Raw genomic sequence first — 57,671 nt, 5'->3', positions numbered from 1 at the left:
CACCTTTGGGATTGCAGCCATTGAGGCATCAAGTTTCGGACCGCATGCTGCAGTAATGGCTGGCGGAATGGTTCCTCCCCTGGGAATCGCATTTGCAACAACATTCTTTAAAAGTAAATTCAGTGAAATGGAAAGGAAGTCCGGATTCACTAATTACTTCATGGGTGCTTCATTCATCACAGAGGGTGCCATTCCTTTTGCGGCGGCGGATCCATTGCGCGTTATCGTCAGCAGTGTTGTTGGGGCAGCGACGGCAGGAGCCCTGTCAATGGCTTTTGGTGTAACTTTGCCAGCGCCTCATGGGGGAATATTTGTCATCCCTCTAGTCAACCATCCTTTCCGCTATTTGCTGGCTATTTTAATAGGAGCCCTTATTACCGCTTTAATATTGGGATTCTGGAAAAAGAAACGGATATAAAAAAACTGAAAGATAGCGGGTCCAAGTACATTGGATCCGCATTCAGTTTGTAGACAAAAAAGTTTCGGAATGGCATCATTCCGGAACCTTTTTTAATTTTATTGGATGGAAGTAATTGTAAATAGAGGGTCTAAGATGACTATCATGCGTATTTTCAACTGCCGCATGAAACGAATAGGCAAGCTGTTTTGTTCTCTTGCACATAGTAGCTATTCTCAGGATCAGTTGAACTTTCTTTAATCTCCCTGTCTTCTTTCTTGATAAACTTATCTGGTGAAAAGGACTTCTTTACACTGTTTTTTACGATCTTGATTTATTTCTTCTTGAATGTGTCCTTGATGGCATGTGCTTCCTTAGGATAGATGTTTCACTATACCTAAAAAAATAAAACCCACTCTAATAATTATCGATGAATTTTTCACATTCTGGATGTGGTAAAGTCCTTTAACACGTTCTGTTCCATCTGATTTAAAACGGCAAGGATCCAATCCTTTGCTTTTTACATACGAAGAAAAAGCCATTCAAGCATCTTTGCAAGCGTATTGTCCGATGTCAATTTAGTGCCGATCGTGCTTTGGCTAATTGGGGTTTCACAATATTGAAGTGATAATTTATCTATAAGAAAAATCATTGTAGATAGCTGTTTATTACCGATTAACGAAACTTTTCAGTCATTAAGAACGTACCATTAATATTGGCGACCTAAAAACTGGGAGGTAGTAAGTATGGACTTGACCCCAAAACAACGAAACTTGTTGCTATCATTAACCACTGATTGGCAGACACCGATTCAAATTTCTGGCCGTCTTCCGAAAGAATGGGGAACTCTATCCTGTATAAATCAGACTCTTAAAGAGTTAGTCCGTGAAGGGTGGGTGCAAGCTAATCCAGTAATGTTCGGTCTATTCCGATTAACCACGGAAGGCATGAGCATAAAGGAGTTAGAATTGGGTGAGAACTAATGCTATATCGGCAACTTACACAAGAGGATAAATTCATTTTATTCGATTAGCTGTTATTTCAATCGTAAATTAACAATGAAAATTAACATAGCCTAAAACAAAAAAAACTGAAGACAAACTTGATTTTCGTCGAGTTTGTCTTCAGTCTGAAAGCGCATCCAATTACACCGGGTCCGCTTTTCTTATATCCAATCCAAAACTTCAATCCGGTTGCCGAAAGGGTGATACAAAAATGCGGTTCGCTTCAGGAAACCTTGCGTCACTTTAAAAGATATTATTAAATGTGGCTAGAAGCCTATAACCTATCTTATTCTCAACTACAAGAGCTGGATGGGATTTTTCGCGCAGTCCTCAACTGGTCGATCCGTATTCAAACCATTCTCACCTCCCTCATTCCTTATAGATCCAATATTAAAACAAAATAATTATTATAAGGTTTGCTAATCTTAATATCGACTGGTTTTTTAAAGCATGAATGTTATGTTTATGGGTAAAGAGTATTAAATTGACAAAGGGAGTGAACGTACATGCTGAAGAAAAATACCTTAAAAACGACGAAAAGGGATGATATGATTGATGTAACGATAGAAGTACAGGCCTTCATTAATGAAAATGGGGTTCAAGAGGGGATAGCTCTTATATATTGTCCACATACGACAGCAGGAATCACGATTAATGAAAATGCTGATCCCGATGTCAAAAAGGATATGCTAAGAAGATTTGATGAGCAATACCCATGGAACCATACATTGGATTTACATATGGAAGGAAACACGGCTGCCCATTTGAAATCAAGTACGGTTGGTTCTTCACAGCAGGTGATTATCCATAAAGGGAGCTTAATCCTTGGTACATGGCAGGGTGTATATTTTTGTGAATTCGATGGTCCCAGAGAAAGGCAATATTTTATAAAATTATGTGTCGACCGGTAAAATGGAAGGTATGGCAAGGATGAAGTGGGAGGAAGCGGATTGGACGATGTTTGGATTGAAGGAAGCAAAGTAATATTGAGGAATGTTAAACAAGCCGATGTAAAACGTTTATGGAGCCTGAAATATGGAGAAGCCGATCCAGAATGGAAAAAGTGGGATGCACCTTATTATCCTCTAGAACTCATTGATTTCCAAACGTATATCGAAAAAGAACTGAAGCATAAAACCTATGATGAAAAAATGGGGGCTTATTCCGAGTTATTAATGGAAAAAAACGATCAAATAATAGGCTCTGTTGTATATTACTGGGAACATGAACCTTCACGCTGGCTTGAAATCGGAATTACGATTTTTGAGCCCGAGTATTGGAACGGCGGTTACGGAACAGAAGCGTTAATGTTATACATAGGCTATTTATTCGAAAAAATGGAGATTGAGCGGGTTGGTCTGACGACGTGGTCAGGTAATGAACGTATGATCGCAGTTGGAGAAAAGGTGGGCATGCAAGTAGAGGGAAGGATGAGAAAATGCCGTTATCATGATGGTTATTATTACGATTCAATCAGAATGGGAATGCTACGTGAAGAATGGAAATCATTAAAATTTCGAAGTTAATAGACCCGTGAAAATTTTTCCTTCATTTCCTTGGAAAAAATTTAGCACTGTTTTCTCCCATATGGTCTGTTATCCTAGGAAGATGCTTAACGAGGAGGTTACAGGATGAAATTATCAGTTATAATAACTGTGATAATGACTCTAAGTGTCATCATACTTGGGATAGCTTTTCCTAAGGGAACGACCAGTAAAGCTTCGGATGGAGCAACCAAACATGTCATTAAACAAGGTGAATCGATATGGGATATTGCGAAGCAGCACGGTGTTCCAATCGGTAAGTTGAAAGAAGTCAATAATAATGTAAATAATGTTGCCGAGCCCGGTAAAACATTGATTATTCCACATGTAATGAATGAAAAAGATAAAGAATTATTAGCAAGGCTTGTGCATGCAGAAGCTAAAGGGGAGCCATACAGAGGTAAGGTCGAGGTGGCAGGAGTTGTTTTGAATCGCCTTGATAGCGATGAATTTCCTGATACGGTACGGGAAGTCATCTATCAAAAAAACCAATTCTCGCCTGTTGGTGATGGCAGTATAAATAAACCAGCAGGAGATGACGCCAAGAAAGCTGTCAATGAAGCATTGGCGATTCATGGCTATACAAATGATGCATTGTATTTTTGGAATCCTAGCATTTCGGACAGCGAATGGATGAAACAATTAGATGTAATCAAAATAATCGGCGGTCACCATTTTGCCATATAAACTGCATCTCAAGAACCGGCTTTCCAAATGGGAGGCCGGTTTTTAATTTAGAATCCTTCCGTTAAACGATGTCAGCCCACATCTCGCGGGGATTCAGCTCATAAATGCTGTTTTCACGGTACATGATGCTTCCGATAATGAGTTCACGCCTTATCGTTGCATAATCATCATGGAATGACTGTATGAATTCATTCAGTTCTTTTTCTGGATACTTACGTCCCTTTTCCAGAAGGCTGCCAATATGATGAAGGATGATCATTTTCTTTTTCCTTTGTGCTGGTATTGTTTTTAGTCGGCCATCTGGCGTATAGAAGTTTTCAAGGATCTTTTTGTGTTCTAAATTCAGCTTTTGATTATCCATATTATTAGAGTCCCCCTTATTTGAAACCATTTTAGGTAATGCTGACGAATAATGCTTCAGTACATCTTCATTCAAAAAATAATATACCGTATTTTTTTCCCTGCGATCCTTCACTAAATTAATGTCCTTCAATTTCGTTAAATGGTGTGATATGGTCGGGGCCGTCAATTTCAATATTCCCGCAAGTGCCTGTCCGTGTTTCGGGCCATTTGCAAGGATGGATATAATCCTAATCCTGGTTACATCACCAATCGTTTTGTGGAAAGCGACCAATTTTTCTAATTGCACTTTTATCCCCCTTTTCTAATTAGATTATCATCTAATTAGATGATAATCTAATTAGTGGGTATTAATCAAGTTAATATTCACTTTTCTATATTGCTTGGAAGAACTGGTGTATACTTTAGGTGAATACAAAAAAATTAAGCCGGAATTAAGGAGCTGTAACATGGCTAATACACATGTTTATACAAAAAAAGAAGAAGTGGTCAATGCGATAACCCACGGTATCGGCGTTTTGTTAAGTATTGCCGCCCTTGTGTTTTTAATCATATTCTCAGCCCAAACAGGATCGCCTTGGCATGTAGTCATTTCAGTAATTTATGGTGTTTCCATGCTTCTTTTATATGTTTCTTCCACTTTAGTGCATAGTTTTCCAGAGGGCAAAACGAAGGATATATTTGAAATCTTTGATCATTCAGCCATATATATATTCATTGCCGGGACATACACGCCCATCATGCTTCTTGTGATCCAAGGGTCACTCGGCTGGACACTGCTAGGTATAATTTGGGGAGTTGCAATCATAGGCGTCGTCTTCAAAGCTTTCTATGTGAAAAGATTCCTCTTCCTTTCGACGATTCTCTATATTGCGATGGGGTGGATGATCGTTATCGTTTGGGGACCACTTACAGCAACGATGCCTTCAGCTGGTATCCAGTTATTGATTGCAGGGGGATTGCTTTATACGTTTGGAGCCATCTTTTATGTTTGGCGCGGTTTTCCGTTTCATCATGCGGTTTGGCATGTATTCGTGCTTGGAGGGTCTGTCACACACTTTTTTGCGGTATTGTTTTATATCCTTCCACTATAATAACTTCGTTGATATGATGTATCTGAGAGATTCTTGAGGTTTTAAATCCCCCTATTAGGAAATAAATAACGTATACAAACTAAAGGAGGAAAAAACTAATGAGAAGATCAATCAAAATATTATCGGTCCCGTTTGCGGCTATGCTTGTTTTGGCTGGATGCGGCGAAGAAAACGATGAAGTGAAAAACCCGCCAGTTCAGGAAAATGAAAATCAAGCGGAAAATAACCCTGAAACAGGAACGGATAATAATGAAAAACTGCCTTTCACTTATAAGGATTTTCAATTAGAAGTGGATTATACAGGCAATGATAACGAATACGAAGCTGAATATGATACCATGGGAGCCCAAACAGAAGCTTCGATCGAGGACAAACTTAACAAACATGAAGTTCACGGTGATGAAGCAATGAAAGAATTGACCCCGATTTTAGAAAAATTGACATTCACCAAAGATTCATCAGATGAGGAAGTCATTCAAGAAGTGACAAAAGCTTTTAATTTGAAAGATGACTATCAAGAATTCGATCTAGAGGTCGTTTTCGAAGATGGTACGAAAAAAGAATATAAAGTGAATAATAAGTAACCAAATCCGTTACTATATTCTTCCTTTTGTAATAAAATGGTAGCATGTTCATTGTGTCCTCAATAGTTGTCAAATTACTGTTACTATAGTAAAATGATTACGGTTAGCAAAGGGGATAATATACATTTGCTATTCATATTCGGACTTATGGGGATAGGACCGCAATAAATACTTGTAAAAAAGATTCTTTTTAAGAGTCTTTTTTTTATGCAGAGTTCCGGAATTTGAATATAAATGAAAGAGAGGGTACCACTAGCGGTACCCTCTCTTTCATTTACCCATCATTGGGAAAGTGGTGCATTTTTTTTGGGCAGCATATTAGCCGACGCTAACCTTGAACGGATTGTAATGCCAAGCCAAGATGCAAGGAATGCCTTTAAAACGCCTACGATAATAAATGGAGCAAAACCGCTGGCAAATGCCACTGGCCAAGATAATGAACTCATATATTTTAACCAAACCGTACCGATGACCAAAGTAACTATCATCCCGATTGTATTTGCAAGGAAAGCCATCGCAACTGAGAAACGCGTTTTTTCCAATATCAAACCCGTTATATACACTGTCGGGATATAGGATAATAAATAACCGCCAGTAGGACCGAATATTTTAGCAAGCCCTCCTGACATTTCAGCGAATACAGGAACACCCGCTGCTCCAATGAACAAATATAATAAAACGGAAGAGGTTCCATAACGTGAACCGAGTATCGTAGCTGCCAATCCAACAGCTAGAGTCTGTCCTGTAATCGGTACTATGGGCAGTGGAATTGTAATTTGGGCAAGTATTCCTATAAGTGCTGCAAATAAAGCTGTAACCATCATCATTCTTAACTTCTCATGACGTTCCTTCATCGTGCTTCCCCCTAATGTAAACCTAGTTATGTAACGAGTTAACATATAAAGAATTTTAATATGTTAAGTAAACACTGTCAATGGTATTATGAATTTTATTTCAATAATGGTCTTTTAAAATAAATGAAACTTTTTGAATGCGTCATTCGTATGAATGGTAAGCAAAGTAATTGGAGGGGATTATAACCAGATATTATCATTGTTGGTAAAACGCTTATCCCAGGTCCTTAAAGTAGTAAGCGGCATGGAGAAATCGAAACTAAAGGATGAAAAAGATGGAGTTATTTGGGGTTCCGTTAGAAACAGTCTATTTATATGGATTAATTATATTCGGGGGGCTAACATTCTTATTTATTTTGTTTAATGATATATTTTCCGGCCTTGAATTACCGGATATATTTAATCCAACTCTCATTTTTAGCTTTTTCACCGTGTTTTTTGCGAGTGGGTTTTTGTTTGAATCGCTTTCAGGACTTAATGCTGGATTGAGTGCCGGCATTTCCCTGATCATTTCATTAATTATCGTCACTTTACTGAATGTATTTGTTTTGATTCCCATCTCATCAGCGGAAGAAAGTTTGACATTTCATGATAATGACCTGAGAGGGAGGGTCGGCAGGGTTCTGACATCAATCCCGGTTGACGGGTTTGGGGAAGTCCTGATTGAAAGCATCAGCGGAAGCATCGCGAAAACTGCGGCAAGTTATAAGAATGAAGGTATTGTTTCGGATTCAAAGGTCTTGATCATCGAAGTTAAAAATGGGGTTGTCTATGTTATGCCCCACCAGGATTAAAAAAGGGTAGGAGGTAAGTTATGTTTGATTTGATTTGGATTGTTGTCGCCATTGTAGCATTTTTACTTATCGCACTTATTGCTGTCTTTATTACGAAATACCGTACTGCTGGTCCTGATGAAGCATTGATCGTGACCGGAAGCTATTTAGGAAGCAAAAATGTTCACATCGACGAATCAGGAAATAAAATTAAAATCGTCCGCGGCGGTGGTGCATTCGTTCTCCCGGTGTTCCAGCAAGCGGAACCACTAAGCTTGTTATCAAGCAAGCTTGAGGTTTCAACGCCTGAAGTATATACGGAACAGGGAGTTCCTGTCATGGCAGATGGTGTATCGATAATCAAGATTGGCAGTTCAATCACCGATATCGCCACAGCGGCAGAGCAATTTCTTGGTAAATCAAAAGATGACCGTGAACAGGAAGCGCGGGAAGTCTTGGAGGGACATCTTCGTTCCATCCTTGGTTCGATGACAGTCGAGGAAATTTATAAAAACCGTGAAAAGTTTTCCCAGGAAGTACAGAGGGTAGCCTCGCAGGATCTAGCTAAAATGGGACTCATCATCGTATCGTTCACGATTAAAGATGTTCGGGATAAAAATGGATATCTTGAATCGCTCGGAAAGCCAAGGATTGCCCAGGTGAAGAGGGATGCCGATATAGCTACAGCCGAGGCAGAGAAAGAAACGCGAATCAAGCGAGCCGAAGCTTCGAAGGAAGCCCAGCGTGCCGAACTTGAAAGGGCAACCGAAATAGCAGAAGCCGAAAAAATCAACAAGCTAAAGGTTGCGGAATTCCGGCGTGAGCAGGATATTGCCAAAGCACGGGCTGACCAAGCTTACGATCTTGAAACGGCCAGATCCAAACAGGATGTAACAGAACAGGAAATGCAAATCAGGATCATTGAACGTCAGAAGCAAATTGAGCTGGAGGAAAAAGAAATCCTTCGCCGTGAAAAGCAATATGATTCAGAAGTGAAGAAAAAGGCCGATGCCGACCGTTATGCGGTAGAGCAGGCAGCCTCAGCCAACAAGATGAAACAGATTACAGAAGCGGATGCCGATAAGTATAAAATTGAAGCCATGGCGAAAGCGGAAGCGGAACGTGTTCGTATGGACGGTCTTGCTAAAGCGGACGCACAAAGGGCACAAGGTACGTCTGAAGCGGAAATCATCAGGTTAAAAGGGGTAGCAGAGGCAGAAGCCAAGCAGAAAATCGCTGAAGCTTTTGAACAGTTCGGGCAAGCGGCCGTAATGGACATGATTTTGAAAATGCTGCCGGAGTATGCAAAACAAGTGGCAAGCCCGCTTAGTAATATCGACAAGATCACTGTAGTGGATACAGGTGGAAGCGGTAAAAATGGCGGGGCTAATAAAGTGACTGGATATGCAACGGATTTAATGGCATCCTTGCAGGAGTCATTAAAGGCATCTTCGGGAATTGATGTCAAAGACCTGCTTGAGAATTTCTCAGGAAAACGAAATTTACCATTTACCACCATCAGCCAGGAGAATGTCGAAGCGAACATGAATATGGCAGCAGGCAAGGAAGAATAACGATTAAGAAAATACATGGTAAATCATACTGTTCAACACGAAATTAAAGCTGTTGTATTACCAATACAGATAGGTTATTGGACTTACTTATAGAGAATAAACAACCAAGGATGATTGGTTGTTTATTTTTTGCTTTTTAATTAAGCCTAAATTGGTTTTTAGTTTCGCTATTACTAAATGTTTGAAACCTATATTGGATGCACTTAAAACTTTATCTATTTGACCATCTGAACTTAATTGCATTGAGTTATAAATTTTAATAGAAAAAAGCTTTTTACTTATTTTTGCGAATTTACTTAAAATAAGGAACCTTTTTCAAAGCCACACAAACTGGAACGGCAACGATAATTCCTAATATATTTTGAACGAGATCTCCAGGTATCGAAGCTAAAGGTGCAATCCAATTACCGTATAGAATCCCTTCACCAATATAATAAACAGCTATCATAAATGGAATGGAAACGATTGTTGCTATTACATTGAAAGCAATGCTAGTACCGTTGCGACCCTTTGACCAAGCGATTTTACCAACTATATATCCTTGCAAACCACGCGCCACAATGGTGATAGGTGCCCACAATGTCCACCCTCCAACTATATCAAATAACCCCATTCCTATCGCACCAGCAAGAGCTGCTTTTTTAGGACCAAATATAATAGATGCAATAAAAAGCATAGCTGTTCCTAGATGAACTAACCCTCCATTTGCGGCAATTGGCAGTTTAATATTCAAAAAGAAAGTAGATAGGAACACAAGTGCAATCAACATTGCGGTAATAATTAAATCCATAGTTTTTTGACTTGACCTTGAATAACTTTGTGTATTTTGCATATCTGTAAACCTTCCTAACTAGAATTTTCCTATGATTTTAGCAAAAGACTGGTGTCTATAAAAGTGTCAATATATTAAAAAACTATGAGGTCAGTTGATAAAAAATACAGATATTATACGTATTGAAAAGAGAGAGGAGATGACTGTTTTTAGCTGATTTATGATAAGATAAATAAAGTTTAAAGTGGATAGGCCATATGGAGGTTATTATGAAAAAAGTTGCTGTACTACAGGATTTATCATCTTTTGGAAAATGTTCATTAACAGCTGCAATTCCGGTTCTTTCGGTCATGGGCGTGCAGGCATGCCCTTTACCAACGGCCATATTGACTGCGCAAACCGGATATCCAAGTTTTTTTTGTGAAGATTTTACATCCAAAATGAAATACTTCATAGAAGAATGGAGCAAGCTTAATGTAACCTTTGATGGAATCTATACCGGCTTCGTTACTGGTGAAGAGCAAATTAATAACATTTTCCATTTTTTAGATAAATTTTATACGAAAGAAACCATTTTACTTGTTGATCCAGTAATGGGGGATATAGGAGAAGTCTATAAACTTTTTACCGATGAATTACTGGTACTTATGAGAGAACTGGTGAAGCGTGCAGATGTCATTACACCAAATGTTACAGAGTGCTGTTTATTAACCGGATTGTCTTATGAAAAGCTGCATAGCTATTCAAACGAAGAGGACTATATTAAAGCGATAGAAGAAGCCGGGAATATGTTGCAGCAAGAAACGGGAGCTCAGGTTATCATCACTGGAATGAATCCACCGTCAGCAGATTCAGAGAAGCAGTTTATCGGAAATATGTATTTGGACGGAAGTAGAACCTTTTATAGTGCGACGGAGTATAACGGTGAAAGCTATTCAGGTACTGGTGATTTATTTGCATCTGTGATTATGGGAAGCATGATGCGTGGAGAGAACCTAGAAAAATCCGTACAGCTCGCAGTGGCATTCCTGACAGAGGCTATCAATGATTCCTCCTTGGAGCAAATTCCTAAAGTAGAAGGAGTTAACTTCGAAAAATATTTACGAATGTTATTATGAATGCTTTAAAAAATGGAAAAAATAGAGTAACAAAAGCTCGGCTTTTTGACTAACCGAGCTTTTTGTATAAATCAAATAGTACTTATATTTTGCCGAATATTGTAAAAAATCTCACTTAAATAATAAGGAAACTTTCTATTTACAGTTTTCTTATTTAAGTGATTTTTTCCAATAAGTGTATGGTCCATTACTTTTCAGAATTGCATTATTCGGTACCTGTTTAATTATAAGTAGGAGATTAAGTATATCAACTGATGATGCCATTGAGTTTAGAATTATCAAAAATTTCAGTGGCGGTGTTAATAGTCCAAATACACCTAATATTAATGGGAAAATTATTGAAATAATCATGAAGGGAGCAATTGTAATGAAGATATACCTTGATTTTAAAATCTCTTCTTCCGTTATCACAAAACCCCCGAAAAGAGTAAGTCCTACATATGTTTTTTCTGATTTAATAAAATTAGGAATGAAAATCAAATGAAGTAATTCGTGAAGTATTAAAAGGAAGACTAGCAAAAAAATAATACCTAGGTTAATTGTTATTGATATTGAACTTGATGTCAGTCCAAAGTCGCTTAAATAAATATTGGAAAAGATATTTATTATCCCAATAGAGATAATGGCAGCGACAATCATTAAAGGGATAGATAACAAAATAGCACTTATTAAATTCTTAGGTTCTTTCATCGGAACCCATCCATTTTTAATTAGGTCCAAATGTAAACGTTGGTTACTTTTTGGTAATTTGTTTACTATTTTCATTAAAATCCACCACTCATACCTTAATTCAAGAAAATTGCGTACCTACCTTACCCTAATAGTTTAATTAACAGCCTCCACATTCACTTCTACATTTTTTTTAGTTCGCGTTATGTAAATTTTCATCTTATAAATTCAACATACTCACCTAACACTACACTTTGAACTTTCCATCCTGCCTCATTGAATATACCCTCCATTTGCCCACCAGGTGCTTTTTAAATAGTTATAGAAAGCATCATACTTGCTCATATTTCACCTCCGTAATATAGCTTCTTTATCAAGCTACCTCTGATTACTGTATAACTTGATTATACAAAAATAGAAATGGGTAAACACCTTTTTACATTTCTTTTAAATAAAAATGATATGATAACAATGTATTACCACTATAGGAGGATTCCATGAAAAAAGTTATCAACGTAGTGGCTGCCATTATTGAAAACGAGGAACATGAAATACTTTGTGCTTTACGCTCTCGTATAAAATCCAACATATAAAAAAACACCTACGTGTTTAATCATTTAGGTTAAATTAAACTTACCACCCACTAACCTTTACTTTCAAAAGGCGAAGTGAATTTACATCTTTGTATTAACCAGAATGCTATATCCTCTTTCTTTTGTGACTATGGGCGCGTTTGTTAAAGAAAACATTGAGTTGTTTGGATTCTCTTTTTTCTTTTGACTAAAGGGGTTGGGCGATCAATGGGTACACCATTTATAACGACTGAATACTAAGACCTAATATTCCCCCATGCTTATGATAAATTTTATGGCTTCATAAAATAAATACTCTAAGGTACTACACAATAATATCTACTACCTATTGTTTATTTTCACTCTAATTCTAGAAAAATCTTTTAGGGATTTATAATAAGAAAAATAACAAAAGAATAAATAGTGAGTATGTGGTTCGAAAATTGAAACTATAATAGGATGAAACCTTGTCTTAACGCCTTTCGGGAAAAGATACATTTTAGGTTTTATTTCTCCCAGAAACATTTGGGTTTAATGAATACTCCTTATACCATATATAGATTCTTTTATTTCTCCCGCGATATAACCCTGTTACAACGAGGGACATCTTCGTTCCATACTTGGTTCGATGACAGTCGAGGAAATTTATAAAAACCGTGAAAAGTTTTCCCAGGAAGTACAGAGGGTAGCCTCGCAGGATCTAGCTAAAATGGGACTCATTTTTTCAAGCGAAAGACACGCAATATTCAAAACTATTGGTGATGTAATTTATGATTAGGATTCATTAATTACTGATTTAACTATACTCAGAATTATTGTTTAGTGAATAAATTTCTCGATTTTTTCACTTAGTAACCAAATCAACGGGACATGAGCTAACTGCTATAATTAATAGTGAGGATTCTAATAAGACTTCCTTTCTAAGAGAGCGGGTGTCAGACACCGATTGATAGTTGGAATTTAAAGACTAATGACTCATTTACAAACTATTCAGTTAAATGCATAATTAGGAATATTATGGAGAAGGAGGGATTATATGTATAGAAAATCACTAACAGTACTATTAGCTGCGGGTATGGTTCTATCAACTGGTACAGTATATGCACAAACAAACGGGGCAACAAATGCCCAGTCTGACACAGCTTTTGATAACAAAGTTATCAAAAAAATTAGTGCGGAAAATATGTATAATACGATTGCCTATCTATCAGAACAACCGAGGGCTGCTGGTACAGAAGGGGAGCTCCGTGCAGTCAAATACATAGAAAGTCAGTTTAAGAGTCTTGGTTTTGAAACAAAGGTTCAGCCTTTTCCCATCTATGATACGGTGCAAAATGTAAAAGTGAAAATTGGTGAAAGTGATTTAGGAGGAACACCGCGTGCCATTAGCGGCAGTATCAGCGGGAAGGTAACGGCCGAACTTGTTAATGTTGGAAAAGCAAAACCAGAGGAAGTTGGAGAAAATGTATCTGGGAAAATTGCACTAGTTGAACGTGGGGACATTACCTTTGTTGAAAAGGTTCAGAATGTCCTAAATAAAGGAGCGGTTGGCGTTTTAATGTACAACAACTCACCATCAGGAAATAATTTCGGACAAGTATCAGCGGGGCAAAATATACCTGCTGTAGCCATTACCCAAGCCCTAGGGTTAGAGTTGGTCGAACAGCTTAAAACTAAACAAATCACGTCCACTCTGGAAGTGGGAAAAGCTGAAAGAATCGAAAAGACATCCTACAATGTCATCGCTTCCCTAAAACCAAAAGCCAATAAGGATAATGGTCAAATCGTGACTGTTGGAGCCCATCATGATTCTGTCCCGGGCGGCCCTGGTGCAAACGATGATGCTTCGGGTGTATCAGCTGTGCTGGAACTGGCAAGGATCCTGGCCAAAACGCCAATTGACACTGAAATTCGCTTCCTCACGTTCGGATCTGAGGAAAGAGGGCTCGTTGGATCATCCTTCTATGCAGATTCCCTTCCCAAAGAGGATGTAGACCGCATGGTGGCTCACTTCCAAATGGATATGATAGGCGGACGTGATGCTGGCGAGGATAATCCTGCAGGTGGTTTGATTATGTATACCATTGATGGAATGAAAAACCTTGTGACGGACCTTGGTTCCTCAGCAGGGGCCAGAACGATGGATGTTGCGATTCCTTATGGACAGCTGGGCAGGAGTGACCACCAACCATTCCATGAGCTTGGCATTCCATCCGCCTTGTTTATCCATTCCCCTGTAGAGCCTTGGTATCACCAGCCTACAGATACACTGGATAAGATATCGAAAGAAAAATTGCAGCAAGCAGCTGAAATTGTCGGTGCCAGTGTGTATCAAATTGCCCGTCCGGAAACTCCGGCATTAACAAATGCACGTGTAGCTCCTGGCACGGTAGACTATGATTTTGATGACCGTCCGGTAGATTAAATACTTCATTGTACAGAATTACGAGATTAATAATGGATCTTGGCGAAAATCAGGAGGGTAGCTGTGTAGTTTACAGATGCTCTCTTCTTTTTATCGGCCAGCGCCTCGTGCTTAATTTTTCACTATTTCTAAGCTCTAAGTCTAGTGAAAATCCTATATGAAATATGTAATAAAACATACATGCTTATCCAACTCCAATACCATAAAATCTAAGTTTAGTAGTACTATAGAAAAATTAGAAGTAGAACAAACGAGCAATCTTTTAGTTGCTAGATATTAAAGTATGCCAAAGGCACATTTAGTGCCATTAACAGTTGATAATGTTAGATACAGGAAAGATCGAAAGTAGCTTTTTATCTAACTTGAATAAATAAAAATTAAATAACCTTACAGAGCCTTGTTATATGATTTTGTGGCAAGTCTCTGGCTTTTTCTGTTCAATCAACTTTATTTTACAATAGTGTGGTAACACAAAAGCTTTCAAGAACCAAACTTCATTTTAGAGTTTAATTGCCAAGAAGCTTTGGACAATAAAATGGATAAAAGAGAGAGGAAATTATGAACACATTTTGGACAAACCGGTAAATATCTTATACATAAGGTATATAAAATTTCTTTTTGTGTACATAAATTATGGACATAAATTGGTTAACTAAAAGAGACAAAAATGGATATCTTGAATCGCTCGGAAAGCCAAGGATTGCCCAAGTGAAAAGGGATGCCGATATAGCTACCGCCGAGGCAGAGAAAGAGACGCGAATCAAGCGAGCCGAAGCTTCGAAGGAAGCCCAGCGTGCCGAACTTGAAAGGGCAACCGAAATAGCAGAAGCCGAAAAAATCAACAAGCTAAAGGTTGCGGAATTCCGGCGTGAGCAGGATATTGCCAAAGCACGGGCTGACCAAGCTTACGATCTTGAAACGGCCAGATCCAAACAGGAAGTAACAGAACAGGAAATGCAAATCAGGATCATTGAACGTCAGAAGCAAATTGAGCTGGAGGAAAAAGAAATCCTACGCCGTGAAAAGCAATATGATTCAGAAGTGAAGAAAAAGGCCGATGCCGACCGTTATGCGGTAGAGCAGGCAGCCTCTGCCAACAAGATGAAACAGATTACTGAAGCGGATGCCGATAAGTATTAAATTGAAGCCAAGCAGAAAATCGCTGAAGCTTTTGAACAGTTCGGGCAAGCGGCCGTAATGGACATGATTTTGAAAATGCTGCCGGAGTATGCAAAACAAGTGGCAAGCCCGCTTAGTAATATCGACAAGATCATCCATAAATTTCATCAGCCTATTATTATGTTTAGATTATTTCCTATATTTGTTTGTATTAAATTTTTTTAAAGGAATTTTTAAGATTTCGAAAGTGACCTCTGAATCTAATTGCAAGTTTATTGTTTTTTTAAAGGACTTTGAATGTTGTACACTTGAGGTAAATAAAAAGCAAATTTGATCTTCGTATAAAATTTATGACATTCATATTTCCATATTTAATTCAGCTTAAATAGAATGATCAAGAAACTGATTTAAGATTATACTGAAATAGTAGATAATGAGGGCATAAATCAATGAAGTTTAAAAAAGGTTTGAAAGAAAATGATGATACACTAATAAGCAAACTGTTTGAACAAAATGAGGGTTGGGTTAATGTATGGACCGGTTTAAATGAGTATCCTGAATTAGATATAAAATTGAGGGGAGCATTAAAATTTTAACTCCATTCGATGATTTAAGAGAGCCTTTTGGCTCTTTTTATTTTGAAAAAGTTTTAACTTTGTAAATTTGTGTTTTGCTGTCCTACCCTCGCCCTACAGGGATTATTTCTATTAGGATCATGGTCCTTTGCTTACTTTAAGCTATATTTATATTATGTAAACTGGAGAGGATAAAGTTTTCACTTATTATAAAACGGATTTACATAAAAATGGGGATGACTTTACATAATATAGAAGGATATGAATTCCTTTGTAATAGGGAGGTGATTAGATGTTCTTCAAAAAACGAAAGATTAGAAATAATAAAGACAAACAGGCCGTGACTGAGAATTCACAAGATATTGGCCAGCTGTTTGCTAAGGTTAAAAAATCCAGTGATTTTAAACAATTTCCACTTACGGATGAATCGGGACATTTAATCATTTCTTACTACAATACACTGGTCGATCAACAACAACTCCAACAGAAAATTTTAATGAATTTCCGAGAGACCCCTTTTGAACTAGACAGGCTAGAGAAAATTGATGACATAAAGAAAATCATCGCAATAGAAGATATTGTAATAACGGATAATCGGAACGAAGCTGAATCAAAGTTACTTAAAGGGTATGCGATACTTCAAATGAAGGAAAATGATCAAAGGGTTGCTTTAATTCTCTTATCTAATGATAAAGCTGGATTGCGTGAACAAAATAACGTTGAAAATGAGTTTAGTGTGGTGGGGCCACAAATTGGGTTTCTTGAGAATATTGATGTAAATATACATTTATTAAGACAACAAATAAATACAACTGATCTAATTACGAAGGAAGTAAACATTGGTTCTACTTCAAATACTCGAGTTATTATTGCTCATATTGATGGGATTACGAGTGAGCAGCATGTTAATACCATGACCCAACGGCTTCAAGATATTGATTTTGATGTCATTTTTGATACTTCTCAGCTGCATCAATTTATAGAAGATAATTCCCTTACACCGTTTCCTTTGCTTCTTCCAACTGAACGTGTGGATAGGACGGTTCAAGCTCTTATTAACGGACAAGTAGCTGTTTTAAGTAGTGGGTCGCCATATGTCATTACAGGTCCTTCTACGATCATTGATTATTTTAGTTCACCTGAAGATTACTTTCTCCCATGGATTCTTGGATCTTTTTTTCGTTTTATACGGGTATGCAGTGTCCTTTTCTCCATTTTTGGAACATCTATTTATATAGCCGTTATCACTTACCATTACGAGATGATTCCAAACGATTTATTTGGTTCACTTAGTATTTCTCGTTATAATGTTCCGTTTCCGCCGGTATTAGAGGTGATTTTTCTGGAATTCACGATTGAACTATTACGTGAAGCGGGAGTCCGGTTACCTACAAAGGTAGGACAAACATTGGGAATAGTGGGCGGTATTGTTATCGGCCAAGCGTCAGTTGAGGCGTCCCTTACAAGTAATGTCTTACTCATTATAGTCGCCTTATCTGCCTTAGCTTCCTTTACTACCCCAATTTATAAAATGTCGAACACTATACGTTTTTTGCGTTTTCCTTTAATTCTCTTCGCATCTATTTGGGGGGGATTAGGTATCGTTATCGGGATTGCCTTTTTACTCATTCACCTTACACGGTTAGAATCTTTAGGAACACCCTATACCGTTCCATTCTATCCTTTTAGGCCAGAGGATTTAACGGACAGCCTGATCCGTTCCTCTTATAGTAAAACATCCAAAAGGCCAAATTATTTACGTCCTAAATCAATTTTGAGATACCACCCACATAATCACAAAAAAAAGAAAAGTGATTTTGATGAATAATCAGGAAAGGATAATAAAGGTGAAGTAAATGAAATTATGTTTTCTGATAACTTTTAGCTTAACTTTCTTTTTATCAGGGTGTGGTATACATGAGAGGATCATTGATGAAGTTCAGATAATTGAAGCTCTAGGATATGATCGGGAAGAAGGCAAAGTTAAAGGAATTGCTCTTTATCCTACTTTCGCAGAAAAGGATAATATCAAATTGAAGATTTATAAAACGGTGTCTGATTCAAATGAAGACATACTCCCGAGAATGAATGCAAAATCAGCCTATCCTATTGAGACAGGAAAATTAGATTTTATATTGTTCGGCAAGGAATATGCCAGACAAGGGATCGAAGATGTTATCACTAATTTTGCCCGAAATCCAAGAACGGCGAGTCGAATGCAGTTGGGCATTGCTGAAAACACAGCCGAAGATATACTTCAATCCAGTAAACATGTGAATCTTTCATTCCATTTAAGTGAAAAAATCAATCAAAACATTAAAAGTGGTAATTTGCCAAAAATGAATCTGCACATGTTTTTGAAAAATTTTCATCAAGAAGGGAGGGATCAAATTTTACCTTACCTTATCCTAGAGGAAAATCAAATTAAAATTGACGGGTTAGCTTTATTAAAAAACGGGAAGTACATAAATCATATTAATTTAAGACAGTCCTTAATTCTAAAAACATTAATTGATGGGTCTCAAAATGGACAATATAAAACCAAAATCACGCAAAATAAAAAGGAAGGTTTTATTCTCTTGAAAAACCTGGATGCAAAAACTACATATACGGTTGAGAAAAGCGAAGGCATTCCGAGTATATTCATCGATTTAACCATCCATGCAGAGATTGAAAAAGCATCATCCTGGTTTGATTTGAAAAAAGAAAAAGATATTGTAAAATTGGAACGAAATTTAAATGAACACTTTAAGGAAGAGGTCCAACATTTAATTTCACTGGCACAAGGATACAATGTAGATCCCATTGGGTTGGGAGAAAAGGTTAGGGCCAACACAAGAAATTGGGACTATCAACGGTTTATGGACATATACCCAGAAGTAAAAACAACTGTACACACAAATATTGACATCCTAAATACAGGTATTGAAGAGTAAGTCTGCATGATAAGAGGAGGAGCCACGTGAAATCATTACTAGACGAACGACATTTAGTATCTTCCTTTTACGTTTTCTTTCTGATCTACACGAATATTATTGGCATAGGAATCATGAGTTTTCAACGAGATATAACGAAGGACGCAGGTTATGATGCATGGATATCCATCATTTTATCAAGTATAAGCATTCATGTACTAGTTTGGATGATCTATCGTATTCTTGGAATTGCTAAAAATGATGTCATACATGTTCACAAATTTTGCTTTGGAAAATGGATTGGCGGACTGTTCAACATTTTCTTGATTTTCTACTTTCTTATATTAGCGCTAATTGTTTTCCGTGTTTATATTGAAGTTGTTCAAGTTTGGCTGTTTCCCTTAATGAAGACCTGGCAAATAAGCCTCATTCTTCTAGTCCTCATTTATTACGTTGTATCCGGTGGATTCCGCGTGATTACTGGAATGTGTTTCTGGGGAACTATCATACCTTTTTTTATCCTGTTTCCCCTTAATTTTTTTTCGTTGGAATTTGCCAATTTTCACAATTTATTACCCGTCTTTAACCACTCTCTGAAGGAAATCGTATCATCCTCTAAAGCTATGTTGTTTCAGTATGTTGGCTTTGAGACCTTATTCATGTTCTACCCATTCATAAAAAATCCAAACAGATCACAAAAATGGGCCCATTTTGGACTTTTGTTCTCAAGCTTACTTTATCTAATAGTAGCACTCATCACATTTGTTTTCTTTAGTGAAGGACAATTAAACCATACAATATGGCCAACATTAGCTCAAATGAAAATTGCGAAATTCCCTCTAATAGAAAGAGTCGAATTTATCGTTGTTTCAATTTGGTTACTTCTCATATTGCCCAATATCAGTGTGAAAATATGGGCAGGTTGTCGTACTATTAAGAAAGTAATAAATGTGAAACAACGTATAAGTCTGTTCATTGTACTGATCCTATTCTTTATTATAGCTAATGTGCTCAAAGAGAGGAGTCAAATAGAGCGATTGAATGAAATGTATTCAAACATTGCTTTTTACTTTGTGTATCTATATATCCCTTTTCTCTTTTTGTACATTCATATTAAGCATAAAATAACTAAGTAGGATGGAAAGCTTCTAGAAACTTATAATACATTCTGGGCAGATAGTTTAGTTAGGATTCAACAGAAAAGGTCTGCAGTTTACATTTGGGAAGGTGAACCATTCCAAATCACAGAAGTTAGGTTTTAGTTTGCCTTATTCCGTCGGGATTTGTCGCACTGATGTTCTAACACAAATCAAGCTTACCAAACTTAAAATATCTGTTTTATCTTTTTTCTATATCTTTTAGGTATGATGGAGGTTTCATCTTGGATATTCGACAGTTAAAATACTTTGTCACAATAGCAGAAGAAGGTAAGATCACGACAGCTGCAAAGAAATTAAATATTGCTCAACCCCCTTTGAGCGGACAACTCAAACAAATGGAAGAAGAGCTAGGCGTCATTTTATTTGATTGAGATCCAAAAGTCTTAATTTAACCTTGGAGGGGGTAAGATTACTTCTTCGAGCAAAAGAACTTTTAAATAAACTTGTTGAATCAATGGTAGAAGTTCAAGAATTGAAGAAGGGGGAGGGAGATAAAATGTGGTGTGTTTTTATTGGTATAACACTTCTTCTTTTGGTAATTGCAGATGTCAATCAAATAATATTGAGGAAGTAGAACTTATTTATCGTTTAAAGTTATTCCCCCTTGGCAAAAATGTTTAAAAAAAGAGGTGATTTATTATAGCTACTATTAAAGTTAATGATAATGGTTCATTACGTATATCAGGGAATGTAGAGCTAGTCGATGGTGAAGGGAATAAAATTGAAACAAAAGAAGCCTTTTCCCTATGCAGATGTGGACTTTCCGATAATAAACCTTTTTGTGACGGATCCCACAAAAGTAATTTCGAAAGCGTAGTTAGGGCAGAATAAAGCTAGTGGGACAGAAGCTTTAGGGCACCCTTATGGGAAATCGAACCCCCAAAAAAGCCGCCCGATTCATTTTTCTTTTACGAAAGAGTATGTTGTTGAACTATCGGGTGCGTTAGTTGAGAACCGGGGTTGCCATTTGGTGGCCTTTTTGCTTAATGAACTAAAGGGGCAGTTTAGTTTAATAAAATATTACTGGAGAACTTTAAATACTCTTTATATAGGATATGTAGTTATAAAAAAGACAGACAAACGTCTGTCTTTTACTGTAATTCCTATATTAAAATTTGACTGTTTCAGGAGTAACACCCTTTGGATACTCTTCTTCCCATACTTTTTTCTCTGTATAAGCTTGGTACCACATTTCTGCAATCACGTCTGGATCGTCAAATGTGCCCACGCCAGGCTCCTTAATAAACAGACCTAATGATCGATGACCAACGAAAATGCCTTTAGGTGAAAGCTCAGTATGAAGGTTGGAAATGTAATTCCGTAAGCCCGCCATTGCAATACCGACATTTCCCATCATTGGAGCAGGATACATCGCAGACAATCCAGTTGTAAACAGCAGAACACCTTCCTTCTTAGTCAGCATATCCGGCAAAACTACATTTACGACATTAATAGCACTGGCAACATAGCCTTCAAATTGGTCTCTGGCATTCTCAACCGTCAATTCCAATACAGTGGTTAGAGGAAAGTTTCCTGCCACAGGGCTGAATTCCAGCACATCAATTTGCCCATATTTTTCTTTAATCGCATGAATCGCTTGTTCAATTTGTTCTTTATTATAAATATCTGCAACATAATAAGAAGCTTCAATATTTTCTTGTTTTAATATATCAACTAAATCTTGAAGGTTCTCAGCATTACGAGATACCAATGCAACTTGATACCCTTCTTTGCCAAAACATTTAGCTAGTGAGAGCCCTAAGCCTTTTCCAGCGCCAATAATAACAAATGTTTTCATCTTACGTCACTCCTCATTTAAAGAATAGTATTTATGTTTTTATAGTAAAACTAGTATATAATTTATACAATGGTTATTATATAACATAATGATAATTAAGCGACAATATGACTATTACTGACTATTATTTAGGAGGAAGAAATGGATTTACGAATACAAAAAACTAGAAAAGCAATAAGGGATGCATTTCTTGCCCTTATTAAAGAGAAAGGCTATGAAAAAATCACCATACAAAATATTGCAGACCAAGCTATGATAAATAGAAACACATTCTATTTACATTACATTGATAAGCCAGATTTAATGGAAAAGCTGTATGAAGAAACTTTTAAGAGGTTAGAAAAAAGCATATCGAGTGATCACCAAGACATCTATTCTATACAGAAGAATGATTTTATACTAATGATACAGACATTATTTCAGAGTATGGAGAAAGAGTTGGAATTTTTCCAAGTGATGCTAAAGGAACATGGACAAGCGAATTTGTCAGTAAAATTAAAGGAATTGATTAAAAGCCATATTGTTATTGGGACAAAGGATTTTAATTTTAATGATTCTGTTAAATTTGAAGTTGGGTTGGAATATATCATCTCAGGTATAGTAGGGGTTGTCTGTCTTTGGGTTCAAACACCTGAAAAGTTCACCATTACTGAAATATCAAGTGTATTAAGTGATGTGCACTATAATAATATAAAAGACTTGTTTCTGTCGGATGATTAAATGATAATATTTATATAATTTTCTAAAGTTGTTTATCGCCTTAATAACCATTTGATGAGTTATTCTTATTGTGCTAAAGGGGGCGTTTCGTCAAACGAAGGAACGCTATATTCTTATGCAGCTAACGGGTGTGTTAGCTGAAGATCGGAGCTGTCTTTAAGGCAGCTTTTTCTTTATGCAACTAACGGGGCAGTTTAGTTGAAGAAGGTGTGTTTGGGTAATATAGGAATAGAGGTGAATTTGATGGAGGATTTTTTATTTTATTTACTTGCATTCTTAGGTATTTTACTTATGTTTATTAGCGTCATTAATATGTGGATTATAGACACGAAAAATAAGAAGAGTGAACAAAAGAAAAGTAAATCAATCCATGTAAAGTTACTGATAGTTGGGTTAATTATTTTTATCTTATCCTGTATCTTATATGGACAACTTCTTTGATGGTTACATATGACATTTCTTATTCAGCTAACGGGGCAGGTTACGAATAAAGAAGGGAATATAAAACTTAAAGCGAATGAATTTATTTAACAAATTCGGTTTAGGAGTGAGAAATATGAACCCCATATTAAATCAAATCGGAACAATTTTTATTCCCGTAAGTAATATTGAAAAAGCTCGAAAATGGTATTGTGACTTATTGGGGTTAGCAGCAGATGGTGAGATATTATACGGTCACTTATATATTGTACCTATGAACGGAATAGGGATTGTTTTAGATAGCAAGATTTATTCAGAGGAAAATATTTTTAAAACTCCAGTTTTTCATTTTAACAGTAATAAAATAGAAGAAGCATATGAATATATTAAGGGAAGAAAAGTGGAATTAACAACAGAAATTATGCATAATCATTGGTTTAATTTCAAAGACCCTGATGGGAATCATTTAATGGTATGTAAGTGTTAAACTTTTGAACGGGACTAAAGATAATGATTGCTGCTGCGGTCATTTTTCTTGTTGAACTAACGAGGCTTTAATTCAATAAGAAAGGTTGCTGAGGTAGTCTTTTTATTATGGCACTAAAGGAGCAGGTTTGTTACAAGTGTAGTGTATTCGTACTGTATAGCTACATCGAATAACAATACTTTTAATCATTAGTATGTTATAGTTAATTAGAGTTAAAATTAGAATTATATGGGGCACCTCCAGACTTCTCTTAGTCATCTTCCCTCTGTAATAAAAGGGAGACTAAAACGATATGTCCTTAGAACACATTAAAACAATGTTAGAAACCTTAAAACAGTATACTAACTGTGAAATAACATTAACTTTCAAAAACAATAATGGTAGATCGTTATTGTCTGTATGCTATGACAATAATTGTTATGAACTAACACATTTGGATACACAAATTATCGAAACCTGTGACGATATAGAATCTACTATCTCAGCTATTGATAAAGTTATGCAAGATAGTTCTAAAAAAACCTCTAATTAATAGAGGTTTTTTTGTTTCACAGTTTGTTTTGTCAGCTCTTTCTTTATGCTACTAAACCGGGCATTTTTTAGTTGAAGATGAAAATGAATACTAAATACCCTCACTATAGTTTTTATACCGAGATGTAACTGCGGGGCAGGAACAAATATTTAGACAGTTGGTCAGAATATAGCCAATTAAAAAAAGAGTCGGCAAAGCAACCAACCTCTAAGATTCTCCGTGTTTAACTTAATAAGTATTTATTCAATGCTTGTTGTAAAGTTCCCAATGTTTGTGCTTTTTCATGTAATCTTATTCCTACGTTTATCATTTTTCTAACCACTTCAGCTCTTAACCCGGTAATCACAGTGGTACATCCCATTAATGAAGTGCCGTCAATAATCTTCATTAAATGATCAATTACTTCAGGCTCCATTTCCATAATTCCAGATAAGTCCATAATCAATGTTTGAATACGTAATTTTCCAATCTCTATTAAAACTTTTTCCTCGAGAATATTCGTTCGGTAAAGATCAACCGCACCAATTAAAGGTAAAATACATATAGTGGGTGTTATTGGTATTATTGGTACCGAAAGATTTTCAACCAATTCTTTTTGAGCCATTATCAATGAATCTTTGTATTGAGAATAGGTGATAAAAAAAACATTTAAAAACCTGTCTACTTGATTATTTACCTGTTTTTCTACCGAAAAAAATTCTTCAGTTAAAGCCTTATTCGTTACCTCATTATATTCTTGTAGGAACTTCCACAAGGTTCTTCGAATGGCTTGCACCCACTCTAATTTGAAAGATAATGGTATTGCGTGTGTCGCCCAAGCTATACCTTCTTGCTTAGCAAATGATTGAAGTTCTTGTTCTTTACCCTCAATAATGTATTGAATCAGACTATGGGCATTATTTATCAGGTTAATATTACCGATCGTTAAAATTTCTTCGATTTTTTCTTTCACATTAGATGCTTCGTTTAATAATGAATCTTCAAAATCCGCTTTATTTTCTTGGATGAATTCCAGAAATTTATATGTATCGAGTGACCCCTTCATAATCTAATCCTCCTATTTTTTATATGCCAAAACTACTATTACCCGGTTCTTTTAATTACTAAACACGTTTACACCATAAGCTTCTAATTTAAAGGGAAAATGGATGTATTTTTGTTAATTAATATTGTGAAGATTTCCAATTAAATTATTGGGTCGTGCGTTAGCTGAAGATTGGAGTTTTCTTTAAGGCAACTATTTCTTATGCAACTATCGGTGCAGGTTAGTTCAAAAAAGGGGACTTTTACCTTTTTAGTTCGTATAAAAAAGTATCCGGAAATAAAGTGTCCTTTGGGGGTGAAAAGGTGGATTAAAGATTATTGGTAATTGGTATAGCTCTTTTACTTGTGTCGTACTTAGTAGCTGTGAAAAAGCAAACCTGGTTGTTAGCAGGATTTAATGAAAAGATGATAAAAAATAAGTCCTTATTAGGCACAGTAACAGGTGGAACTTTTTTCTACTGTTAGGATTGTTAGTAGTCGTCAATAGTTTTATTGACTATCCTTATGAATTAACGGTTTTTATCATTGCTATGTTGATTTTATTAACAATTGTGTACGTATTTATCAATAGAAGGTTACTTGATTAATCCACCCAAAGGTACTATAGCTTTAATGAGCTGTGACGATCACGATCAGCTCTTTTCTTATGGAACTAGCAGGTGCGTTAGTTCATTAAAAGATAAAAGGAGAGTACATATTATACATCGTTAATATGTGCTCTCCTTTATTTATTAGGGTTTTTATAATTAAGGTCTTGATAAGCTCCGCATTCCGTCTTTCGTAGAATATATATAATCAAATAAAATAGTGAAGGAAAAATTCCAGAAGAAAAAAAGGAATATGACAGCATAATTATTTATGACTACGAAGCGTATCCTGACATCGTTAGTGGTCGCTGTGACAATTGCGGTAAAGCTCGGTTTGAAAGTGCGGTTAAGAACTATGTATGTGTGGCATGAAGAAATCGATTTAAACATATTAAGAAAGAAGTAAAATTAGTAAAACACAACAGCTTATTATAGATTGGATCATCTACATTACTATTATAAGAACTTGCTATAATATACCACTAAAAAAAGCAATGTATCTCTAATTTGAGAAATTCATTGCTTTTTTTCTATTTGCCCGTACCTCTGTGTAATCTGTCTGTTTTCACATCCATGAGTTGACTTTATTGTTGCGGAAGGTTTAGGGCTGTATTTGCTGTATTTAAATCAACTTGTAATTGTTCACTTAAATCATGTGGATGATAGTAACCTTTTGAAATCATATAGTTACTTATCTCTCCGTGTCTTTCTACAGCTACACGAAGCTGTTCTCTTAAGGCTGCTTTCAATTCAGGTGTTTTTGTTTCCGTAATGGCAAATGCAATATTTCTAATTCCTGATTTTGCGGATATTAAGAAGTCCGTTGCAATAACCTGATCAGTCATTCCACCCATACCCGCCATATTTTGCAAAAAATTTGTCATTACTGTTCCCCTCGATTCGTCAGAATTTCCTGCAGTTTTTGAATATCTTGTGTACCAGTGCTCATGTCTTTTAATAGAATATTTTGTAGTTCTGTATCCTGCACTAAACTGCTCATTGTAGAGGACTTTGTTAGACAAAGACTCTTGAAAGTTAAAATTTCGTGCGCCTCTAAAGTCTCATGCAGACCTAAATTCTTCGTCATGATTTTTCACTCCTTTTCTTTGAGAATTCACCTACATATCTTTTGTAATACAAAAGTTTTTATACATCATCATTTGCAAAGGTAACGTGTATTTTGGGAAGTAAACTACCTATCTGTCAATAATCCGTATAGCTAACAGATGAACTGGGAAAGGTATTTTTGTTATATAGATTAGGGAGGTGAACGTATGGAAAATGAAAGCTTGGCATTTCATGAAACCATGGAAACGCATGAAATTTTAAATTTTAAAACAATAGGTTTAATGAGATCAAAATTAATGCAAGGAATCTGCTTTGACAATGACTTAAAAGCATTAATGGAAAAAGACGTACAACAATCTATAGCTGCTATAAACGAGCTAAAGGGATTTTATACACAAGCCCGAACAAACTATGAAAAATGAGGTGAAATTTAAATGGAAATGGATTTTTTAGATCCTCAAGGCGCTGAACATATGCCGGAAATGGCTGATTCCTCTTTCGCGCTAGATTTTCTACTCTCTATCAAAAGTGGGATTCATACTTATGGTATTGCATTATCTGAAACAGCGAATCCCGCATTGAGAAAAGCATTGTACCAGCAAATGGAGCAATCTATTGACTTACATGGTGAGTTATCCGATTTAATGATCAGGAAGGGCTGGCTTTATCCGAACGATGTAGGTAAACAGGTGGAGTTAGATTTGAAATCAGCCGATATGGCGGTTAGTATCGCTGAGATGAATCTTTTCCCGAATGATACTGACAGACTCGGCATGTTCGCAACGCCGAATAAATAAAGGAGGAAAAGCATCATGAAAGCCGTAACTTACCAGGGCAATAAAAATGTACAGGTTAAAGAAGTTAATGACCCTAACATCAAAAATTCGGATGATATTATTGTAAAAATCACTACTTCAGCGATTTGCGGCTCCGATTTGCACTTAATTCATCAATTAATTCCCAATATGCCTACAGATTATGTGATTGGTCATGAGCCGATGGGGGTTGTTGAGGAAGTTGGACCAGGGGTAACTAAGTTAAAGAAGGGAGACCGGGTCATTATCCCCTTTAACGTTAGCTGCGGGAGCTGCTGGTATTGCGACCACGACCTTACAAGTCAGTGCGATAATTCAAATCCTCATGGGGAAATGGGTGGTTTTTTTGGATACTCAGAAACAACTGGTGGGTATGCGGGCGGGCAAGCTGAATATATGCGTGTTCCTTATGGAAACTTTACCCCTTTCAAAATCCCAGAAGACTGCGAGGTAGAAGATGAAAAATTGGTGTTGCTCGCTGATGCAGCATCCACAGCATTCTGGAGTGTAGATCACGCAGGTGTTAAATCTGGCGATACGGTTATCGTTTTAGGCTGTGGCCCTGTAGGTCTACTTACTCAAAAATTCGCTTGGTTTAAAGGGGCGAAAAGAGTGATTGCAGTCGACCATCTCGATTATCGTTTAGAGCATGCAAAAAGGACGAATAAAGTCGAAACCGTAAATTTTGCCCAATATGAAAATGCTGGCGAATACCTTAAAGAAATCACTAAAGGTGGCGCAGATATCGTTATTGACTGTTCCGGGATGAGTGGCAAAATGACTCCGATGGAATATCTTGCATCGGGTCTTAAATTACATGGGGGAGCCATGGGAGGGATTGTAATTGCGTCCCAAGCCGTGCGTAAGGCGGGAACCATACAAATAACAGGCGTTTATGGCGGCCGTTATAATGGATTCCCCCTAGGAGATATTTTCCAAAGAAACGTGGATATTAAAACCGGACAGGCTCCTGTTATTCCTTATATGCCCTACCTTTATAAACTAATATCAGAAGGAAAAGTAGATCCTGGCGATGTTGTAACCCATGTACTTCCAATTGACCAAGCAAAGCATGGGTATGAAGTATTTGATACAAGGACAGATGGATGTATTAAAGTTGTCCTTAAGCCATAAAGATGGTTGTTTTCATTTGGGGTAAAATAGATTTTACAACTATGGATATGGACTATGAGTAAGAAGGGAAGATATCAAACCCTTTTTTTAACTTTTTGGATTAATTTTTACTTCTGGATGAAATACGAATAGAAGAAGATTTTAGAAAAGTGAACTTCCTGACTTAAAGAGCTACATTTACCTTATTCAAATTAAGCACCAGAAAAGACGATTTTGCCCAGGTTAAGGGAAAATCGTTTTTTTTTGTGCTCTAAGCTATCTTTTTTTCATTAAGTAAAACCCACGACCTACAAAAACTATAAAGAGCAAATTAGTTATAGCGTTTTTGTTATTTTTTACTTTTTTCGTTTGGATTTATCACATATACTTTTTCTTTTCTTTGGAGAACAATATCAGAAAAGATTATAGCAGTAAGTGAATTCATTCAGCGAATCATTCGGCATATACTCTTTCATAGTAAAATCCCTATCAATTGGATAGGGATTTTAGTTTGTTATTTTGATTTGGCAAATGTTTTTTTGCAAATTCAAATCCAATCGATCCATCATCTTTCAAAACAAGAGAAGCATCAAAAGGCTTCTTTTCTTTTGCCTTTGGTTTCATCCCTTTGATCACACTTGTTTTCTTCTTGGTGCATAAATCACTTTCTTTAATGCATTTGAGATGGGAATGTCTGTTTACATCCACTTGCATATTCCGGAAATTTGATCAAAGCGATTACGATGACTGATATCCGAAGAAGGTTATCCTCAATAGCTTCCAAGTATTAACTTTTTGTCCTCTCCAATAAACGATCTATGGAATCCTGTATGTGGCTGGAGATCGCAATCTCGGCTCTGTATACATCCCTTGTCCGGATGGCCTCAATGATTTCCATATGTTCCGATGGTGCGTCTTTTTGGTCGATCTCACCTTTGACATGATAAAACCGGCCTATATGAAGATGACAGTGCATGCCTTTATATGCTTCAAATAAAAACGGGTTTCCTCCAGCGTTCATGATGGCATGATGAAATTGTTGATCTAAATGAGTAAAATCTAGTATTTTTTTGTTGGAAGCACCTGTGTTTGTGGAAAACATTTCATCTGTAAGCGCGGCCATTTCTTCCGTCACTCTTACATTATTTAAGCGGATAATATTCCGGACCGCATGCGTCTCCAGTAATATCCGGGCCTCCAACATTTTCGCCATATTTTCAGTATCTAATATGTCACTGACCCGATACCCCTTATTTGGTTCTAAGATGACTAAGTTCTCAGAGTTCAGACGAGATAATGCTTCTCTGAGAGGTATGGCGCTAATGTTGATTTCCCGGGTTAAATGGCTGATATTGATTTTTTGTCCCGGCGATAAATCCCATTCAAAAATCTTTTCCTTTAATAAATTATAGACATATTCCGTTGTCTCCCCGCGTTCTTTTTCCTTTATCATCGAGATGCCCCTAACTTAAAAAAATTTCTATGAGAACGAGTGTTATTTCATATAGATGTAACAACTTAAATTATTACTGAAGTAGCTTTCTTCTTGTTGCCCCTATCAATAAGATAAGGCGAAACCATATTGATATCAAGAATAGAGAGTTATAAGGGGACCTATAGTTTGCTGGATAGCTACAAAAATATCCTCATTACTGATAATTATATATTATATTCGTAAGTTTTGTAAAAAATTATATATAAAATAATTCAAATTAACATGAATTAATTAATCTATCGATATTATTTAAATTCATAAATCCTTTATTAGTAAGGTTTTATTCAAAAAACAGAATATTTTTAATTTTAAATATTTACATAATCATATATTATGTGATATATTTTCGGAAATGATTACATACTATTTTTGAGCAGGATTCTATAAACAACAATTAAAGAGTATTGATGGGCAGGCAAAATCTTAAGTTTAAAATGGAAGCGCTTTATGCTTGCCGTTTTCTTGATTGGAATTTATTGAATTAGCAGAAATAACTGTGAAGTGAAAAAATGTGATCGTTATTTTTCAAAGGAGGAATCTTCAATGAGCACATCGCTAAGTAGAAAAAATGCATTTTATGGCCATTTCATAAATGGGCAATGGATATCCGATCAACATACAATCGCTGTTATGAACAAATATAACAAAGAAGAAATTGCTCAGATTGGCAGGGCATCCCGCGAAATTGTTTCTGAAGCGGTGACCAATGCATTGGAAACCTTTAATACGAGAAAGCTAGATTCCAATCAACGCTACGAGATTCTAATGCGTGCAGCGGGTATCTCTAAAGAGAGAAAAGAAGAGCTGGCGATGATTCTGGTTCAGGAAGTCGGTAAAGTATTGAAGGATGCAAGAGGGGAAATCGATAGAGGAATCCAAACGATGATAGCTTCAGCAGAAGAAGCAAAACGGATTGCCGGTACGGGCGTTCCTTTGGGGCAGTCTGGAAACGACAATAAGATGGCTTTCACCATCCGGGTTCCTGTTGGAGTTATTGGTGCGATCACCCCGTTTAACTTCCCGTTCAATCTCACCATCCACAAGGTGGCTCCTGCTTTGGCAGCGGGAAATACAATCGTGTTGAAGCCGGCTGAAATGACGCCGCTCATTACATGCAAGATAGCAGAAATCTTTTCCGAAGCTGGATTGCCCGCAGGTTTCCTGAATGTGGTCAACGGGTTTGGGCAGGAAACAGGTCAATACCTTTTGGAGGATGAGCGAATTGCGATGTTCACTTTTACAGGGAGTCCCGGCGTAGGCCGGCACATTAAGAGCAGTACGGGAATTCGTAAGGTTACTTTGGAATTAGGAAATAACTCCCCAAATATCATTCACAAGGATGTCCCTGATTTAGACAGAGCAGTTGAGCTCTGTGTCACGCGAGGGTATGTGAATGCCGGGCAAGCTTGCATCTCTGTGCAACGCATCTACGTTCATAGAGATATCTGCGATGTGTTTGTAGAAAAGGCAGTCAAGGTGGCACAGGGCTTGAAGGTTGGTAATCCGGAAGATTCTTCGACGGACATTGGTCCCATGATTTCCGAGAAAGAAGCCAGGCGTGCGGAAGAATGGATCCAGGAAGCTAGTCGTCTCGGGGCCAAAGTGGTATATGGAGGGAAAAGGCGGGATTCGATTCTAGAACCTACTATATTAATAGATGTGAAACCGGAAATGAAGGTAGTCTGCCAGGAAGTGTTCGCGCCGGTGATCAGCATCATTCCTTTCGATAACATCGAGGAGGCTTTCCGTCAGGCCAATGATACGAAGTTCGGCTTACAAGTTGGTTTATTTACATCCGATATCACTTTAGCGATGCGGGCATCACAGGAACTCCATTTTGGCGGTGTGATCATCAATGATGTTTCTACATTCCGTGCCGACATCATGCCGTATGGCGGCGTGAAGGACAGCGGAATTGGCAAAGAAGGACCGCATTATGCCGTGCAAGAGATGACAGACGAAAAACTTGTCGTCATCAATCTTTAAACTTGGGAGGTAAGGGATATGAGAAACACATGGGATTTTTATTCTACCGAAAGAATCGTATTTGGAAACGGGGCAATCGGGCAATTGGATTCAATCCTGCAAAGGTTAAAGGCGAAAAACATTTTGCTTGTTACTGACCCAGGGATTAAAAACGCTGGTATCGTGGACAGAATTTCATCGTTGTTGGAGCAAGCAAATTACGAAACAGTTATCTATGACCAGGTCGTACCGGAGCCGCCTGTTGATTCGGCGATGGACTGTTATAAGTTTGCTAAAACTCAAATGGATATTGATGCAGTAATTGGCCTTGGTGGAGGAAGCAGCATTGATATGGCGAAGATTGTCGCTTTGTTGGTCGCCCATGGCGGACATCCCCTGGACTATTATGGCGGGGAAAACCAGGTTCCTGGACCAATCGCCCCTCTTGTAGCGATTCCGACGACTGCTGGAACCGGTTCAGAAGTGACATCTGTAGCGGTGTTGACCGATGTGGAAAATAACCTGAAAGTTGGTATCTCGGATAATTACCTAAGACCAACCGTTGCTCTGCTTGATCCAGAATTAACGTTAGGGCTTCCCGCTTATGTAACAGCTTGTTCCGGAATTGATGCTTTATCACATGCGATAGAGGCATACACAGCCAAACCTTCTGCATATATCCAGGCAGAAGGAAGCATTTTATTCCAAGGTTCAATCCCCATAAGCGATGCACTCGCCTACAGAGCTATTGAATTGATTGCAAAAAACCTGCCGCTTGCGGTGCAGCAAGGGAGCAATCTCGAGGCACGTTCCAATATGCTAATGGGTAGCCTGCTTGCTGGAATGTCCTTTTCAAATGCAGGTACAGCAGCAGCCCATGCATTGGCTTACCCAATTGGAGGGCTTGTGAAGTCGCCGCATGGAGAGGTGACCGGGCTCTTGCTTCCATATGTCATGGAATATAATGCAGCTGTAGAAACAGAAAAAATGGTGAGGATTTCCCAGGCATTCAATGTGAACTCGGATGGCCTCTCCGATAAGGAAGCCGCTTTGGCTGCTTCAAAAGCTGTGCTTACCCTGCTTGGGGAAATTGGACTGCCTACAAAGCTGACGGAGATTGGGATCAAAGAAGAGGATATTCCCGAAATTGCTGAGAAAACCCTCCAAATCGATCGCCTGATTCGGAATAACCCAAGAATGCCAACCCAGCACAGTTTAGAAGAATTACTTAGAAAAGCTTTATAGATTGCTTGTAAAGGAACGGTGTCCCTGGAAGGTAAGCATCATAACCATTCATGATGGATCTGCAGACCGGGGCTGAAAGGATTTCACCATCTAATAGAATATTAATGGAGAGGAAGATGAAAATGTCTCTTATGCCTTTTACATATAGTATGCCGACACGGGTGGAGTGCGGTAACGGAATATCTGGAAAAACAGGGGAGCTAATTAGGGATTTAGGTGTATCGAGTGTGCTGATCGTAACAGATAAAGGGGTTAGAGGAGCAGGTCTCTTACAAGGCATTGAAAAATCCCTTGCTTCGGCAAACCTTTATTTTGAGATTTACGATGAGGTGGAGCCTAATCCATCAGCTCAAACAATCCAACAGGGGACAGTGTATCTTAAGCAACAAAAGATGGAGGCGGTTCTGGCTGTAGGCGGAGGAAGCAGCATTGACACTGCCAAGGGCATCGCGGCAATGGCTACTAATCCCGGCCATATCCTGGATTATGAAGGAGTTGGAAAGATTTCCAATCCCCCGCTCCCGATCGTAGCAATCCCGACTACGGCTGGAACTGGCAGTGAAGCTACTAATTCGACAGTGGTAACGAATAGGGAAACCTCTTTTAAATTAGGTGTACTTAGTTCACTTCTGTTTCCAAAGCTAGCTATATTGGATCCTGCCCTTACATTGAATTTGCCTCAAGAGATTACTGCAGCTACTGGTATGGATGCTCTGACTCATGCAATTGAATCTTACACCTCCAAATCTGCCAACCCTGTCAGCAAGGCTTTCGCGATGCAGGCCATTAAGATGATCGGTCAAAATTTAACACGATCGTACTTTGTGGGAACGGACATGGAAAGCAGGGAAAACATGCTTGTAGCCTCCTTGTTAGCTGGTGCAGCCTTTTCACAATCCCGACTGGGTAATGTACACGCCATTTCCCATACATTTGGAGGAGTCTTTAATATCCCGCATGGCATCGCAAATGCAGCACTATTGCCATTCGTCATGAGATTCAATCTTCCGGCATGTGAGGATCAGTATAGAGAAATTGCGATAGCTTTAGGTATGGATGTAAGCGGTTTATCCAATACACAAGCAGCCGAAAAAGCAATCGAAACTATCATCGAAATGAATCGGAGCATGAATATTCCTCTAAATATTAAAGAGCTTGGAGTCTCATTGGACGTTTTACCGAAATTAGTGGAAGATTCCATGCGAAGCGGTAACGTGGTCGTTAATCCAAGGCTGACGAAGGCATCGGATATCCAACTGATTATAGAGAAGGCTTATGAGGGGGACTTTGAAGGATTTAATAATGGTAATCGAAATGCAAGCAGTGCAAAAAATTCAGAAACAGCCATCGTGAATGTATAAAAACCATTCAATTTGAAAATCACCTGGAATTTAGGGGATTTCGAATCAGTTTCCCCTTTTTAACTTTTTTCGGACACATGAATTTCCCGCAGTATTTTTCTACCTGAATATAATTATCTAATGAGGTGACGTATGAAAAAGACCAATGGAAGATGGCTTGTAGTGGTACTCCTTTTCGTCGCAACAACAATCAATTATATGGATAGGGCAATTCTTGGCATTGCAGGACCCTCGATGATGAAGGATCTTTCGCTTTCGGCAGTAGAATTCGGGATATTGGGGTCAGCGTTCTTTTGGTCGTATGCCTTAATGCAGATCCCGGTCGGGGTAATCGTTGATAAATTGGGGGCACGCTTAACGTATTCGATTGCCATCGTTTGGTGGTCGCTCTGTACGGTGTTTACTGGAATGGGACGTTCGCTTGGCGGACTGATCGGTATCCGCGTTTTAATGGGAATCGGAGAGGCTCCAGCGTTTCCAACCAATACGCGCGTTATTTCAGACTGGCTGCCGTCACACGAACGGGGCATTGCAAACGGGATATTTAATTCTGGTACAGCTATCGGGATTGGCATAACGACACCCGTTTTAGCATGGATTATCCAGACTTGGGGATGGCAAGCATCCTTTGTGGTAATTGGATCCATCGGTTTTGTATGGCTGGCATTCTGGTTATTCTTTTTCAAAAACCATCCAGAGCAAAGTAAGATTGCAAACGAGGCCGAAGTAGCCTATATCAAAGAGGAGCAAACTCAAACCGAAAAAGCGACGACACTAAACATCTCACCATTTAAATTCTTTAAATTCAGAAGTGTTTACCCTATGTTATACGGCTTGTTTGCCCATAACTATCTTACGTATTTAATGATGACTTGGCTTCCCACTTATCTTGTAGTCGAAAGGCAAATGACTCTATTAAAAGCCGGGTTTTTTACGATGCTACCTTGGATCATGTCCTTTCTGGGAAATATTTTAGGAGGCGTGTTGTCGGATTTCTTAATTAAAAGAGGCTGGAATTCCATCAAAGCAAGAAAAACTGTTTTAACCATCGGCATGCTTTTTCCATTAGCCATAATACCGACTATCTATACAGACAGTGCCATAATGGCACTTACGTATATTTCCATAGCAATCGGCGGTGAAGGATTGGCTGCGGGCATTCTCTGGGCCACTGTTTCGGATGTTGCTCCAAAGGGTGCGGAAGGAAAGCTTGCAGGGCTGCAAAACTTCGTGGGGAACCTTGCTGGCTGGATAGCTCCAGTCGCAACAGGGATCTTAATAGCGAAGTTCAATAATTTCAATATAGCCCTGATCATACCTGTAGTCATTTGCCTTATTGCTGCTGTGGGGTATACCTTCGTTCTTAAAAATGAAAGGATTTCCATTAACACGGACATTGACGGGGGAACTAAAGTTTCAGGACTCTAATCTTTTTGTGTATATAATGAAGCGTTTGCAAATTCAAAGAAAAAAGGAGATATATTCATGCTGAAAACTAGTGGATTAGTCAATTTATCTGAACTGAAAATGTATGTGAACGGTGAATGGACTGCAGCACTTAACGGAGAAACTTTACCAGTAACAAATCCATCAACAGGGAAAGTGGTTGCAAGGATTCCAAATGGAGGACGCCAAGAAACGCATGCGGCCATTGCAGCTGCTGAGGAAGCGTTTAAAACCTGGTCAAAACTGACGGCACAGGAACGCAGTAAATATCTAAAGAAATTGCATGACCTTATGCATGAATATAAAGATGAATTAGCAGAAATCATGAGTATGGAAATGGGCAAGCCCTTAACGGAAGCCCGGGGTGAAGTGGATTTTGCTGCAAGCTACCTGGAATGGTTTGCTGAAGAAGGACGCCGGATTTATGGGGAAACGATCCCTGCTTCTGCTGCAAATAAAAGGCTATCGGTGATTCGCCAGCCGATTGGAGTGGTCGCTTCCATTACCCCTTGGAATTTCCCGTTGGCCATGATGACGCGGAAAGTAGGACCTGCCATGGCCGCTGGATGTACAGTCATTGTCAAGCCTGCAAAACAATCTCCAATTAGTGCGTTAGCGTTTGGTAAATTGGTAGAAATGGCGGGAGTGCCTGCTGGAGTGGTCAGTATCGTGACAGGGAGTGCCGGACCTATCTCGGATGAAATTTTTGAAAACCCGGTAGTAAGGAAAATATCTTTTACCGGATCTACTAAAGTAGGCAAATTGCTGGTTACCAAGTCAGCCCCGCAGCTCAAGAGACTTTCCCTTGAGCTTGGAGGACACGCGCCGTTCATCGTCTTTGAGGATGCTGATTTGGAAGCCGCAGCAGCTGGTGCCGTTGCAAGCAAGTTCAGGAACACCGGACAAACGTGCGTATGCGCAAATCGAATTTACGTCCACCGTTCTGTCATCAATAAATTCTCTGCACTTTTTGTTGAAAAGGTACAAGCTCTAAAAGTTGGAAATAGCATCGATCCAACCGTTGAAGTCGGGCCTCTTGTCAGCAGTGATGGCCTGGAAAAGGTAGAGGAACATGTACAAGATGCCTTGGAAAAAGGTGCCAGCCTTCTTTGTGGCGGACAAAGAGTTGAAGGGGAATTGGCTGATGGATTATTCTATGAACCGACCGTTCTAGGTGGAGTGAACAAGGATATGCTCATCACATACCAGGAAACATTTGGACCGGTCGCGCCAATCATTCCGTTTGATACAGAAGAAGAGGTGATCGAGCTTGCCAACAATACAGAGTACGGGCTGGCCGCTTATTTTTACACACAGAATATAAGCAGGGGAGTCAGGGTATCCGAAGCTCTGGAGTTTGGCATCATTGGCTACAACGACGCCATTCCCACCGTTGCACAAGCCCCATTTGGCGGCATGAAAGAAAGCGGCATGGGGAGGGAAGGCGGCCATCAAGGCCTTGAAGAATATTTAGAAGAAAAATATATATCGATGGGTTTTTAAAATAGGGCAAGAAAAGGCTTAAGGTGAAGTAGAATCCTTAAGCCTTTCCTTATTTACCTCATAAAAAGACTTAATTCAACACACGCTCCCCATTGATTAACAAACCTCAGTTACAGAACCTATGGCCAGGTTGCTTTACATCCTAAGACAAATATAAAATATCCTGAATTTTTGAATTGGTAACATGCAAATTCGCTTAATTGTGACAAAGGAAGGTGCAAAGATGAATGTTTCAGATATAAAATTGACAAGTTTACCGAAGAGTTTATAGATAAAGGTAATGTTAGAAAAGACTTTGTGGAAATATATGAACTCCTTCGGTACCTCTGAAGAGGTTCGAGGTGCTGTAAGTATGTATATTCGATTCTATAACCATCATCGCTTCCAGAAAAAATTAAACAACCTGAGTCCATATCAATATAGAACTCAGGTTGCTTAATTGGTCTTTTTTATTTCTGTCTATTTGACTGGGGTCACTCCACAATACAGGGATTATCTTCTTTAGGCTGCCTAATCCCTTTTTTAAAAATTTCCTTTACAAAGGGTACACTTTACAACAAGCCTACTTCTTAACCAATATAGACAAGAAGAGACGATCGCTTCTCAAATTAAGGATTAGTTGACCATAATCCTGAAGTCTTTACTAGGACTCTTGGATGAAGCTTTAACCCGGCTACAAGCAGCTCTGCTAAATCCTCTGATTGCATAACATTTTCAGGATTTCCACTAATAAGATTGGTTTCAATGGCCAAATCAGTTGCAACTGTACTTGGTGTTAAAGCCGTTACACGGATATTATGCTTTCTTACCTCTAGCATGAGTGATTCCGTTAGGCCTAAAACAGCAAATTTAGAAGCGCTGTAAGCACTTGTAACAGGTGCTCCTTTTTGGCCCGCAGTTGAGGAGATATTCACAATATCTCCTGATTTTCTTTCAATCATATCAGGTAAAACGGCTCTTGTTACATTATATACACCCATCAAGTTTACTCGGATGATGTTTTCCCATTCTTCAGGAGTTAAATCAAGAAAACCGCCAAATTTAGCTATACCTGCATTGTTGATTAAAATATCAATCGAACCTAGGTCTGATTTGATGTGTTCAACAGCTTGATGAACTGCTTCAAGATCGGCTACATCTGCTGTTGCTGCTGAAACGTTCACATCATATTGCTCTAGTTCCGCGGTTACCTTTTCAAGATTTGACATCGTTAATCCAATCAATCCTAAATGAACTCCTTCTTTTGCTAAAGCAATCGAAGTAGCACGCCCGATTCCTCTGCCTGCCCCAGTAATTAAAGCAGTTTTTCCTTTTAATGAAATCATGCTATCATTCCTTTTTAAAAAATTTTAGAATAATTGTTAATAATAACAAAATAATGTTTTAAAGACTAACCAAAAGACCGCAAAGTTTCTTTAGTATGTCTGCGGTCTTTTGGTTATTACATTCTTAGGACTATGTTTTATTCAAGATTGGCATGTCTGCCATACATATTATTGGTATCTAATCCCTTTTTCTCCATGAATCTCAAGATGACGGCATCATAAAAAAGTAAAAGGGTCTGCTCAAATAGTGAGCCCATTGGTTGGATGGTTTTATAATCGCCCTCTGATTGGTCTTTCGGGGATCCAGGCAATTTAATGGTGATATCTGCTAACTGTCCAATAGTGGAATCAGGGAATATCGTGACAGTTGCAATTTTACCACCAATGCTTTTTGCTTTTTCAGCCATGGAGACTAAGCTTTTCGTTTCCCCGGATCCGGATCCGATGATTAAGATATCCTCTTTTTCAAAGTTGGGAGTTACAGTTTCACCGATTACATAAGAATCAATTCCCATATGCATCATCCGCATGGCGAAGGATTTGGCCATGAATCCTGATCTGCCTGCACCGGCTACAAAAACTTTCTTTGATTCAAGAATCCCATTAACCAGTTTTTCAGCTTCTTCGTTAGCTATTAAGTCTACTGAACGATTTAGCTCTTTTATGATTTCAGCTAAATATTGAGAAGTCTGCATGATGGATATTAGCCTTGTTTTACTAATTTTTGTATTTGGGCAGCTGTCCCTTTAATATCAGCTTGTCCAGTGATACCTCCACCAACAATGACAAGGTCAGGTTGTGCTTTAATGACTTCCGGAAGTGTATCTAATTTTATGCCGCCTGCTACAGCAGTTTTTGCATTTTTTACAACACGTTTAATGGTTTGAAGGTCCTCAAAAGAATTTTTTCCAACAGCTTGAAGATCGTAGCCAGTGTGCACACAGATGTAGTCGACGCCAAATGTATCCACTTCTTTAGCACGAGTTTCAAGGTCTTTCACAGCGATCATATCAACAAGGATTTTTTTTCCTTGTTTTCTAGCTTCTTCAACAGCCCCTTTGATGGACATATCTTCAGCTGCACCAAGAATCGTGATGATATCAGCGCCAGCTTCAGATGCTTTCATCACTTCATAACCGGCTGCATCCATAATTTTTAGGTCGGCTAATACTTTCAAAGAAGGGAAAGCTTCTTTCATTTCTTTAACAGCCCTAAGCCCTTCATTAATAACCACAGGTGTACCGATTTCTACGATATCAACATATTCCTCCACTTGTTTAACCAATTCAATACCTTCTTGAATGTTTACTAAATCCAGTGCCAATTGTAATTCCATTTATCCTTCACTCCTAATAGTATGTTTTAGTTTGTTGCACAGTAAGTATGTCCCTCTGGCACTCAATCATTGCACCGCAAGAAATTCATATCGACTGTACAATGTATCGTATACTAAGTATAATATTTTTGTAAGTACGCACTTTAATTTTACATAGTGTTAAAAAGTATACTATGTGATTTAGGATTTATATTTGGAGGTGGTTTGAATGACAAGGCTACAGAATAAAACATTCAATTGTGAGAAGGAATTGACCCTTTCTGTTATTGGGGGGAAATGGAAGATGCTTGTTTTATGGCACCTAGGCAAGCAGGGGACCAAGCGTTTTGGTGAACTGAAGGCTCTTATGCCGGGCATCACTCAAAGAATGCTCGTTAACCAGCTTCGAGAGCTGGAAGAAGATCTTATTGTTCATCGCGAAGTCTATCCAATTGTACCTCCCAAAGTGGAATACTCTCTGACAGAACAAGGAGAAAGCCTGATGCCGATTCTTGATTCGATGTATAATTGGGGTAAAAATTATATGGAGAATAATGTTGGGGACCAAGTAAAAAGAAAAGAGGATATCAAGTAGAAAAACTATCCCTTCTTCCTTATTCAAAGATGTTTTCTCCTTTTTCTTTACCTTGATATGGTCAAGTATCAAATTAAGGTAGAGAAAAGCACAACATTTAATAATCAGTTATTAAAAGCCAAGGTTAGCGATTTTTGTATAGTCGCTGACCTTGGCTTTTTCACATGCACCCGGCATGGGTGCAAATCTCTAGCCAGGGTGGTGTACGGTTAGCTTAATGAAGGAGTGTCTACTCAGAGGGGAAAACCTTTTCGTTTCTAGGAATATTATACAAAGACCTAGTAATTGGTATACTTTATTACACTATGTAATTTTACTGATACTATTTAATTATAAAGTGCGTACTTACAGGGGTACCACCAGCAAAACGCGAATTTACAACGTTAAGGAAATACCAATATTAAAAAGCCCAATTTCTCAGCATTAAATTGAGAAATTTGGTCTCGTTTCATCGGGGTTTGGTGCAACGATCTTACCGCTCTCGTTATTATCCCTCCATTCATTGGGAGGATTGAGAGTCATTCAGCTAAAGGATCAGACCTTAATATCTGAACCCAAAGTAATTTGGAGGAAGAATAGTTATTTATCAAAAGCAGCAAATGAATTTTTAAAACTTTTTTAGACACCAAAATTATTTACTCAAAAGTAAAAGACTTCAACGTTGGAAAATGGCAAATAAAATGAAACAGGTATTAGTTTTGACTGTGGTAAAGTAGATCTTTAAATGAAAAATAAAATATATCATGGTTTTATAACCTCATTTAGATTCGTTACGAGGAACCGTATCATAAGTAAATGAGGTTCTTAAATAATCTATATTAAATGAATATCCGCCCACTTTATAGGCTTCTAAAAATTCTTACTTATGCTCAGGATGAAAAAGTTACACTAAACTTAAAAATACTCCCCTTTAAAGGAGACAGATTTATTTTCTAACCAGGCTGCTGGACGGGAGCAAATCATAATAGTTTTTATGTTAGTTCTAAAATTGACTGCAAACGTAAATTCAGATGCTCTCATTCCCCGTCTTTGAAGAGCCAGTGGAAGTTTGAATCACTTTATCGAAACTCCCATGTTTCTCCTGGACAAATAAACCCACAGCATCCATCACGATAGAAAAATTTATCAAGAACCAGGCACTACAAAAAATTTTCATCATATATAGGTGATATCCGTTCGGATTTGATGAGGAGGATATCATGCAACCTATGTTACCTATGGAAAAATATTTTGGGCAGTTTGAACTGGTGCATGCTTTTTATGGGGCTATGCCTACAGGTGTCAGCGTTTCCGAAACCGGTCGTATTTTTGTATGCTTTCCGAAATGGGGAGACGACGTTCAATTTACTGTGGCGGAAATTGTTGAGGGTGAATTGCAGCCTTATCCCAGTGTAGAAACCAATTTAGTTAATACTGGGAATATTACGATGTCTTTCGTCAGTGTCCAAAGTATCGTTGCTGATGGAAGAGGAACACTTTGGGTACTAGATACAGGGGCACCAAATTTTTCTGAACCTATTCAAGGGGGAGCAAAATTAGTTGCTGTTGATTTAAGCACGAATACAATAAGGAGAGTATATATCTTTACAGAAGATGTTGTCTTGCCAACAACTTATCTGAATGATGTCCGTTTGGATTTTCGGGTTGGAAGAGCAGGCTATGCATATATAACGGATTCTTCTTCCAGAGGGCCAGGGGCTATTATCGTCGTAGATTTAGAAAATGGGAACGCGTTTAGACGGTTAAATGGGGCAATATCAACTTCACCTGATCCCTATTTTTTACCGAAAGTAGAAGGTGAAATTTTGATGAATCGAAACCCGGACGGCTCGACTTTCCCATTTAGATTGGCTTCCGATAGTTTAGCGATTTCTACTGAAGGAAAGGTTTTATTTTATGCTCCGCTAACCAGCCGTCAGCTGTTCGCGATTTCAACAGAAGCTCTAAGAGACAGAAGGATACAGGACCTGAATTTATCCCAATATGTGCTGTATTGGGGGGAAAAAGGTGCGTCTGATGGAATGATCACCGGCGCAAAAGGAACCGTTTATGCGGGAGACTATGAAAACAATAGTATCCGGAAGATATTGCCGAATGGCGCAATGGAAACCATCGCACATGACCCGAGAATTTTATGGCCGGATACTTTTTCGATTGGCCCCGATCAATACTTATATGTCATTGTGAATCAATTACATCGGCAGGCGAGATTTCATTATGGAAGAGACCTGCGGGAAAAACCATATAGTTTACTTCGTATGAGAATTGATGAATTCCCTGCTCCTACCTTTTCATAGTAATCGTAAACGAAGGTAGCTATCCCCCATCAGGGAGCTGCCTTTTTTGTCAGATATTCCCGCACTGTCCTATGATAAAGAAGTGACTTAACTCAAATTGAAAAGCCTGCTTCATCTTAGACTTAAAAAAATAAATAAACACCATAGGCATGAAGCTACATAAGAATCAACTTACGGAAAGAGGAAAAATTTTGAACAAAACTAGGAGGTAATCAAGGGAAGATTAGTTCACCTCGAAATTCATGTGGATGACATGGAACGGGCAAAGAATTTTAAGGTGAGGTATTTGGATGGTCATTTCAAGATTGGAGTGATTTCGCAGGAATGCCTTACTTGGGAGCATGACTGGCGATGAGAATGAACCTGGGAAATGGTGCTTTGATGCAGCGTCAAAGTCCTCCGCCGGAAGCTGGCCAAGCTCTTAATGGGGATGCTTGTACAATGGGTGTCGATAATTATTACGAAGCGGAAGCCAAAATTCTTGAGAATGGCGGCAAGGTCGCATTGCCCAAATATGCACTGCCTGGAATGGCGTGGCAAGGATACTATATTGATACCGAAGGGAATATATTCGGAATTCATCAAGCTGATGAGAATGCAAAATAGGATCCATGTTTGGTGAATAAAGATTGATCGGGAACCACCCTTTTGTTTCCTACGCGGGGTGGTTTTCTTTGCTGAGAAAGAGATATGAGATTGCCTGGAAACAATCCCTTTCAACACTTCTTTTAGAAATTCCACGATAATCACCCCAAATTCCAGAATGGAGACAAGAGAAACTTCTAACCACCAAATGGAGGGTAGCCTCGCAGGATCTAGATAAAATGGGACTCATTATAGTATCGTTCACGATTAAAGATGTTCGGGATAAAAATGGATATCTTGAATCGCTCGGAAAGCCAGGGATTGCCCAGGTGAAAAGGAATGCCGATATAGCTACCGCCGAGGCAGAAAAGAAACGCGAATCAAGGTAGCGATTCTGATCCGCGCCTGGCTGCTGCTTCTGGCAGATACCATCGAAAGAAACATCCTTGAACCCGAAGGCATACCTGCGGGAATTATGATCGCTTTAATAGGGGCTCCTTATTTTATGTATTTGTTGATGAAGAGGTAGGAGGAAAAGCACAATCTTTGTAAAAGCTGAAGATGTCTTCAGCTTTTTTGTTTGCCTTATCATCTTCAAATCTCTGGCGCAGGGCAGATTGGAACATAATATAAGCCCGAACTGCGAAATATAAGGATACATGCCCTTACACGAATCCTACTTAAGCATGATTGACTTGGTTTTTTCATTTGATATAGTTTTAGGATGCTAAAGTGAGAAGATAAGATCAGACAAAAAAAAGAGCCTTCTGCGAAAGGGGGTGCCTCCTGTGAAAAGCATACAAAGCCGTTTATTGATCATGCTGCTGATTTTCATCGTTCTGCCCTATTTCCTGTCCGTTTTTTTCATCTACACTTATACAAAAAACAGTGTGGAGCAGTATGAACTTGAAAACAGTCGGGAGCAGCTTCAGAAGAATGCGGATGAACTGGAGCAGTATTTTGACGACATGATTGATTTTCCATATATTCTGTACCGCAACCCTGATCTGTTTCGGATTTTTAATAACGGCTTCGAAGACTCCATTTATTTCAGCCCCATGACCTTGGAAAAGAGTATCGAAACCTTTTATCTAATGAGAAACGAATTCCGGCAAATCCGTTTCTATATTGCTAAAAACAATGAGTCATTTACTGTCTATAATGCAATGATCAGCACACACAGGTATCAGCCGAATTTTCTGAACCAGGACCCGATCAAACAGCTGTATACATCTGACTCACAATATTTGATTGAGCCGCCCCACCCTCTTGAGAATTACAATAATGCAGCCATTGTTCCAAAATCGGACAAAACGATGGTGATGACTTTTCACCACAAAATTATAGACGTTCTTTCTAAAAAGTTTCTTGGGATGATTACAATCGACATTGATTTGGGCGAGTATGCCCGCATTTGCAATAACCTTGTCCAGGGAGACGCATCTTCTGTTTTGCTTATTGATTCAAAAGATCGCGTCATGTATGCAAATGATCATGCCCTGATTGGAAAACCTCTTCCTACCGATCAAAAGCAACTTCTTGACGGGAATAGGAGCCGGCATGATGACGATATTCTCTTATCAAAGGAGTTATCAGGGTCACTGAACGGCTGGAAATTGATTAAGATCATGTCGAGTCAGGCTTTATATGAAGATGTCAGGAAAACCGCCTATACCAATATCCTTGTCGGCATCGGCGTAGGAATACTGGGTTTGCTGATGATAGGCATTATCTCAAATAGGATTACGCGTCCCATTACGAGGCTGAGCAGCAAAGTCCGCTCCATTGAAGGCGGAAATATGAATGTCCCTTTTGATGATACCAAAAGCGATGAAATTGGCCATTTGGAGTCACACATGAAGGACATGATGAACCGGATCAATTCCCACATTGACCGTGAATATAAGCTTGAAATTGAAAACAGGAAGAACCAGTTCAGGGCGTTAAAATCACAGGTCAATCCTCATTTTCTGTTTAACGCTTTACAATCCATTGGCGCTGTTGCCCTCAGGTCGAATGCACCAAAGGTCTATCAATTGCTGACTTCGCTGTCCAAAATGATGCGCTACTCAATGCAGGCAGATCAATGGGTACGGGTTCGGGATGAAGCTGAGTATACAAAAGCGTACCTCTCCCTTCAAACAGAGCGTTTTGGTGAAAATGTAAGTTACTCGATCAATATCGATGAGTCCATTTTGGACATGACTATTCCTAGTATGATTCTGCAGCCCCTAGCAGAGAATTTCTTTAAACACACGTATGAGGAAGGTTACAGCAACGCTCATTTGTCCATTGACGGGGAAAAACAAGGAAACGATCTGTGCTTTACTGTAGAGAATGATGGTCCGGGTCTGACGGAAGAAGAGCTTCAGACTCTGCGGGAACATATCTATACACCCCCTTATGAAGGGACTTATTCGCATGAACATATAGGCCTGAAGAATATTCGTGACAGGCTGCTTCTAGGGTATGGACCAAGTGCAGAAATGAAAGTAGATTCGAATGACGGACAGGGTTTTTCCGTCAGCATGAGGATCCCGATAAAGACCGTCCTAGGGAATGATAAAGACTTACTTCAGGAAAGGAGATGAACACGGTGAAAGCACTGATTGTCGATGATGAATTCAATGTGCGGGACGTCATACGCCATTTAGGCCAGTGGGAAACATACGGCATCACCAAGCTATTGGAAGCCAAAAATGGCCATGAGGCAAAATCACTGATTGAGAAAGAACGCCCGGAGATTATCTTTACAGACGTGAAAATGCCCGGTATGGGCGGAATCGAACTGATTGAGTGGCTGGATTCCATTTCCTATCCGGGGAAAGTTATTTTCATTACTGGATATAACGATTATTCCTATATGCGCAAAGCCATTCAGCACAGCAGCTTTGATTACCTGCTGAAGCCGATTGAGTATGAGGCGTTCAATCATACACTGGAAAAATCGGTACAGGCCTGGAAGGATGACTTTGAACATGCTGAAGTGCTGGAAGATGTGAAAAAACTGCGGAGAAACCAGTTAGCCACTGCGATATGTCTGGGGCACCGTTCAGATTCAATCAGCCTTGCCGAGTTTCTTCCTGAATCGGAGGGCTATAAGCTGACCCTGCTCTCCTTTTACCAGATGCACAATCCGGATCACTATATCCAAAAGCTTTCAGATGAGCTTACGGACCGCAAATTAGGAAATGCGTTTTCCCTGCAGACGGACCTTAACCTCTGCCTTGTTATCACCATTAGCGATCAATGGCTCTACGTTGAGGAATGGATCAGCCAGGAGTTCGATATCCCTGTAAGGCTTGTAACTGAAGAGCAGGTCAAAACTTTATCGGATATCAGGACCTCGTTTCAGGCTCTGCAGAAAAAGCTCGAGGAACAAAACTTCCGATCCATCCACCGTCTGGATGAAATAGATGCCGCCCGCCGCATGGAAGACATGGTTTCCTATGTTGACATGTATTATATGGAGGATTTGAGTCTGGAAAAGCTGTCGAATGTCTTCTTTTTAAGTCGCGAGCATATCTCAAGAAAGTATAAGCAAGAAACCGGAATGACCCTGTCCAAATACATCACGGAGCTTAGAATCAGCCAGGCAAAATTGTGGCTGAAAGAAAAAGACAAAAGCATTTACTCCATCTCGACCATGCTTGGCTATCAAGATGAAATCTACTTTTCAAAGCTATTTAAAAAGGTCGTCGGCATGACGCCTTTTGAGTTCAGGAACAAGAACGATCAACATGAATCTAAAGGGGTGACATGATGAAAAACAGGTTTTTATCCCTTTTGTTAATCGGAGCCGTCAGCCTGCCTCTTTCTGCATGTCAGGACGAAGCCCCACCAGAAAAAACGGAAAAGACAGAGCGGAAAATCACGCTGGATTTAAGGAATCCGAAAGTGGAAATCTCCACTCAATTTGAAGAAATGACGCGTGTTTATGAACGGGAAAATCCCCACGTCAATATCAGGGTGCATACAGTTGGAGGCGCAATGGATGACCTCGCCGACCTAAAAGCCGAAATGGCGACCGGCACTGGTCCAGATATCTTTACCAACAGCGGCTATGAAAATGCCAAGCTGTGGCGGAACTATCTGGAGGACCTCTCAGGGGAGCCCTGGATTAATCAAGCATACAAAGAAGCCCTGACGCCGGTCACATTGGACGGGAAAATTTACGGAATGCCGGTTAACCTTGAAGGGTATGGCTTTATCTATAATAAGGATCTATTTAAACAAGCAGGCATTACTGAACAGCCCGCCACTCTTTCTGAACTGACAGCAGCTACCGAAAAGCTGCAGAATGCAGGCATTACTCCCTTTGCAACAGGCTACTATGAAGACTGGAAATTGGGCGACCATCTGATGAATGTTGCTTTTGCCCAGCAAAAGGATACTGATGCTTTTATAAGAAATTTAAATAACGGAACGGAAAAAATCAGTACCAATCAAGCATTTAAGGATCTCCTTGCCCTGCTGGATCTCACCATAAAGTACGGAAACGATAATCCACTGTCAACGGACTATACAATGGAAGTGAATCTGTTTACCTCCGAAAAAGCAGCCATCATTCAGCAAGGCAACTGGATTCAGCCGATGATCGATCAAGCTTCGCCTGACATGAACATCGGTTTTATGCCGATTCCGATTAATGACCGACCTTTAAAGGAAGCCCTTGTCGTCAGCGTTCCAAATTATTGGGCCGTAAATAAACAGTCCATTCCTGAAAAGAAAAAAGAAGCCAAGAAGTTTTTAAATTGGATGGTGTTGTCAGAACAAGGAAAACGCTTCATGACGGAAGAATTCAAATTCATTCCTGCGTTTAAGAACATTAAAACTGATGATATAGGGCCGCTCGCAGAAGAAACTCTTCGAAATTACAAAGATGGGAACACCGTCCCATCTAACTGGTTTCACTTCCCTGTTGGAATTAGAGAAGAATTCGGAGCCGCGACTCAGCTCTATGTCGGGAAACAGCTGAACCGCAATCAGCTGCTCAATGAATATCAGAAGTCCTGGGAGAGGTTTTCGAAGGAATAGCCTCTTGCCGGGGCTTTTTTTGCCTTCCACAATTGCGATATCAATATACGACTAAATTCCAATCAATATGTGGCATACCTCTCTTTTCAGGAATCGCCTATAATTCTACTGTACTAGCAAACACATAAAACGAGGAGGAAGACTTATGAACTTTAGCAGGCTTGCCAAACAGGCAACAGCAGGAATACTCAGTACTGGCATTCTATTAGGCGGTACTGTTACCCAATCATTTGCAGCTTCAAAGGATCCGGCAGATTACAAAGAAACGTACGATACTTCACAAATCACTCGATCAGCTATGAAAGAGATGATTAATCAGCACGGTGATACTAGATATGCCGTTCCTAAGTTTGACGAATCCACAATTAAAAACATCCCTTCTGCCAAAAAAGTAACGGAATCAGGCGAAACCATTGATTTAGATGTGTGGGATACATGGCCATTGCAAAACGCTGATGGAACTGTTGCAGAGTACAAAGGATATCATATCGTTTTTGGATTAGCAGGCGATCCTAAAAACGCGAGTGATACGTTCATCTACATATTCTATAAAAAAGTGGGCGACGACTCCCTTGATGCTTGGAAGAATGCTGGAAGAGTATTTGATGACAATGATAAAAACGTTCCAAATGATCCTTACCTAAAAGAGCAAGCCGAAGAGTGGTCAGGTTCTGCAACTTTCACTGAGGACGGGGAAGTTCGCTTATTCTATACAAACCGTGAACCGTATATACCTGAATCAGGAAATTATGGGAAACAAACCTTAACAACCGCTCAAGTAAATCTTTCAGAGCCAGATTCTGAAACATTAAACGTGGATGGTGTTGAGGATTACAAATCCATCTATGAAGGCAAAGACAGCAAGTACTATCAAACTGTAGATAAATTTGTAGAGGACGGAAATTCCGCTGATAATCATACCTTCAGAGACCCTCACTATGTAGAAGACAACGGCCGCAAATACCTTGTATTTGAAGCAAATACCGGTACAGAATATGGCTACCAAGGCGAAGAATCGCTATTCAATAGAGCTTATTATGGCAACAGCAATAAATTCTTCCAGGGTGAAAAAAACAAACTTATGCAAAGCCCTAAAAAAGAGTTAGCTGAACTTGCAAACGGTGCAATTGGAATTATTGAAGTAAACGACGATTATACATTGAAAAAAGAAATGAAGCCATTGATTGTTTCAAATACGGTCACAGATGAAATCGAACGTCCAAACATCTTTAAAAAGGACGGCAAGTGGTATTTATTCACAAGTTCAAGAGGGTCAAAAATGACCATTGATGGAATCGATAATCAAGATATTTACATGTTAGGCTACACGTCAAATTCCTTAACTGGCCCATATAAACCATTAAATAAAACGGGCATCGTCCTGCATCAGGATCTAAATCCATATGACATCACTTGGAACTATGCACACTATGCAATCCCGCAGGCAGGCAGTGATAATGCCGTAGTGACTAGCTACATGACAAACAGAGGTTATTTTGAAGACAATAAATCTACCTTTGCCCCAAGCTTCCAGCTTAACATTAAAGGGAATAAAACATCGGTAGTAAAAGACAGTATTCTTGAACAAGGCCAGATTACGGTTAAGTAGTTACCAGTGAAAAGAAAAAGAAAATGTTAGGAAAACTTGGCATTTTCTTTTTTCTATTTTAAAAGAGAAAAGTGGTGAGTTTAAGTGAACAAAAAGAAATATAAGATGGTTGGATTATTCGTTCTTGGATTATGGATGGTTATTAGCACAGGAATTTTGATTCATTCATTTTATAAAACAAAAGAAGCTAATCCGCCAAATAAGGCAGAAAAGCACTCATATCGGGCTGCCTATCATTTTACTTCTCCTGATCATTGGAAAAACGATCCACAGAAGCCCGTTTACTATGAAGGAAATTATCATTATTTTTACCTCTATAATGGAGATTACCCGGATGGCAATGGTACAGAATGGCGACATGCCACCTCTAAAGATTTGATTCACTGGAAGGATGAAGGAATTGCCATTCCCAAATATACGAATCAAAATGGGGATCCATGGACAGGGTCAGTCGTTGTAGACAAGGAAAATACAGCTGGGTTCGGGAAAGACGCTTTTGTGGCGATCGCAACACAACCCTCTAAGGATGGCCAGAAACAAGAGCAATTTCTGTGGTACAGTACGGACAAAGGAAAGACGTTTACCTCTTACAGTGACGAGCCTATTATGAAAAATCCAGGAACGAAGGATTTTAGAGATCCAAAAATCATATGGGATAACACGAATCAAAAATGGGTCATGACCATGGCCGAAGGATCGAAAATAGGTTTTTATGAGTCTGATAACCTGAAAGATTGGCGCTATACGAGCAGTTTTTCCACTAAGAACATTGGAGTTTTAGAGTGCCCTGACCTTTACCAGATCCGCGCTGATGACGGGACAGTAAAGTGGGTGCTGGGCGTCAGTGCAAACGGAAAAGCAGCAGGGAAACCCAACACCTATGCATACTGGACAGGAACGTTTAATGGAACAGAATTTCTTTCAGATAACAATGAACCGCAATGGCTAGACTACGGTTTCGATTGGTATGGCGGAGTAACGTTTGAAGATGGCAAGGCAAGTGACAAATTAGACAAACGCTATGCCCTCGCTTGGATGAATAACTGGGCCTACGCCGACAATACGCCGACATTAAAAGAAGGGTTTAACGGAATGGATTCGATTGTCCGTCAAATTGAACTAAAGCGTGAAGGCGAGAACAAGTATTATCTTTCTTCACAGCCTTCAGAAGCATTAAAAGAATTGACAAGCTCAACGAATTCTTTTGATAAAATCGAAGTGGATGGCTCGGAAGCACTTGATGTTAAAGGAGATGCCTATCAAATAGAGGCAGATCTCTCATGGTCGGATATTAAGAATGCAGGATTTAGGCTCAGGGAGTCAGATGATCAAAAACGCCACGTTGACGTAGGCATTTCTGCAGAAGGAAATTACTCTTATGTCAATCGATTATTCACAGATCAACCTGACGAAACGAATCAGTTCGTTGAAAGTACTGCACCATTTGATGTCAGTAAGAAGAAGGTTCATTTAAAGATTCTCGTCGATAAAACGAGTATTGAAGTTTTTGTGGATGATGGAAAGGCTGCTTATTCAAACTTAATATTCCCTCATGCTGAAGATAAAGGAATTACTCTCTTCTCCGAGGGCGGCAAAGCGATCTTTAAGAATGTGAAGGTTACACATTTTGATTCGATTAATTGAACCTCATCTTGGCAGATACCTTTCATATGATTACACATACATTCTTTTATAAGAAATGACTCCTTTATTCAGAATCTACATTTTCCGAATAGGTAAAGTACCTACCATTAGTTTACATGATACTGATTATTGATCCACAAAAAAGCTCTTTATTTGTTTTTCGAATAAAATTCTAGTGTTTTTATGAGTCCAGTTCATCTTGAATCATCCTATAAACCTGGTGCCTCACATGCTGGTATTAATATAGGTGTAATCAATTCATACACAGCTATTCATCAAATGGTGTAAGCATTTCCTCTGTGGATAGTTATTGGAAGTAAGATATTTAGGAACAAAAAGCAAAACAAGTGGGAAGCCCGCTTAGTAATATCGACAAGATCACTGTAGTGGATACAGGTGGACGCGGTAAGAATGGCGGGGCTAATAAAGTGACTGGGTATGCTACGATTTAATGGCATCATTGCAGGAGTCATTAAAGGCATCCTCGGGAATTGATGTCAAAGACCTGCTTGAGAATTTCTCAGGAAAGCGAAATTTACCGTTTACCACAATCAACCAGGAGAATGTCGAAGCGAATATGAATATGGCAGCAGGCAAGGAAGAATAACAGTGAATAATAAAGTGAAGAAAGGTAAGAGCACATATTTGCTCTTACCTTTTTTTGAATAGTTTGGCTTATAAAAGGCATGATCAGTTTATCTAACAAATATGTACGTAATACTCGGTTTTCATGTAATTCATCATGATATAGCTTGGATAACAAGTACAACATCAGTAAAAAAAGGGAGCTTGTTTTTAAAACAAACTCCCACTTAAAAAAGATTATTGGTTCTTCAAGGTTGTGTTAGTTTTTTTGCAGGAAATCCTCGGTCGAAATTACATTGGCATACATACCGTTAAGTGCACTGACAAACGAATAATGAACCTGTTCAGCTGGAACGACCTTATCTTGATAAGATAAGTCTCTTGTCGCACATGCATCTTCAATAAGTGTAGTTTCAAAGCCTAGTTCCACTGCAGCTCTGACTGTGGCATCAATACACATATGCGTCATCATACCTACAATCACTAGCTTTGTTACTCCTTTTTCTTTTAATTTGCTTTCTAATTCAGTCTGTAAAAAACTGTTAGGGAAATGTTTTATGATAATGCTTTCGTGTTCTAATGGTAGAACAGCTTCATTTAGTTTAACTCCCTCCGTATTCTGAAGAAAGAAGCCTAACCCTGGATCACTTGCGAGATGCTGGACATGAACAATATTATCTTTGTTATTCTGTCTAAACCATTCAAGAACTTTAGCAGCATTAGCCGCTGCTTTTTCTGGATTGCTTAATTCCATCTTTCCATTTGGGAAATAGTCATTTTGAATATCGACAATGATTAAAGCTGTGTTCATTTTTTCCACCTCTTTAAAAAATTTTAGTACAATATAATGATAAATGATATATTGATATCTATCGATACTTTGATGAAACACTTTTATATCAATGCATTTCATGGTGAAAGGAGTTTATTATGGAACTTGATAACATTGATTTTCAGATCCTTCGGTTATTATCCGAAAATTCACGTATTCAATGGAAAGACTTAGGTGAACAAATTCATATGACGGGACAAGCAGTAGGAAATCGTATTAAAAAACTTGAGGAAAATGGTGTAATTAAAGCCTACTCTCTAATAGTCGATGAAATGAAATTAGGACTTTCTTATACAGCATTTGTCATTATTTATATGAAAACAGCAAACCATGATTCATTTATACGTTTTATTAATGATAGAAATGAGATAGTTGAAGCTCACCGAGTATCGGGAGAAGGCTGTTACCATTTAAAAATAAAAGTTAACTCTCAAGAACTATTGAATCTTTTTCTTAATAAAATTCTCGATTATGGGAACTATTCTATATATCTATCAATACAAGAGATTAAGCAACATAATCCGTTGACTGCCACAATATAATATATTTTTTTATTCTTAGGAGGATAATGTATCCCAATCGTCTTGAATCGTTCCAAGTAGGGCGCTGGAACAGTAGCTATGGGAATTGTCTTTTTACGTATCGTAGATCCAGAAGGGAAAAGTAAAACGCTAGTTGATTATGCGCTTGCTTATGTTGGTGTTGGAATGGTTGCGTAGTAGCAGGATCTGATATCATATTATTCACAAAATGTCGAGGAATGCGGGTAAAACCAGAAATCCGCCAGCAAAGAGGTGGCAAAGAGATCTAGTTTAGACTTAAACAAGGGGATAGATTGTTAAAGAAGATGGTCAATGAACTTAATCTAACAACATGAAACCACCAAACCAAGGTGGAAGTTTATTAATGTATTGAGGAAATATTGACAAATTACTGTTCTTTTAAGCTGGTTACTGAAACACTCTGTTTTTTATTTGGATTAATCAACGGAATGGATTGTAGCTGTTCCATTTTGTTCATCTACGTGCTCAATGTAGATACTTTTCTCATTGTAGGTTACATTAGCCATAATTGGCGAAGAAGCAATTTCTTCTGTTCGTTTAGCCACCTCATTTGGTTTGGAACAGTTATAATATTTGTTCCAATTTCCTTAGATGATACTTGTTTTATTAAAATACTTCCAAGAACCCATACATTCTTACTGAACTAATAGGGGTGCATACTTCAAAAAGGGAGGTTGCTGAGGCAGCCTTTTTCTTATGGAACAGGTTAGCATTCCTGAAGTTCGTCATTTTTCAGCTTTGAAAAAAATAGGGCTCCTCAGTAAGATATGAGTAAGACATCACTCTAACCCAAAACCTTAGGAGGAACCCTAATATAAAGTTTAAAATGCAAGATAAACAAACTAATCGAGAGAATTTCCGATAAACACCATATTGTTAGAGTGGATATTCCCCAACAATTACATGTGGCTAGGGCAGTGAATTCCCGTGGAATTGTAATCGTAGACCCTTTAGCATTTGAAAATAATGAAGATGGATTTGGTTTAATAAAATGGATGGAGGCAGCCAGTGTGGGAGTGGAGCCTATAGGCATCACACACTAAGGTTATTGTATTTCTAACTCTTTGACAGTTTCGCCTTCAATTAACACTGGTTGATAATAGGTTTCGTTTGGTAAATCCTTCTTTCCTTGTAATTTCTTAATGACCCAATCAGCTGCATCATGTCCCATTTGTTCTTGTGGGTGTGTCAATGTCGTTAGTTTGATATTAGCATTTTTCGCAATATAAGAATTGTCCTGGCCAATAATTGATAATTCTTCGGGAATAGAAATATCAAGTTGTCTGGATACATTTGCTACTTCCAACCCTACCTCGTCGTTATAGCAAACAATGCCAGTCAACACGTCTCTATTTTCATTTAGGAACCCTTTCAAGTTCGTGTATAGGTCTAGTTTCGTTTCTGTAGTATACGAAAGCAATTGCTCTGGTTGAAAGCGTAATTTGGCTTCTCCAAGTGCTTTTAAATATCCCTTCATTCGATACTTTCCTTGTAAATCATCCATTTTTGAAATGATTCCAATTTGGGTGTGTCCTTTCGAAATCAATTCTTTTGTTGCGAGATAGCTTGACTGCACATCATCTAGGCAAAAGAAAGGAACCTCTAATTCTTCATAATAAGCGTTGATCATGATGAATGGAACCTCTTGTTCCTTAAACAATAGGTAGTAAGCGATGTTGGGATTGTATAAATTGCTTTTTGTAGGTTCAATAATCAAACCATCCACGCCAAATGACAACATCATTTCCAAGGCTTTTTTTTCTTGTTCGACATCATTATTTGTACTGGCTAATAGTAACGAATAATTATCTTCATTCAATCTTCTTTCAATTCCGCGGATAATAGAAGGGAAAATGTAATCAGAAATGTAGGTCGTGATAACACCGATCGTTTTATTTTTGGAATTGCCACCAGATGATTGATATTGGTTACTAACATATGTGCCAGATCCTTTTTCACTTCTCAAGAATCCCTCGTTTGATAATTCTAAGATGGACTTTCGTACTGTGTGTCGGCTAACGTTGTACATTTCTTGCATGACGGATTCAGTAGGAATTTGTTCGCCTACACTATATTCACCTGTAAGGATTTTATTTTTTAAATCATCAATGATTACCTGATACTTTGGTTTCATTAAACCTCACTTCTTTCATAGTTGTTTGCATTCTAATTTATGCGCTTAAAATATTTGTGCGGACATATTTTAACATAATTTTGAATGAATTAAAACAACTCATCTTATTTTTTGTATAAAGTTATAAATTCCCCCTATTTACCTTTAGATTTCATGTCCGTATAACTTCCTTTAATACAAATTTATGACTTTAAGGTGAGGGTGGAGGATTCCTTTCGGAAGTTGTCAGTATAAATAATATTTACCATTGACAAATGTACGTACAAATAAATATAATATGGTTGTTAATAAATTTAAGCGCCTCCTTTTATTGAAAGCGCTGACAGAAGGGGGATTAACGTGCAAACGAATATATTAAAAATTAAACAAGCGATTACCGGGGGAGAAACTTCACTTGGAATCGAATTTGGATCCACTCGTATTAAAGCGGTGTTGATTGATAATCATCATGAAACTATCGCATCTGGAAGTTATGAGTGGGAAAATTTCTTGGAAGATGGAATTTGGACGTACAACTTAGTGGATATTATCACTGGTCTGCAAACAGCTTATAGTGAAATGAAGCAAGAAGTTGAACGGAATTATGGAATTACCATTCGGAAAATAGGTTCTATTGGATTTTCTGCAATGATGCACGGGTATATGGCTTTTGACAGTACAGGGGAGCTACTGGTTCCGTTTCGAACTTGGCGTAACTCAACAACTGGTGTTGCAGCAAAAGAACTAACTGATCAATTTCAATTTAATATTCCTGAACGATGGAGTATTGCTCACCTTTATCAAGCGATATTAAATGAAGAGAAACATTTGCCTCGCATTGATTGTATTACGACTTTGGCTGGATACATTCACTGGTTATTGACTGGAAATAAAGCAATTGGCATTGGAGATGCTTCAGGCATGTTCCCAATTGATGAATCAACGCAAGATTACAATGAATCAATGGTCAAGCAGTTTGACGATTTAATTGCGACGAAAGGTTATCCTTGGAAGCTAAAAGAGATTCTTCCTAAAGTCTACATTTCGGGCGAGCAGGCGGGTGAATTAACCGAAATTGGAGCGAAAATCCTGGATAGATCAAGAAATTTACAACCAGGCACTCCAATTTGTCCACCGGAAGGCGATGCGGGGACTGGAATGGTTGCTACGAATAGTGTGAGGAAACGTACCGGAAACATCTCAGTAGGAACTTCCGTTTTTGCGATGATTGTACTAGAGAAAGAACTTTCAAAAGTTTATCCAGAAATTGATCTGGTAACTACACCAAACGGAAGTCTCGTTGGAATGGTTCACGCGAATAACTGTTCAAGTGATCTGAATGCTTGGCTGGGATTGTTCAGTGAATTTTCTGAGGC

General features: G+C 38.5%; 53 protein-coding genes and 9 pseudogenes (2 of these 62 running past the window's edge). 45 read left to right on the top strand and 17 right to left on the bottom strand.

Features of this window, described 5'->3' with window-relative positions; translation table 11 throughout:
- A protein-coding gene (locus ACYP5M_RS05755) for a PTS fructose transporter subunit IIABC (RefSeq protein WP_434167144.1) crosses the window boundary here: on the top strand, nucleotides 1-418 show its end. It extends 1,475 nt beyond the left edge of the window; the window shows 418 of its 1,893 coding nt (coding positions 1,476-1,893); the start codon falls outside the window, past its left edge; the stop codon is at nucleotides 416-418.
- Nucleotides 419-831: 413 nt separating this feature from the next.
- Here ACYP5M_RS05755 and ACYP5M_RS05750 read toward each other — a convergent pair.
- A pseudogene (locus tag ACYP5M_RS05750) lies at nucleotides 832-936 on the bottom strand (IS1595 family transposase); the annotation flags it as partial.
- A gap of 207 nt (nucleotides 937-1,143) precedes the next feature.
- Here ACYP5M_RS05750 and ACYP5M_RS05745 point away from each other — a divergent pair.
- From ACYP5M_RS05745 to ACYP5M_RS05730, 4 genes are all read left to right on the top strand, one after another.
- Nucleotides 1,144-1,380 (top strand): hypothetical protein, encoded by a 237-nt coding sequence (locus ACYP5M_RS05745; protein ID WP_101225203.1) that lies wholly within the window; start codon nucleotides 1,144-1,146, stop codon nucleotides 1,378-1,380.
- Between the two features lie 527 nt (nucleotides 1,381-1,907).
- On the top strand, nucleotides 1,908-2,312 hold the full coding sequence (locus tag ACYP5M_RS05740; protein WP_434167143.1) for a secondary thiamine-phosphate synthase enzyme YjbQ: 405 nt from the start codon (nucleotides 1,908-1,910) through the stop codon (nucleotides 2,310-2,312).
- Nucleotides 2,313-2,351: 39 nt separating this feature from the next.
- Nucleotides 2,352-2,927: a GNAT family N-acetyltransferase gene (locus tag ACYP5M_RS05735; RefSeq protein ID WP_434167142.1), complete on the top strand. Its 576-nt coding sequence runs from the start codon at nucleotides 2,352-2,354 to the stop codon at nucleotides 2,925-2,927.
- Nucleotides 2,928-3,032: 105 nt separating this feature from the next.
- Nucleotides 3,033-3,632, top strand: coding sequence for a cell wall hydrolase (locus tag ACYP5M_RS05730; RefSeq protein WP_402937586.1), 600 nt, complete (start codon nucleotides 3,033-3,035; stop codon nucleotides 3,630-3,632).
- Between the two features lie 61 nt (nucleotides 3,633-3,693).
- On the opposite strand, the gene ACYP5M_RS05725 is transcribed toward ACYP5M_RS05730, so the two are convergent.
- Nucleotides 3,694-4,281 carry a DUF2087 domain-containing protein gene (locus ACYP5M_RS05725; protein WP_101225199.1) on the bottom strand — a complete coding sequence of 196 codons (588 nt, stop codon included), beginning with the start codon at nucleotides 4,279-4,281 and terminating at the stop codon, nucleotides 3,694-3,696.
- Nucleotides 4,282-4,441: 160 nt separating this feature from the next.
- Here ACYP5M_RS05725 and trhA point away from each other — a divergent pair, with 160 nt between their 5' ends.
- Nucleotides 4,442-5,086 carry a PAQR family membrane homeostasis protein TrhA gene (trhA, locus tag ACYP5M_RS05720; RefSeq protein ID WP_101225198.1) on the top strand — a complete coding sequence of 215 codons (645 nt, stop codon included), beginning with the start codon at nucleotides 4,442-4,444 and terminating at the stop codon, nucleotides 5,084-5,086.
- 98 nt (nucleotides 5,087-5,184) lie between these two features.
- Nucleotides 5,185-5,670, top strand: coding sequence for a YusW family protein (locus ACYP5M_RS05715; RefSeq protein WP_101225197.1), 486 nt, complete (start codon nucleotides 5,185-5,187; stop codon nucleotides 5,668-5,670).
- A gap of 281 nt (nucleotides 5,671-5,951) precedes the next feature.
- Here ACYP5M_RS05715 and ACYP5M_RS05710 read toward each other — a convergent pair whose 3' ends face one another.
- Nucleotides 5,952-6,524, bottom strand: a complete 573-nt coding sequence (locus ACYP5M_RS05710) for a biotin transporter BioY (RefSeq protein WP_230175713.1) — start codon at nucleotides 6,522-6,524, stop codon at nucleotides 5,952-5,954.
- 275 nt (nucleotides 6,525-6,799) lie between these two features.
- On the opposite strand from ACYP5M_RS05710, the gene ACYP5M_RS05705 reads away from it, so the two are divergent.
- Nucleotides 6,800-7,318 (top strand): hypothetical protein, encoded by a 519-nt coding sequence (locus ACYP5M_RS05705; protein ID WP_101225196.1) that lies wholly within the window; start codon nucleotides 6,800-6,802, stop codon nucleotides 7,316-7,318.
- A gap of 20 nt (nucleotides 7,319-7,338) precedes the next feature.
- Entirely contained in the window at nucleotides 7,339-8,871 is a 1,533-nt protein-coding gene (locus tag ACYP5M_RS05700; protein WP_402937576.1) for a flotillin family protein, read from the top strand.
- 292 nt (nucleotides 8,872-9,163) lie between these two features.
- On the opposite strand, the gene ACYP5M_RS05695 is transcribed toward ACYP5M_RS05700, so the two are convergent.
- On the bottom strand, nucleotides 9,164-9,703 hold the full coding sequence (locus ACYP5M_RS05695; RefSeq protein WP_063593445.1) for an ECF transporter S component: 540 nt from the start codon (nucleotides 9,701-9,703) through the stop codon (nucleotides 9,164-9,166).
- Nucleotides 9,704-9,912: 209 nt separating this feature from the next.
- Between ACYP5M_RS05695 and ACYP5M_RS05690 the strand changes: the two genes are divergently transcribed.
- The gene (locus ACYP5M_RS05690; RefSeq protein ID WP_459734769.1) at nucleotides 9,913-10,761 is read left to right on the top strand and encodes a pyridoxamine kinase; all 849 of its coding nucleotides are present in this window, start codon (nucleotides 9,913-9,915) and stop codon (nucleotides 10,759-10,761) included.
- Nucleotides 10,762-10,911: 150 nt separating this feature from the next.
- Here ACYP5M_RS05690 and ACYP5M_RS05685 read toward each other — a convergent pair whose 3' ends face one another.
- Nucleotides 10,912-11,526 (bottom strand): DUF3267 domain-containing protein, encoded by a 615-nt coding sequence (locus ACYP5M_RS05685; protein ID WP_459734768.1) that lies wholly within the window; start codon nucleotides 11,524-11,526, stop codon nucleotides 10,912-10,914.
- A 1,074-nt stretch (nucleotides 11,527-12,600) separates the two neighbouring features.
- Between ACYP5M_RS05685 and ACYP5M_RS05680 the strand changes: the two are divergent.
- From ACYP5M_RS05680 to ACYP5M_RS05640, 9 genes and pseudogenes are all read left to right on the top strand, one after another.
- Nucleotides 12,601-12,732, top strand: a pseudogene (locus ACYP5M_RS05680) (SPFH domain-containing protein); the annotation flags it as partial.
- Nucleotides 12,733-13,038: 306 nt separating this feature from the next.
- Complete coding sequence (locus ACYP5M_RS05675; RefSeq protein WP_434167139.1) at nucleotides 13,039-14,427, top strand: M28 family peptidase; 1,389 nt, start codon at nucleotides 13,039-13,041, stop codon at nucleotides 14,425-14,427.
- 633 nt (nucleotides 14,428-15,060) lie between these two features.
- Nucleotides 15,061-15,567, top strand: coding sequence for a hypothetical protein (locus tag ACYP5M_RS05670; protein ID WP_459734767.1), 507 nt, complete (start codon nucleotides 15,061-15,063; stop codon nucleotides 15,565-15,567).
- A gap of 428 nt (nucleotides 15,568-15,995) precedes the next feature.
- A complete protein-coding gene (locus tag ACYP5M_RS05665) occupies nucleotides 15,996-16,142 on the top strand; it encodes an SRPBCC family protein (protein ID WP_434167138.1) in 147 nt (48 codons plus the stop codon).
- 271 nt (nucleotides 16,143-16,413) lie between these two features.
- Complete coding sequence (locus ACYP5M_RS05660) at nucleotides 16,414-17,949, top strand: spore germination protein (protein ID WP_434167137.1); 1,536 nt, start codon at nucleotides 16,414-16,416, stop codon at nucleotides 17,947-17,949.
- Nucleotides 17,950-17,977: 28 nt separating this feature from the next.
- Entirely contained in the window at nucleotides 17,978-19,057 is a 1,080-nt protein-coding gene (locus ACYP5M_RS05655; protein WP_434167136.1) for a Ger(x)C family spore germination protein, read from the top strand.
- 26 nt (nucleotides 19,058-19,083) lie between these two features.
- A complete protein-coding gene (locus ACYP5M_RS05650) occupies nucleotides 19,084-20,172 on the top strand; it encodes a GerAB/ArcD/ProY family transporter (protein ID WP_434167135.1) in 1,089 nt (362 codons plus the stop codon).
- 245 nt (nucleotides 20,173-20,417) lie between these two features.
- Nucleotides 20,418-20,677: pseudogene (locus ACYP5M_RS05645) on the top strand (LysR family transcriptional regulator); the annotation flags it as partial.
- A 155-nt stretch (nucleotides 20,678-20,832) separates the two neighbouring features.
- On the top strand, nucleotides 20,833-21,027 hold the full coding sequence (locus tag ACYP5M_RS05640) for a CDGSH iron-sulfur domain-containing protein (protein WP_289321175.1): 195 nt from the start codon (nucleotides 20,833-20,835) through the stop codon (nucleotides 21,025-21,027).
- A 277-nt stretch (nucleotides 21,028-21,304) separates the two neighbouring features.
- Here the strand turns inward: ACYP5M_RS05640 and ACYP5M_RS05635 are convergent, their stop codons facing one another.
- The gene (locus tag ACYP5M_RS05635) at nucleotides 21,305-21,994 is read right to left on the bottom strand and encodes an SDR family NAD(P)-dependent oxidoreductase (protein WP_434167134.1); all 690 of its coding nucleotides are present in this window, start codon (nucleotides 21,992-21,994) and stop codon (nucleotides 21,305-21,307) included.
- Nucleotides 21,995-22,135: 141 nt separating this feature from the next.
- Between ACYP5M_RS05635 and ACYP5M_RS05630 the strand changes: the two genes are divergently transcribed.
- Entirely contained in the window at nucleotides 22,136-22,714 is a 579-nt protein-coding gene (locus ACYP5M_RS05630) for a TetR/AcrR family transcriptional regulator (protein WP_459734766.1), read from the top strand.
- A gap of 556 nt (nucleotides 22,715-23,270) precedes the next feature.
- On the top strand, nucleotides 23,271-23,621 hold the full coding sequence (locus tag ACYP5M_RS05625) for a VOC family protein (RefSeq protein ID WP_144530032.1): 351 nt from the start codon (nucleotides 23,271-23,273) through the stop codon (nucleotides 23,619-23,621).
- A gap of 755 nt (nucleotides 23,622-24,376) precedes the next feature.
- Here the strand turns inward: ACYP5M_RS05625 and ACYP5M_RS05620 are convergent.
- From ACYP5M_RS05620 to ACYP5M_RS05610, 3 genes are all read right to left on the bottom strand, one after another.
- Nucleotides 24,377-25,198, bottom strand: a complete 822-nt coding sequence (locus ACYP5M_RS05620) for an STAS domain-containing protein (RefSeq protein ID WP_459734765.1) — start codon at nucleotides 25,196-25,198, stop codon at nucleotides 24,377-24,379.
- A gap of 1,170 nt (nucleotides 25,199-26,368) precedes the next feature.
- Entirely contained in the window at nucleotides 26,369-26,668 is a 300-nt protein-coding gene (locus tag ACYP5M_RS05615; protein ID WP_095394806.1) for a spore coat protein, read from the bottom strand.
- A complete protein-coding gene (locus ACYP5M_RS05610) occupies nucleotides 26,668-26,871 on the bottom strand; it encodes a hypothetical protein (protein ID WP_098371985.1) in 204 nt (67 codons plus the stop codon). Before ACYP5M_RS05610 ends, ACYP5M_RS05615 begins: the two co-directional genes overlap by 1 nt.
- A 187-nt stretch (nucleotides 26,872-27,058) precedes the next feature.
- Between ACYP5M_RS05610 and ACYP5M_RS05605 the strand changes: the two genes are divergently transcribed.
- From ACYP5M_RS05605 to ACYP5M_RS05595, 3 genes are read left to right on the top strand one after another with little or no spacing between them, the layout of a single operon-like run.
- Nucleotides 27,059-27,274 (top strand): spore coat protein, encoded by a 216-nt coding sequence (locus tag ACYP5M_RS05605; protein WP_137020448.1) that lies wholly within the window; start codon nucleotides 27,059-27,061, stop codon nucleotides 27,272-27,274.
- 12 nt (nucleotides 27,275-27,286) lie between these two features.
- Nucleotides 27,287-27,649: a spore coat protein gene (locus tag ACYP5M_RS05600; protein WP_434167130.1), complete on the top strand. Its 363-nt coding sequence runs from the start codon at nucleotides 27,287-27,289 to the stop codon at nucleotides 27,647-27,649.
- A gap of 15 nt (nucleotides 27,650-27,664) precedes the next feature.
- Complete coding sequence (locus ACYP5M_RS05595) at nucleotides 27,665-28,801, top strand: zinc-dependent alcohol dehydrogenase (RefSeq protein ID WP_434167129.1); 1,137 nt, start codon at nucleotides 27,665-27,667, stop codon at nucleotides 28,799-28,801.
- Between the two features lie 468 nt (nucleotides 28,802-29,269).
- Here the strand turns inward: ACYP5M_RS05595 and ACYP5M_RS05590 are convergent, their stop codons facing one another.
- Together ACYP5M_RS05590 and ACYP5M_RS05585 are read right to left on the bottom strand one after the other, a co-directional pair.
- The gene (locus ACYP5M_RS05590) at nucleotides 29,270-29,494 is read right to left on the bottom strand and encodes a topoisomerase C-terminal repeat-containing protein (RefSeq protein ID WP_434167128.1); all 225 of its coding nucleotides are present in this window, start codon (nucleotides 29,492-29,494) and stop codon (nucleotides 29,270-29,272) included.
- A 73-nt stretch (nucleotides 29,495-29,567) separates the two neighbouring features.
- Nucleotides 29,568-30,233 carry a GntR family transcriptional regulator gene (locus ACYP5M_RS05585; RefSeq protein ID WP_434167127.1) on the bottom strand — a complete coding sequence of 222 codons (666 nt, stop codon included), beginning with the start codon at nucleotides 30,231-30,233 and terminating at the stop codon, nucleotides 29,568-29,570.
- 585 nt (nucleotides 30,234-30,818) lie between these two features.
- Between ACYP5M_RS05585 and ACYP5M_RS05580 the strand changes: the two genes are divergently transcribed.
- From ACYP5M_RS05580 to ACYP5M_RS05555, 6 genes are all read left to right on the top strand, one after another.
- Nucleotides 30,819-32,261, top strand: a complete 1,443-nt coding sequence (locus ACYP5M_RS05580) for an aldehyde dehydrogenase family protein (RefSeq protein ID WP_434167126.1) — start codon at nucleotides 30,819-30,821, stop codon at nucleotides 32,259-32,261.
- 18 nt (nucleotides 32,262-32,279) lie between these two features.
- The gene (locus ACYP5M_RS05575) at nucleotides 32,280-33,485 is read left to right on the top strand and encodes a hydroxyacid-oxoacid transhydrogenase (protein ID WP_434167124.1); all 1,206 of its coding nucleotides are present in this window, start codon (nucleotides 32,280-32,282) and stop codon (nucleotides 33,483-33,485) included.
- Nucleotides 33,486-33,601: 116 nt separating this feature from the next.
- Nucleotides 33,602-34,846 (top strand): iron-containing alcohol dehydrogenase, encoded by a 1,245-nt coding sequence (locus ACYP5M_RS05570; protein WP_434167123.1) that lies wholly within the window; start codon nucleotides 33,602-33,604, stop codon nucleotides 34,844-34,846.
- Between the two features lie 132 nt (nucleotides 34,847-34,978).
- Complete coding sequence (locus ACYP5M_RS05565; RefSeq protein WP_328167686.1) at nucleotides 34,979-36,274, top strand: MFS transporter; 1,296 nt, start codon at nucleotides 34,979-34,981, stop codon at nucleotides 36,272-36,274.
- 57 nt (nucleotides 36,275-36,331) lie between these two features.
- Nucleotides 36,332-37,795, top strand: coding sequence for an NAD-dependent succinate-semialdehyde dehydrogenase (locus ACYP5M_RS05560; protein ID WP_459734764.1), 1,464 nt, complete (start codon nucleotides 36,332-36,334; stop codon nucleotides 37,793-37,795).
- 280 nt (nucleotides 37,796-38,075) lie between these two features.
- A complete protein-coding gene (locus ACYP5M_RS05555) occupies nucleotides 38,076-38,234 on the top strand; it encodes an IS3 family transposase (RefSeq protein WP_434167122.1) in 159 nt (52 codons plus the stop codon).
- 169 nt (nucleotides 38,235-38,403) lie between these two features.
- Here ACYP5M_RS05555 and ACYP5M_RS05550 read toward each other — a convergent pair whose 3' ends face one another.
- From ACYP5M_RS05550 to hxlA, 3 genes are all read right to left on the bottom strand, one after another.
- Nucleotides 38,404-39,120 (bottom strand): 3-ketoacyl-ACP reductase, encoded by a 717-nt coding sequence (locus ACYP5M_RS05550; RefSeq protein ID WP_434167121.1) that lies wholly within the window; start codon nucleotides 39,118-39,120, stop codon nucleotides 38,404-38,406.
- A 137-nt stretch (nucleotides 39,121-39,257) separates the two neighbouring features.
- The gene (hxlB, locus tag ACYP5M_RS05545; protein ID WP_230162645.1) at nucleotides 39,258-39,815 is read right to left on the bottom strand and encodes a 6-phospho-3-hexuloisomerase; all 558 of its coding nucleotides are present in this window, start codon (nucleotides 39,813-39,815) and stop codon (nucleotides 39,258-39,260) included.
- Between the two features lie 8 nt (nucleotides 39,816-39,823).
- Nucleotides 39,824-40,456, bottom strand: coding sequence for a 3-hexulose-6-phosphate synthase (gene hxlA, locus ACYP5M_RS05540; protein ID WP_434167120.1), 633 nt, complete (start codon nucleotides 40,454-40,456; stop codon nucleotides 39,824-39,826).
- A 208-nt stretch (nucleotides 40,457-40,664) separates the two neighbouring features.
- Between hxlA and ACYP5M_RS05535 the strand changes: the two genes are divergently transcribed.
- The 12 genes and pseudogenes from ACYP5M_RS05535 to ACYP5M_RS05480 form a co-directional block, all read left to right on the top strand.
- Nucleotides 40,665-41,030 carry a winged helix-turn-helix transcriptional regulator gene (locus ACYP5M_RS05535; RefSeq protein WP_095394856.1) on the top strand — a complete coding sequence of 122 codons (366 nt, stop codon included), beginning with the start codon at nucleotides 40,665-40,667 and terminating at the stop codon, nucleotides 41,028-41,030.
- A 427-nt stretch (nucleotides 41,031-41,457) separates the two neighbouring features.
- Nucleotides 41,458-41,652, top strand: coding sequence for a LysR substrate-binding domain-containing protein (locus tag ACYP5M_RS05530; RefSeq protein WP_434169682.1), 195 nt, complete (start codon nucleotides 41,458-41,460; stop codon nucleotides 41,650-41,652).
- A gap of 577 nt (nucleotides 41,653-42,229) precedes the next feature.
- Nucleotides 42,230-43,327 (top strand): L-dopachrome tautomerase-related protein, encoded by a 1,098-nt coding sequence (locus ACYP5M_RS05525; RefSeq protein WP_459734763.1) that lies wholly within the window; start codon nucleotides 42,230-42,232, stop codon nucleotides 43,325-43,327.
- 253 nt (nucleotides 43,328-43,580) lie between these two features.
- A pseudogene (locus ACYP5M_RS05520) lies at nucleotides 43,581-43,933 on the top strand (VOC family protein).
- Between the two features lie 188 nt (nucleotides 43,934-44,121).
- A pseudogene (locus ACYP5M_RS05515) lies at nucleotides 44,122-44,286 on the top strand (SPFH domain-containing protein); the annotation flags it as partial.
- 11 nt (nucleotides 44,287-44,297) lie between these two features.
- Nucleotides 44,298-44,441: pseudogene (locus ACYP5M_RS05510) on the top strand (iron chelate uptake ABC transporter family permease subunit); the annotation flags it as partial.
- Nucleotides 44,442-44,700: 259 nt separating this feature from the next.
- On the top strand, nucleotides 44,701-46,503 hold the full coding sequence (locus ACYP5M_RS05505) for a cache domain-containing sensor histidine kinase (protein WP_459734762.1): 1,803 nt from the start codon (nucleotides 44,701-44,703) through the stop codon (nucleotides 46,501-46,503).
- 5 nt (nucleotides 46,504-46,508) lie between these two features.
- Nucleotides 46,509-47,675 carry a response regulator transcription factor gene (locus ACYP5M_RS05500; protein ID WP_452445161.1) on the top strand — a complete coding sequence of 389 codons (1,167 nt, stop codon included), beginning with the start codon at nucleotides 46,509-46,511 and terminating at the stop codon, nucleotides 47,673-47,675.
- Nucleotides 47,675-48,949 carry an ABC transporter substrate-binding protein gene (locus ACYP5M_RS05495; protein WP_459734761.1) on the top strand — a complete coding sequence of 425 codons (1,275 nt, stop codon included), beginning with the start codon at nucleotides 47,675-47,677 and terminating at the stop codon, nucleotides 48,947-48,949. Before ACYP5M_RS05500 ends, ACYP5M_RS05495 begins: the two co-directional genes overlap by 1 nt.
- A 145-nt stretch (nucleotides 48,950-49,094) precedes the next feature.
- Nucleotides 49,095-50,558, top strand: a complete 1,464-nt coding sequence (locus tag ACYP5M_RS05490) for a glycoside hydrolase family 68 protein (protein WP_434167115.1) — start codon at nucleotides 49,095-49,097, stop codon at nucleotides 50,556-50,558.
- A gap of 105 nt (nucleotides 50,559-50,663) precedes the next feature.
- Nucleotides 50,664-52,202 carry a glycoside hydrolase family 32 protein gene (locus tag ACYP5M_RS05485; protein ID WP_434169681.1) on the top strand — a complete coding sequence of 513 codons (1,539 nt, stop codon included), beginning with the start codon at nucleotides 50,664-50,666 and terminating at the stop codon, nucleotides 52,200-52,202.
- A gap of 338 nt (nucleotides 52,203-52,540) precedes the next feature.
- Nucleotides 52,541-52,809, top strand: a pseudogene (locus tag ACYP5M_RS05480) (flotillin family protein); the annotation flags it as partial.
- Nucleotides 52,810-53,046: 237 nt separating this feature from the next.
- Here ACYP5M_RS05480 and ACYP5M_RS05475 read toward each other — a convergent pair.
- A complete protein-coding gene (locus tag ACYP5M_RS05475; RefSeq protein WP_459734760.1) occupies nucleotides 53,047-53,598 on the bottom strand; it encodes a cysteine hydrolase family protein in 552 nt (183 codons plus the stop codon).
- A 119-nt stretch (nucleotides 53,599-53,717) separates the two neighbouring features.
- Between ACYP5M_RS05475 and ACYP5M_RS05470 the strand changes: the two genes are divergently transcribed.
- Nucleotides 53,718-54,161 (top strand): Lrp/AsnC family transcriptional regulator, encoded by a 444-nt coding sequence (locus ACYP5M_RS05470; protein WP_101225146.1) that lies wholly within the window; start codon nucleotides 53,718-53,720, stop codon nucleotides 54,159-54,161.
- Nucleotides 54,162-54,549: 388 nt separating this feature from the next.
- On the opposite strand, the pseudogene ACYP5M_RS05465 reads toward ACYP5M_RS05470, so the two are convergent.
- Nucleotides 54,550-54,688, bottom strand: a pseudogene (locus tag ACYP5M_RS05465) (H-type small acid-soluble spore protein).
- Nucleotides 54,689-55,015: 327 nt separating this feature from the next.
- On the opposite strand from ACYP5M_RS05465, the pseudogene ACYP5M_RS05460 reads away from it, so the two are divergent.
- Nucleotides 55,016-55,213, top strand: a pseudogene (locus ACYP5M_RS05460) (IS110 family transposase); the annotation flags it as partial.
- 14 nt (nucleotides 55,214-55,227) lie between these two features.
- Here the strand turns inward: ACYP5M_RS05460 and ACYP5M_RS05455 are convergent.
- A complete protein-coding gene (locus ACYP5M_RS05455) occupies nucleotides 55,228-56,316 on the bottom strand; it encodes a GntR family transcriptional regulator (RefSeq protein WP_434167112.1) in 1,089 nt (362 codons plus the stop codon).
- 339 nt (nucleotides 56,317-56,655) lie between these two features.
- Between ACYP5M_RS05455 and ACYP5M_RS05450 the strand changes: the two genes are divergently transcribed.
- Nucleotides 56,656-57,671 carry the 5' portion of a xylulokinase gene (locus tag ACYP5M_RS05450; RefSeq protein WP_459734759.1) on the top strand. It continues 595 nt past the right edge of the window, so the window shows 1,016 of its 1,611 coding nt (coding positions 1-1,016); it begins with the start codon at nucleotides 56,656-56,658; the stop codon falls past the right edge of the window.

It is taken from the genome of Peribacillus sp. N1, from assembly GCF_054600815.1.
This window is presented reverse-complemented; position numbering and strand designations above follow the sequence as displayed.

Coding starts and splice junctions, on each gene's coding strand:
- ACYP5M_RS05745 (WP_101225203.1), top strand. CDS start 1,144: ATGGACTTGACCCCAAAACAACGAAACTTGTTGCTATCATTAACCACT.
- ACYP5M_RS05590 (WP_434167128.1), bottom strand. CDS start 29,494: ATGCAAGTGGATGTAAACAGACATTCCCATCTCAAATGCATTAAAGAA.
- ACYP5M_RS05595 (WP_434167129.1), top strand. CDS start 27,665: ATGAAAGCCGTAACTTACCAGGGCAATAAAAATGTACAGGTTAAAGAA.
- ACYP5M_RS05585 (WP_434167127.1), bottom strand. CDS start 30,233: ATGATAAAGGAAAAAGAACGCGGGGAGACAACGGAATATGTCTATAAT.
- hxlB (WP_230162645.1), bottom strand. CDS start 39,815: ATGCAGACTTCTCAATATTTAGCTGAAATCATAAAAGAGCTAAATCGT.
- ACYP5M_RS05740 (WP_434167143.1), top strand. CDS start 1,908: ATGCTGAAGAAAAATACCTTAAAAACGACGAAAAGGGATGATATGATT.
- ACYP5M_RS05615 (WP_095394806.1), bottom strand. CDS start 26,668: ATGACAAATTTTTTGCAAAATATGGCGGGTATGGGTGGAATGACTGAT.
- hxlA (WP_434167120.1), bottom strand. CDS start 40,456: ATGGAATTACAATTGGCACTGGATTTAGTAAACATTCAAGAAGGTATT.
- ACYP5M_RS05560 (WP_459734764.1), top strand. CDS start 36,332: ATGCTGAAAACTAGTGGATTAGTCAATTTATCTGAACTGAAAATGTAT.
- ACYP5M_RS05710 (WP_230175713.1), bottom strand. CDS start 6,524: ATGAAGGAACGTCATGAGAAGTTAAGAATGATGATGGTTACAGCTTTA.
- ACYP5M_RS05535 (WP_095394856.1), top strand. CDS start 40,665: ATGACAAGGCTACAGAATAAAACATTCAATTGTGAGAAGGAATTGACC.
- ACYP5M_RS05625 (WP_144530032.1), top strand. CDS start 23,271: ATGAACCCCATATTAAATCAAATCGGAACAATTTTTATTCCCGTAAGT.
- ACYP5M_RS05675 (WP_434167139.1), top strand. CDS start 13,039: ATGTATAGAAAATCACTAACAGTACTATTAGCTGCGGGTATGGTTCTA.
- ACYP5M_RS05550 (WP_434167121.1), bottom strand. CDS start 39,120: ATGATTTCATTAAAAGGAAAAACTGCTTTAATTACTGGGGCAGGCAGA.
- ACYP5M_RS05635 (WP_434167134.1), bottom strand. CDS start 21,994: ATGAAAACATTTGTTATTATTGGCGCTGGAAAAGGCTTAGGGCTCTCA.
- ACYP5M_RS05565 (WP_328167686.1), top strand. CDS start 34,979: ATGAAAAAGACCAATGGAAGATGGCTTGTAGTGGTACTCCTTTTCGTC.
- ACYP5M_RS05655 (WP_434167136.1), top strand. CDS start 17,978: ATGAAATTATGTTTTCTGATAACTTTTAGCTTAACTTTCTTTTTATCA.
- ACYP5M_RS05475 (WP_459734760.1), bottom strand. CDS start 53,598: ATGAACACAGCTTTAATCATTGTCGATATTCAAAATGACTATTTCCCA.
- ACYP5M_RS05690 (WP_459734769.1), top strand. CDS start 9,913: ATGAAAAAAGTTGCTGTACTACAGGATTTATCATCTTTTGGAAAATGT.
- ACYP5M_RS05555 (WP_434167122.1), top strand. CDS start 38,076: ATGTTAGAAAAGACTTTGTGGAAATATATGAACTCCTTCGGTACCTCT.
- ACYP5M_RS05665 (WP_434167138.1), top strand. CDS start 15,996: ATGAAGTTTAAAAAAGGTTTGAAAGAAAATGATGATACACTAATAAGC.
- ACYP5M_RS05605 (WP_137020448.1), top strand. CDS start 27,059: ATGGAAAATGAAAGCTTGGCATTTCATGAAACCATGGAAACGCATGAA.
- ACYP5M_RS05470 (WP_101225146.1), top strand. CDS start 53,718: ATGGAACTTGATAACATTGATTTTCAGATCCTTCGGTTATTATCCGAA.
- ACYP5M_RS05580 (WP_434167126.1), top strand. CDS start 30,819: ATGAGCACATCGCTAAGTAGAAAAAATGCATTTTATGGCCATTTCATA.
- ACYP5M_RS05495 (WP_459734761.1), top strand. CDS start 47,675: ATGAAAAACAGGTTTTTATCCCTTTTGTTAATCGGAGCCGTCAGCCTG.
- ACYP5M_RS05685 (WP_459734768.1), bottom strand. CDS start 11,526: ATGAAAATAGTAAACAAATTACCAAAAAGTAACCAACGTTTACATTTG.
- ACYP5M_RS05705 (WP_101225196.1), top strand. CDS start 6,800: ATGGAGTTATTTGGGGTTCCGTTAGAAACAGTCTATTTATATGGATTA.
- ACYP5M_RS05700 (WP_402937576.1), top strand. CDS start 7,339: ATGTTTGATTTGATTTGGATTGTTGTCGCCATTGTAGCATTTTTACTT.
- ACYP5M_RS05610 (WP_098371985.1), bottom strand. CDS start 26,871: ATGACGAAGAATTTAGGTCTGCATGAGACTTTAGAGGCGCACGAAATT.
- ACYP5M_RS05455 (WP_434167112.1), bottom strand. CDS start 56,316: ATGAAACCAAAGTATCAGGTAATCATTGATGATTTAAAAAATAAAATC.
- ACYP5M_RS05485 (WP_434169681.1), top strand. CDS start 50,664: ATGGTTGGATTATTCGTTCTTGGATTATGGATGGTTATTAGCACAGGA.
- ACYP5M_RS05660 (WP_434167137.1), top strand. CDS start 16,414: ATGTTCTTCAAAAAACGAAAGATTAGAAATAATAAAGACAAACAGGCC.
- ACYP5M_RS05730 (WP_402937586.1), top strand. CDS start 3,033: ATGAAATTATCAGTTATAATAACTGTGATAATGACTCTAAGTGTCATC.
- ACYP5M_RS05715 (WP_101225197.1), top strand. CDS start 5,185: ATGAGAAGATCAATCAAAATATTATCGGTCCCGTTTGCGGCTATGCTT.
- ACYP5M_RS05630 (WP_459734766.1), top strand. CDS start 22,136: ATGGATTTACGAATACAAAAAACTAGAAAAGCAATAAGGGATGCATTT.
- ACYP5M_RS05600 (WP_434167130.1), top strand. CDS start 27,287: ATGGAAATGGATTTTTTAGATCCTCAAGGCGCTGAACATATGCCGGAA.
- ACYP5M_RS05490 (WP_434167115.1), top strand. CDS start 49,095: ATGAACTTTAGCAGGCTTGCCAAACAGGCAACAGCAGGAATACTCAGT.
- ACYP5M_RS05670 (WP_459734767.1), top strand. CDS start 15,061: ATGGACATAAATTGGTTAACTAAAAGAGACAAAAATGGATATCTTGAA.
- ACYP5M_RS05620 (WP_459734765.1), bottom strand. CDS start 25,198: ATGAAGGGGTCACTCGATACATATAAATTTCTGGAATTCATCCAAGAA.
- trhA (WP_101225198.1), top strand. CDS start 4,442: ATGGCTAATACACATGTTTATACAAAAAAAGAAGAAGTGGTCAATGCG.
- ACYP5M_RS05575 (WP_434167124.1), top strand. CDS start 32,280: ATGAGAAACACATGGGATTTTTATTCTACCGAAAGAATCGTATTTGGA.
- ACYP5M_RS05525 (WP_459734763.1), top strand. CDS start 42,230: ATGCAACCTATGTTACCTATGGAAAAATATTTTGGGCAGTTTGAACTG.
- ACYP5M_RS05695 (WP_063593445.1), bottom strand. CDS start 9,703: ATGCAAAATACACAAAGTTATTCAAGGTCAAGTCAAAAAACTATGGAT.
- ACYP5M_RS05570 (WP_434167123.1), top strand. CDS start 33,602: ATGAAAATGTCTCTTATGCCTTTTACATATAGTATGCCGACACGGGTG.